Raw genomic sequence first — 56,219 nt, forward strand, 5'->3', positions numbered from 1 at the left:
TGGTCAATGTGGCGGCGCCGACATCAGTACCGCGCCCAGCAGTGTCATTACCGACGACGCGGTGGCGTGCCTCCGCCATATCTACGGCTGTAGTATTTTCCGCAATTTCTCGCGCAACGAAAAGCCGAGGGTGGAAACGAGGCGTGGCTAGGCCCGCTTTCCGCTGCATTGCCTGCCGCGATTTACCAATGGGCAAAATCCGCGCTGGAAGACAATGCGGAAAACTGGCTCGAGGACCTCGCCTGCCTGAATACGGTAAAAGGAGCGATCCTTCCCGATACGGCAACGCCCGGTGAAATTGCGAAGTTGAAGCGAGCCGGCTGCACCGTCGAACTCGTCGCCAATACCGGGCACATGATGGCCTACGATAATCCCGATGGTTTGGCATTGGCGATTAACCGCATCCTGAACCGGGGCTCATGACAGGCTCGGCGTCCACGCGCAGCCCGGCACGGGCTGCGCTTCTTTCCTCGGTCGCGTGAAGTCGAGTCCGCGCATCAAGCATGTGGCCGCTGCGCGACATATCCATGCCTTTGACATATTCGTCCGTTCGTGCTTTCGGGAGTGCAAACGTTTGCGGTCTTGGGGGTGGTCAAAACCTTGATGTATATCAAGTGGCGGCCGCGCGCCCGCTGCTAGTTTCGCGTTATCTCACAAAGACATAAGCAGTGCGGTTCGGGGCGCAACATGCAACACCATACGCTGGACCTGGAAATCGGGCAGCTACTCTCAGGGCCGCCGCTCGCCTGCGGGCCCGACGTACCGATTCGCGACGCGGCGCGCATGATGGCCGAGCGGCGCTACAGCGCCATCGTCGTTACCGAAATGGGGCGGCCCGTCGGCATCTGGACCGAGCACGACGCGCTCGCGCTGGGCGACGACAGCGCCGCGCTCGCGCGACCCATCCGCTGCGCCATGAGCCAGCCCGTACGCGCGCTGCCCGCGAGCACGCGCCTGCGCGACGCCGCGCTGCGCTTCAAGCGCGAGGGCATACGCCATTGTCTCGTCGTGGACGAGGCGGGCCGCTCGCTCGGCATCGTCACGCAAACCGACCTGGTCATGAACCAGGGGCTCGAGTGCTTCCTGCGTCTGAAGACGGTCGGCTCGGTGAATACCGCGATGCCGCTCGTGGTCGACGCGCACGCGTCCATGCACGAGGCCATGCAGCGCATGCGCTCGCGGCGCCTGAGCGCGCTCGTCGTGAGCTATCCGGAAGGCGACTACGGCATCGTGACCGAGCGCGACGTGGTGCGCCTCGCGGCGGCCAGCATGCTGGACGGCACGGTCGGCGCGCGCGCGAGCCGGCCGCTGCGCTCGCTTACGCAGTCGCAAAGCCTCTTTGCGGCGCGTCAGTATCTCGTCGAGCATCGCATGCGTCACGTGGGCGTGATCGGCGAGGACGGTCGCCTCACGGGCCTGCTCGACCTGTCCCACATCCTGCACGACATCGAAGACGAATTCGTGCGCGAATTGCAGCTCGCGCTGCGCGAGCGCGACGACGCGCTGCTCGCCTCGCGCGCGAACCTGCGCCTTGCCGACCAGGTGGTGGAGTCGACGCTCGACGGCGTGATGATCACCGACCTCGACGGCACCATCGAGCGAGTGAATCCCGCCTTCACGCGGCTTACGGGCTATACCGAGCGCGAGGCGATCGGGCGAAACGCGAGCCTGCTCAACTCCGGCCGCCAGGGGCCCGCGTTCTACAGCGCGCTCTGGCGCAGTCTCCAGCAAAACGGCTACTGGAAGGGCGAAATCTGGAACCGCCGCAAGGACGGCGCGCTTTACCTGGAATACCTGACTATTTCCAGCATCTGCGATCCGAGCGGCCGCTGCACTCACTACGCCGCGATTTTCGCCGACATCACGCAGCGCCGCGAGACCGAAGAGCGCCTGAGCTACCTCGCGACGCACGACGCCTTGACCGGCCTGCCCAACCGCACGCTCTTCACGGAGCGCCTCACGCTCTCGCTCGCCCGCGCGCGCCGCTCGGGCAAGCGCGTGGCCGTCATGTTTCTCGACCTCGACCGCTTCAAGCTCATCAACGACACGATGGGCCACGGCGTGGGCGACGAGGCGCTCACCGTCATCGCGGCGCGCCTGCGCGAGTCGGTGCGCGAAACCGACACGGTGGCGCGGCTCGGCGGCGACGAGTTCACGCTGCTGATCGAGGATATCGAAGATATTCGCCATGTCGGGCAGATCGCGCAGGGGCTGCTTGCGCGCGTGGGCGCCGCGATGCACATCGGCGAGCAGTTGCTGTTCGTCACGCCGAGCATTGGCATCAGCATGTATCCGGACGACGCGAGCGACCCGCGGCATCTGCTCATGCAGGCCGACCGCGCGATGTACGAGGCCAAGGACGCGGGCAAGAACAACTTCCGCTTCTTCGCCGCGCCGATGACTTCCTCGGCAATGGAGCGCATCGTGCTCGAAAGCGAGCTCCATCATGCGCTGGAAGCCGACGAGCTCGTGCTCTACTATCAGCCCGAATTCGACGTGGCGACCGGTGCGCTCGTGAACATCGAGGCGCTCGTGCGGTGGCAGCATCCGCGCCGAGGCCTCGTGCCGCCCGATCAGTTCATTCCGATCGCCGAGGAATCCTCATTGATCGTGCCGCTCGGCGCATGGGTGCTGCGCAAAGCCTGCCGCCAGGCGCGCGAATGGCTTGACGAGGGCTTCGACTTCGGGCGCATCAGCGTCAATCTTTCGGCGCGGCAATGCCTGCACGACGGCTTCCTGCATCAGCTCACGAACATTCTCAGCGAAACGGGCTTGCCGTCCACGCGGCTGCAGCTCGAACTCGTGGAGAGCATGGCGATGATGTCGGCGGGCGGCAACATCGAGGCGCTGCTTCAGGAACTCGCCGCGCGCGGCATCAGCCTCGCGATCGACGACTTCGGCACGGGCTATTCGTCGTTCAAGTATCTGCAGTCCTTGCCTGTCGATACGCTCAAGGTGGACCGCTCGTTCCTCGCCGAGATGGCCGTGCCGGGTCCGGGCGTGCCGCCGCACGTGAAGAAGAGCGCCGCGCGCGACCGTTCGATCGTGCGCGCGATCGTGGCGATGGCGCGCTCGCTCGGCGTGACGGTCGTGGCCGAAGGCGTCGAGACGCCGCGGCAACTGGCGTTCCTGCGCGAGATCGGCTGCGATCGCGCGCAAGGCTATTTGCTTGCGCGTCCCGCACCGGCCGAATTCATGCCGCGCGCACTCGACGTGTGCGAGGCCGGCTGAAGGCCGCTTTTTACTTTCCCCGTTGAGCCCGACGTACCTGGAGAATTCCGTGAGCACCAACGACGAGATGCTGCTGCACTCGATGACCGCGCTAGTGAGCGCGCATGGCAAGGCCATCTCGCGCTTTGGCGCGAACGTGGTCGTGATGACGAAGTTCGTCGAAGCGGTGCTGCCGCAATTGTCCGCAGCGCAGATCGAGCGCACGATCCAGGCGTTTCGCGCGCAGCTCGGCGAGGCGATGGCCGTGGCCGACGACGTCATGCTGCCCGGCGATTACCGCACCACGCTGATCGAGCAGGCGAACGTGCTGCTGGCGAGGCTGGGCGCCGATGCCGCTCCAACACATCAAGGTTCTGAGGCAGGAACAAGGCAATGCGCAATCTGACGATTAGAAAGGGGCTGCTGCTCGTGCTGTGCACGTTCGCGGCGATGCTGGTGGTGGGAGCCGTGGTCGGGGTCCTGATGATCGGCCGCGCCGACGACGCGGCGCGTTTCATTCACGAAGTCGCGCGCCAGGATGCGCTCGCGCTCGCCTTGCGCGAGGACGCGGCGCTCGCGCAAACCGCCTTGGCGCGCGCGTACCAGGCCGCGAAGGAAAACGGCGACGCCGCCGCGCGCGAGGAGGCGCAAAAGCGCGCGCAGCAGGACGCGCGCGACCTCTTCGACCAGGCCGCGAAGCACGGCGCCGCACTGCGCGCGAGCACGCCGTTCGACGGCGCGGCGGCCAGGCAGCGCGACGCCCTGCTCGGCGCGTGGAGCACGCTTGCGGATTCGCTGCAACGCTCGGCCACGGCGCTCGAAGCGAACGATACGGCGGCCTACGCCGCGCTCGCGACCGGCGACGTGGCGGCTGCGAACGCGCAGTTCTCGTCGGCCGTGGCCGCATTGCGAACGAATGCCGACGCCGCCACGCGCGCGGCGCTCGACGAGGGCGAGCGCGAACACGACTGGGTGATGGCGATGGTGGCGGTGGGGCTGCTGGGCGCGCTGGCGCTCGTCGTCGCGACCCATCTGGCGCTGCGCCGCCTTGTGAGTGCGCCGCTCGCCAAGGCCGTCGAGGTGCTCAACCAGATCGCCGCGAACGACCTTTCCGTGCGTATCGAAGGGGGCGGACGCAACGAAATCGGCCAGCTGCTCAGCGCGATGCGGCGCATGCAGAGCGGTCTGAGCCACACGGTGCGCAGCGTGCGCACGAGCTGCGACGCGATCAACACGGGGGCGCGCGAAATCGCGGCGGGCAATCTCGACCTGTCGAGCCGCACCGAGCAGCAGTCGGCCTCGCTGGAGCAGACGGCGTCGAGCATGGAGCAGCTCACGTCGAGCGTGCGCCAGAACGCCCAGCATGCGAACGACGCGAGCTCGCTCGCCACGGGCGCGGCCGAAGTCGCGCAGCGCGGCGGGCGCGTGGTCGAGCAGGTGATCGAGACGATGGAGGAGATCAGCCGCAGTTCGGGCAAGATCGCGGACATCACGGGCATCATCGACGGCATCGCGTTCCAGACCAATATCCTCGCGCTCAACGCTTCGGTCGAGGCCGCGCGCGCGGGCGAGCAGGGGCGCGGCTTCGCGGTCGTCGCGGGCGAGGTGCGCATGCTCGCGCAGCGCAGCGCGGCGGCGGCGCGCGAGATCAAGACGCTGATCGACGCCTCGGTGCACGACGTGCGCAACGGCCGCTCGCTCGTGGGCGAAGCGGGCGCGACGATGGCCGAGATCGTCGCCTCGGTGGACAAGGTGTCGGGGCTCATGAAGGAGATCGCCTCGGCTACCGTGCAGCAGAGCGCGGGCATCGAGCAGGTCGAGACGGCGGTGAGCCAGATGGATCAGGTGACGCAGCAGAACGCCGCGCTCGTGGAGGAGGCGGCCGCGGCGGCCGAGTCGCTCGAACAGCAGGCGAGCCAGATGGCCGAGGCCGTGGCGACGTTCCGCGTGGGCGAGGAGAAGGACGCGCCGGCCGCGGCGCCGGTCATCACGGATGCAGTGCGCAACGAGGGCGCGCTGCCCGTGCACGCGCTGCCTGCGGCCGCGTGAGCGCGCGCGATCGCGCGTAAGGCCGGGTCGCCGCAAGGCCCCGGTCCGTCGTGCGCTGCCGCTGGCGCGACAGGCGCGCCTCGGTTCGTCTTCGCCGCGGCGGCCGGTTTGTTCGCGGCTTCCCGCGGCGTTTCGTTCGCGTGGGACCGGAGCTTGCCGATCACGTCGTAGAACACGCCTTCCACCGCGGGCGTGACGAGCATGTCGTGCGCCCCCGAAGGCACGAGCGCGCTCGCCGGACCCGCTGCCTCGAAGTCCGCCGAGGACTTCTTCGCGCAGTCGTCGAATTTCGCGAGGTCGAGGTTCTGGCGCACCGGAATGGAGCCCTTGTTGAGATGAAGGTCTCTGGAACTGCGGGCTCATCAGCGGGCTCGCCATGTCCTTTTTCCCCTTTTCCACGCCGGGCGTCTTCACCTTGAAGAAGGCGAAGCTGTCCACGTTGAACGTGAACGCCTTGCCTGAACCGGACGCCGCCACGCACAGGTAATCCTTGCCCGGGACCTTGCCCCATCACGACGAATTCGCCCTTCGCCTCTGGCGGGGGTGACGCCCGATCCTGCTGAAGTCGGTCGCGGCCCTGGTGGAACCGACCCCTTTGTCGGCCGCGGCGGACGCTCTTCACGCGCTCGCCGGCGAGTTCTGGCACGTTACGTGCGCGAGAGGGATATCTATCGGGATATCTATCGCCATGGGAGGTCGACACGATGAGCAACGAACCGCCCGAAGGCGCGCCGCCGCGCGCCACCGATTTGCCCAAGCCGGTGGGGGACGCCGTGCCCGCGCCGACGGAACCTGGCCTCGACCGGCCGCTACCGCCTAAAACGCAGCCCGAACCGCCTGCGGAGGAGACGAACGGAGGCCCCGGCGAGCCTGCGCAAACACCGTCCGAAGATGAGTCCAGGCCGCTTGGCGATGCCCTGCCGACGCCGCGCGAGCCGGGCCTCGACCGGCCGCTGCCGCCGAAGAAGGCCTCGTGACCGGCCTCATGACCGTTCCGTTTGGGCGCGGGGATGGCCATGCCTTGCGCCGCCTCTCCCATGCTCGATTGCAATGCGAACGATGGAGCAGCACCCATGGCAACCGCATGAGGCTTTTTGACGTCCGCCGGGGCGGGCTCGCCCCGCGTGCGATTCGCGCGCAATCAGTGGTACGCCGCCGTCGAAGACTGCAGCTTCGTCAGCGCACCGTTCTTGAGGTGGAACCAGCCTTCCGCCGCATGGGCCGTCCGGCCTGTTCCTGCCGCTTCCGCTGACGTCCCACACAATTTCCCCACGAAGTATGGGTAGCGATGTGGGTTTGTGAGCAGGGAGGGCGACAGTTGCATCGACTCAGCGCTCTACGGGTCGCAAAGGAAGTGGCGCCGGGTCCGGACGAGCCCTGCAACGGCATTGCGCTGTGGGACTGGCAGCAGGTCGCGCGGGCGATGCGCGTGGCGACCGCCGGCGCGTTTTCGGATGCATTGGCGACGGCAGAGCAAGCCGGTTGTCTCGTGCTGATCGAGGCCGGGTTGCCGGTGCTTGATGTGCCGCCGCTTCCGCCGCTTCCGCCGCTTCTATTGGCGATCGCTGCGGCCATCGCCCAAAGAAACGCGGCGTAGCCTTAACGTGCTGATGATCGTGGGCGCTGATGCGGTTGGCGGTGCACTGATGAAGTCAGGTGCGGAGACTCAACAGTCCTCCACCACGCCGATCAGCTTTAGCCGCGAAACACCGCCGTCCGGGAATATGTTGAAACGCACGTGCGTGATCACGGGCGTTGCGTTCAGATCGAACGTATGCGCGTGATCCATCCGCAATCGCTGTTCGGGCAGCAGCGTCGGCCAGAACATGGCTTGCGTGATGAGGGATTCGTCCGTGCCGCCTTCGACGAACGCACCCTGCAACGAACAGCGCTCCGCGAAATTGCCCTTGAAATGCGCGGTATTGACGACCGCGCCAGTCAACTGTCCCGGCTTCGCCAGTTCGATGATGCACCAGTCGTTGCCCGGCTCGCGCCGCCGCCGCGTCTCCCATCCTTCGCCGATATTCGCGGCTTCTGTCGGCAGCAGCATGTTCGACGCAAGCCCGAAGTGCTGGTTGTTGGCGGCGACCACGCGAGCCCCGTTCATCGCCGATGCAAGGTCGATGGGTGTGCCCGTCTTCAGCTCGGGCTGCGGCCGTCCATACACACGAAGGCGCGCCACGCCGCCATCCGGATAGATGTTGAGGCGCACGTGCGTGAACGCGGCGCCGCGCGTATCGATCGCGTGATAGTGATGCGCGTTGCCTTGCAACGCGACGGACGGCAGCACCTCGGTCCACGCCGTGTTTTCCGGTGGAATGGACCCGGACGATACGCACGCCTGCAGCGAAGCCGCAGGCGGATAGTTGCCGGTGAAGTGACTCGTGTCGATATCGACGCCCGCGAGCACGGCCGGCACGCCGAGTTTCACGATGCAGAAATCGTAGCCGCTCACACGCTTGCGGCGCGACTCCCAGCCGTCCATCCACTTGCCGTTGTCGTCATACTTGCCGGGGATGAAAACGGCAGGCTCGGGATTCAGCATGCGCGCCATGGGCGCGAAGAAATCGTCGCTCGTTTGCACGGCCGCTGCGCCCAGACGCGGATCGGCCAGGTTGATGCCGCGTCGCACGAAGGCGGGTGCATCGGCAGCGATAGTCGGGATGGCCATGGTGTTATGCCTGCGGCACCCACGTTTGCGTGCCCGGGAGATCGGAATGGAAGTCGTCGAGCACGACGATATTGACGGGCTTCGGCGTGTTGTCGGCCTGTCCCTGAATGTTGACGATATCCTGCGGGCACGCGGAAAACGCGACGAAGCAGTCCATCTCCGCACGCAGCGTGATGTACTCGCCGGGCCGCGTCACCGTCGGCAGCGTATGCAGCGTGATGCCGTCCGGCTGCACGCGAATGTTCATGAAGATATTGAACGATGCGAGATTCGCGCGCGGCGGCGTGACGCCCAGTTCGAACATGCCTTCGAACATGTTGTCGCAGCAGTTGCGGTGATAGCCGCGCACGCCGAGCAGTTGATAACGCTTGCGGTCGCAGGCGGCCATGAAGGTATCGTGCACGCCGGGCGTCGTGTCTTCCACAACGGTCAGGATCGGATGGCGCTGGTTGGTCACGAAGCTGTCGCCGAGGAGGGGATTCAGCCGCTGGTTCCAGACGCGCGTCGTTTCCATGCACATGTATTCGGCCAGATCATAGGCGTTCCAGGCCCAGCAATCGACGACCTGGGTGCCGTGCGTGTTGACCACGCGCACGGCCTGGCCTGCGTTGAGTCGGACGGCCTTGCCATGCCCGGCGGGCACGGTGACGGGAGAGCGGGAAGCATTCATGAGCGGGACTCTGGCGATGAGAAGCGGTGAAGAAACTGGCGCAGACGTGCGGACGAAGGATGATCGATGATCTGCTCGGGCGGCCCCATCTCGACGATCTTGCCGCCGTCCATGAATACGACGCGGTCGGCCACGTCGCACGCAAAGCCGATTTCATGCGTGACGACGATCATCGTCGTCTGCGAAGCGGCGAGGCCGCGCATCACCGCGAGCACTTCGCCGACGAGTTCGGGATCGAGCGCGCTCGTGGGTTCGTCGAAGAGAATGACTTCGGGCGCCATCGCGAGCGTGCGGGCGATGCCCACGCGCTGCTGCTGGCCGCCCGATAGCCGTGCCGGCATCTCGGTGTGCTTGCCGGACAGGCCGACCTGCCGCAGCGCTTCCACGGCGATGTCGCTCGCTTTCAGCCGTGGCATGCGCTTGACGGAGAGCAGACCTTCCATCACGTTCTCCAGCACGCTCATATGCGGCCAGAGATTGAAGCTCTGAAACACCATGCCGATGCGGCTGCGTTGTGCGCGAATCTCGCGTTCCGGGCGTGGCGTGGACGTATTGCGCATGCCGACGCGTTCGTCGCCGATCCATACTTCGCCCGCATCGGGCGGCGAGAGCCAGTTCAGGCAGCGCAGCAGCGTGGATTTTCCCGAACCGGACGGCCCGAGAATACAGACGACTTCGCCTCGCGCGATATCGAGGCTCACGCCGTCGAGAATGCGTTGCGTGCCGAACGACTTGACGATGTCACTGGCGCGTAGAGCGGGAGCTGTGTTGATATCCATGAGCATTTACCTTCCGGACGCGACGCCTTGAGCATGAGTACGCGCGATCCGGTGTTCCCATGTCCGGGTTGCGTGATTGAGCGCGGCCGTCGCCGCCCAATAGACAAGCGCCACGACGAAATAGACTTCGAGCGGCGCATACGTATCCGAGACGACGCTTTTCGCGGCGAACATGAACTCGTGCACGGAGATGACCGACAGGAGCGCCGAATCCTTGAGGAGGCCGATCATGAGGCCGGTCATCGTCGGCAGCAGCAGCGGCAGCGCTTGCGGTGCGACGATGCGGCGTGCAATAGCGGCCGGCGACATGCCGATGGCGATGCCCGCTTCGACGGTGCCCTTGGGCACGGCATCGATAGCGGCCTGGATCACTTGCGCGACATAGGGCGCGTAGTAGATCGCAAGCGTCAGCACGCCGACCACGGCCGCGGGAAGCAGCACTCCGAAGTCGGGCAGTACGTAAAACGACACGTACAGCAGCACGAGCAAGGGCAGCCCGAGCGTGAGCGTGACGTAGGCGTCGATTAGCACGACAAGAGGGCGCGCGCCGCGACGCCTGCCAATCGTCAGCAAAATGCCGAGTGCGCAAGCCAGCAGGCTGCTCGACGCGCATAGCCAGATCGTGTCGATAAAGCCGTGCAACAAACTGGGCACGTAGGCGGCGAGCACACCGAGATCGAACGTCATCTCATGTGCCTCGCGTGGTCGAATGGGAGCGTTGCAGGCGTCGGCCGAGCCATATTACCGGCAGCACGACCGCGAGATAGCCGATGCTCAACAGCAGCATGATTTGCGTCGACGTGTAGATGCGCGCGATCACCATCTGTCCGGCGTACGTCAGCTCCGTGACCGCGACCACCGAGGCGAGCGGCGTCGTCTTCAGCAAAATGGTGAATTCGTTGACGAGCGCGGGCACGCTTGCCTTCAGCATCTGCGGCAACGCAATCCTCAAGGCGATGCGCCACGGCGCCATGCCGATTGCCGTGGCCGCTTCGATTTGCCCGCGCGTCACCACGCGCATGTTGCCGCGCAGAATCTCAGCCGTATATGCGCCGCTGTTGAGGCCGAGCGCGAGCGCGGCGGCGAGCATCGGGCGCCCGCCCAGTCCGATCAGCGGCAACGCGAAGAACACCATGAACAACTGCACGAGCGACGGCGTGCCGCGCATGAAGCTGATGTACAGGCGCGCGAGCCATCGCAGAGGCGCGATGCGCGTCAGTTGCATCGCGAGCGCGAGGTGTCCGCACGCCAGGCTGCCCGCCGCGCCGAGCAGCGTCAGCTCCACGGTCAGCAGCCAGCCGTCCAGCAGCGAGGGCATGCTTTGAATGACCTGAGGGTCGAGCCACATGCAGTCGTTCCCAGCCTTACAGCTCGGTCAGTTCTTCGGCGGCGGCGAGCGCCAGCGTGCCGGGCGTATCGTTGCCCGCGATGCCAGTGCAACACGCCGACACGACGAAGGTCAGGTCCGCCACCACGCGGCACGCGACAAAGTCGCCTGCACGCGTGGCATTGCGCTGCGGTTCGATCCTGCCGTCCTGATGCAGCTCGACGTGCATGAAGAGGTTGATCGGATCGGGTAGCTTGGGCGGCATCAAGCCTTCTTCCTCGATGAGCTTCGCCACCGATTCCACGCAGCCGGTCTGGCCTGCGTAGCCGTTTTCTTCGAGGAACGCCGTCGTCGATGCGGGCAGCAACAGGTCATGACGTCCTATGCTGTCCTTGCCGAGCACCATCAGCGCACGACGCCGGTTGCTGACGATACGCATGCCGGTCTGCAAGACGTACGAGTTGCTGAACACGCGCGTGTGATGCACGGACATATAGATATCCGGATTCGAACGGCTGAACGCGAACATCGAAGCCGTCGCGCCCGCTTCCTTTGCTTCGATGCGCAGAATCTGACCGGCTTTCACGTCGATGGCACGGCTTTCGCCTGCCGGCACGACGATGTGCGTCGGCGGCAGTGGCTCGCGAAGGGGGGTGTCCTTGAGTAGCAGCATGCTTATACCGAGGAAGAGGTGGACGGATCGGCGGCATGAACCGCGATATCGATGTCGGTCACGCGCAGGCCGTTGCCGGGAATGATGTCCTGCGGACACGACGACACCGCGCACAGCAGATCGTCCAGCACTTCAAATGTGATGTGGTCGCCGGGCTTGCTGGTCGGGTCCGTGACCTGCATATGGCGGTCGGGCGTAACGGGACCGTTCTGGAACAGATTGAACGGCTCGGGCACATCGAATGGAGACAGGCCATGCAGCGCGAGTCCCGAATGCATGTTGTCGAGGCAGTTGCGATGCCCGATCACGTTGAAATCGACGGTGAAGCGCGTGTCGTCGCAGGCGGGCACATTGGCGTCGTGCACGCCGACCGTGTCTTCGACCACGCGCAGCAGCGGACGCCCGCGCGACGAATACAGCGCATCGCCCACCTTGAAGAAGAGCGAGCGCAACTGACGGCGCGTGTGTGTCGGCGAGAGCTTTTCGCTCTTGTCGGAGGCGGCGACCGCCACGAAGTCGGCGGCTTGCTGGCCTTCGACATCGGTGATGGTCAGGAATTGGCCGGCCTTCACTTCGAAAGCGCGGCCGTGACCGGCCTTCACGATCAGCGTGAGAAGGGGTTCCATGCTCATGTTTCTGCGTTCACTGTGCGGGGATGAAATCGGCCGACGGCGTATCGAAGGTCACGCCGAGATGCTGCTTCTGCAGGCGCGCGAGCTCGCCGCTTTGCTTCATTGAGAGAATCTCGTCGCTAATGGCCTTGTTCAGACGCGAGTCTTCGGGGCGCGTGGCGAGCGAAATCCACTGCGACGGTCCGAGTTCACCCGTCAGCTTCATCTTGCCAGGGTTTTGCTTGATGACGCCCGCGAGCACCGTGAGGTCGTCGAACACGAAATCGGCGCGGTGCGTCATGACGGCAGCGACGGTCTGGTCCACGCTATCCACGCTGAGAATGTCGATGGGAGCGAGGCCCTTGCTCTTCAGCGTTTCGTTGAACTGCTTGAGGATGGTCTCCGGCGCGCTGCCGGACTTGACGGCGCCCGTCAGCCCTGCGAGCGACTCGGGCGTCGGCTTCGACGGAATCTTTGTGAAGTCCGATCGGACCAATGCACCGTTCACGGTCTTGCTGGTCGGCACCGTATACGCGATGCGTTTCGCCCGTTCCGCCGTCACGTTCAGCGCGGAGCCCTCCAGATCGAACGAATGCGACAGCAAACCGGGAATGATGCCGCTGAATGCCATGCGCTGATACTCGATCTTCACGCCGAGATGTTTCGCCACGGCATCGAGTATGGCCGGGTCGTAGCCGACGATGGCGTTCTTCGCGTCGGTGTATTCGTACGGCGCGAACGTCGGGTCGATGGCGACGATCATCTTGCCGCGGCTCTTGATGTCGTCGAGCGTATCGGCGTGCGACATGGCGGCATGCAGCAGCGCGGCCGCCGGAAGAAGGGCGGTCAGCGCGAAACGGGAAAGACGCGGCAGTGACATTGGGCGAGACTCCGTGGAGAGGTTGGGTTCGGTCGCTAACGCTGTTTATAAGGCATGATCCGTACCAACTTGCTCTGAGAAACGATGGTTTCTATTGTGTATTTACGGAAACATGTGATTCTTAAAGAAAAAATAAGAAACATCAGTTCCAGATATCGATTTCCCTGTGGCAGAATGAAACTTCAGCCAGCACGACGACTGCACGGCATGCGTGCAAGGTAGACGAAACGCACCGGCGTGGTGCCGGAGCTGCACCGTCGCTGGACTTTTCCTCATTCCCGCGTCCATCGCAATTCATGGCTTCATCACAGGCGAAGAAAAACAGACGTCCGGTGTCGATCGAAAGCCGTATCGCGGAGTGCTATGACCGGTTGTCGGAGATCGATCAGCGGCTGGCGGACGTGATCCTCGGCGCGCCGGGGCAACTCGCCATGCAGACGGCGACCGAGCTTGCGGCGAGCGCGCAGGTCTCGAAAGCCACGGCCACGCGCTTCTTCCAGAAGCTCGGCTACGCGTCCTATGACGACGTGCGCGAAACCGCCAAAAGCGCGCTGATGGGCGGCTCGCCGCTCTATTTGCAGGAGCGCGGCAGGACGGAATCGGGCGGTGGTCTCGATGAAGTCATCGAAGCGCATTTGAACCACGAGGTCTCCAATCTCGCCAACACGTATCGCTCGCTCGACCGGCAGATGCTGGCCGAAGTGGTGAGCGGCATTGCGGGCGCGCGACGCGTGGTCATCGTCGGCTACCGGCACAGTCACACGATCGCGACGATGATCCGCCGCGAACTCGTGCAGGTGCGCGGCGACGTGACCGTGCTGCCCGCGCCAGGCGATACGCTCGCGGAATACATCGGCGATCTCGGGGCGAAAGATCTCGCCATCGTCGTCGGATTACGCCGGCGTGTGCCTGCCGTCGAACTCGCTATGGCGGTGCTGGCCGAGGCGGGAACCAGCACGCTTTACGTGTCCGATGTGATCGCGGGTAAGCCGGCGCGCCTCGCGCGTTGGGTGATCCGCTGCCACACCGACGGCATGATGATGTTCGACAGTGTGGCGGGTGTCGCATCGCTCGTGAATCTGATCTGTTCGCTGGTGGCGGAGCGTCTACGCGAACGTGGGAATGCACATTTGCAGCGGGTGGAAGTGCTGCATCAGCAGTTGCAGGAGCTGGAGTAACGCGGGCAGGCTTCATGGTTTTGTTTTTGTGCCGATGCGATGACCGCTCGTAAGTGATGGGCCAGGAGCTATCAGAGAACGCTGCCTGGTCAGGTCGAGTTCTATATACGATCAGTGCTGACCGGAATCTTTCAACCCCCGGGGGGCGTTGCATGGAAGTGGGGGTACGTGACGGTTCGTCGAGGTGGGAGTCGAACCTGGCGGCCCTTTCCGGACAGTAGTTGTAGTCGGCTGCCTTCCGGGCTTTGCATCACGACTTCTTCGGGTTGCCAGTACACGCGCGTGACCGTCATGCGCACGTTCGGGCGTTGCACGAGCGGCGGACGCCGGCGAAAGTCGTAAATCACGGGGCCGTAAACGGTTTGCACGGGCATGCGCGTGATCGTGCTGTCGTCGCGTTCGACTTCATCGAAGTGCGCGAGTGTCTTCGCGTCGAAGCGATCGAAGATGTCCTTGTCGAGAACAGCCACGAAATCGCGGTCGTCACGCACGAATTGCAGCGTGCCCGAAGGCGTGTTGAGCGTAGCGGACGCATTGCCTTGCGCATGCGCGCACGTCGCGATCGAGGCGGCCGCGAGCGCAGCGAGTAACCGTCATTTCATGTCGTTTTCCAGATCGAGCGGCCGCCTCGACGAGGGAGCGCGACGCGCAAATGTTCGGTTGGCGCATTTTCGCCAACTCTGATCGCGACGTCGAACGTCCCGGCCGGCCGGTCATGTCCCGATGTCCCCGGCCATTGCCGCCGCGCCGCGCTCCCCCGTCTTCGCGAGCGGTTCGCCGAACTGCAGCGCCGCAAGCTGGGCATATAGCGGCGAATGATCGAGCAGTTCGGCATGACGCCCTTGCGCCACAATGCGGCCGTGTTCGAGGACGACAATGCGGTCGGCTTGTTGCACCGTGGCGAGACGGTGCGCGATGACGAGCGTGGTGCGGTTGTGCGTGGCGTTGTCCAGCGCCGTCTGCACGAGCCGTTCGCTCGCGGCGTCGAGCGCGCTGGTCGCCTCGTCGAGGAGCAGGATGGGCGGATTCTTGAGGATCGCGCGCGCGATGGCAATGCGCTGACGCTGTCCGCCGGACAGCCGCACGCCGCGCTCGCCGAGGAACGTGTCGTAGCCTTGCGGCAGTTCAGCGATAAATCCGGCGGCGGCCGCCATTTCGGCGGCGCGTTGCACCTGCGCAAGCGTGGCGTCGGGCGTGCCGTAGCGGATGTTGTCGAGCACGCTGCCCGAAAAGATCACCGATTCCTGCAGTACCACGCCGATTGCCTGGCGCAACGCGGCGAGCGACACCTGCCGCGTCGGCACGCCGTTGATCGCGATGCTTCCGGACTGCGGGTCGTAAAAGCGCAGCAGCAGTTGAAACAGCGTGGTTTTGCCCGCCCCGGACGGTCCGACGAGCGCGACATGCTCGCCCGGACGCACATCGAGCGAGAACCCCGAGAGCGCGGCGACGCAGGGGCGCGACGGATAGGAGAAACCGACATTGTCGAAGCGGATGCCTTCGCCGCGATCCGGCAGCGGCACCGTCGCCGCCGCCTCCACCACGGGCGAGCGCGATGCCAGCAACTGCAATAGCCGCTCGGTGGCGCCGGCGGCCCGCTGCAGATCGCCCCACACCTCGGCGACCGCGCCCACGGCGCCGGCCGTGAACACCGCGTAGAGGATGAACTGCGACAGTTGGCCCGCCGTCATGTGTCCCGCGAGCACGGCCTGTGCGCCGAGCCAGAGCACGAACACGATGGCGGCGAACACGAAGACGATCACCACGGCCGTCAAGGCGGCACGCGCCCGGATTCGCGTGAGCGCGGTATCGAAGGCCGTTTCCACCGCGCCGCCAAAGCGCCGCGCTTCAAAGGTCTCCTGCGAATACGACTGCACGGTCGGCATGGCATTGAGCACTTCGCCCGCGAGCGCGCTGGCGTTTGCGACCTTGTCCTGGCTGGCGCGCGAGAGCCGCCGCACGCGCCGTCCGAAGATGACGATGGGCGCGACCACGACGACCAGTGTCGCGATGATGTAGCCGGAGAGCACGGGGCTCGTCGCGACGAGCATGGCCACGCCGCCGGTCGTCAGCAGAATGTTGCGCAGCCCGAGCGACAGGCTCGTGCCGACGACTGTCTGGATCAAGGTCGTGTCGGTGGTGAGCCGCGACAGCACCTCGCCCGTTTGCGTGGTCTCGAAGAACTGCGGACTCATCCGCATCACGTGGTCGTAGACCGCGCGCCGCAAGTCGGCCGTCACGCGCTCGCCCAGCCACGACACCCAGTAGAAGCGCAGCGCCGTGGCGCCGGCGAGGATCAGCGAGACGACGAAGAGCGCGGCGAAATAGCGGTCGATATGCGTCCGGTCGCCGCTGGCGAAGCCGCGATCGATCAGATATTTGAACGCCACCGGCAGCGCCAGTGTGGCGCCGGCGGACGTCAGGAGTGCGAGGAACGCCAGCGCCCAGCGTCCCGCATATGGGCGCAGGAAGGGCAAGAGCGCAAAGAGCGGGGCGACACGTCGCGAGGGAGAAACGGCATCGGGCATGGAGATTTCTGGCGGACCGGGAATGGGTGCATTGTGACAGTTCGCGCAAGGGATGGCCTTCCGCCGCTACAGCGGATCATCGCATTCCGCCGGTGCGCCATGGCAGGATCGTCTTTTCTTCCCGCCGGCACGCTGGCTGGCATCGGCATCGGGCGGTGCCATGGCGGGACAGCGCGGGGCGCGAGCGAGCACGTTCGCGGAGCGCGTAGCCGGCGGTGAGCCGGGCTGGCGCAGGGAGGGCGTCGCGGTGCGCTCCGGCGCGTGGGAGTGCACGTTCGCGGATTTGCGGATTTGCGCAGGGGCGGCCGGGTTGCGCTCACCCGTGCACGCCGTAGCGCGGTGGAGGCGCCGCGTTCCGGCCCTTCGGCGTTGGACCGCGCAAAAAACGGATGCGCGGCGTTCAGTAGCCGCCGCCCGAGGAACTGCCCGAAGTGCTCGACGCGCTGTCGCTGCTGCGATTCATGTCGCCGCTTGCCACTGCGGATCCTGAGATCGCTGTCAACGTGAGGCAGACGAGACACGCAAGAACAATTCGAATGCGCTTCATGGTTATCTCCTGTAGGAGGGGGACTCGGGATTCGCCGGAACCCGTGGAGGAATGTCCCGCATTCACTACTGTGCAACGGCTGCGGGCGCCGCGGCGGACGGTGCATTGCGCACGCGTGCCCGAGCCCATCCCGGACGCAGACGCCGGCATAGTCCTAAACGCAGCGCGCAGGCGCCTTATTCCACACGCACAACGATGATGCCCGCTCGCCCGGAGAGCCGCACGAACGAGCTTCACACCCCGAGCCGCGTCGAGATATGAAGGTAGTCTTTGCAGTTTACCTTCGTATCTCCTAGAATGCCTCCATGACTGACCGAGCCAGCACCCCACCGTCCGACCTTGCCGCAGCGCTCGCCGCCGACCTGCGCGCGCTGGTCGCGCGATTGCGCCGGCGTTTTCGCGAGCAGGCGATTCTCGGCGACTTCACGCCATCGCAACTGGCGGTGTTGCTGCGGCTCGAACGGGAAGGCGCGTCCACGGTGTCGAGCCTTGCGCGTGCGGAAGGCGTGCGTCCGCAGTCCATGGGTACGCTCATCGCGTCGCTCGAAGCCGCGGGCCATATCAGCGGCGCGCCGGACCCCGACGACGGGCGTCAAACGCTCTGGTCGCTCACCCCGGCCTTTCGCGAGTGGCTCAAGGAAGGGCGCGCGGCGCGCCAGGACTGGCTTTCGCGCATGATCGAAGCGCGTCTCACGGGCGGGGAGCAACAGCAGCTCGCCGCCGCGGTCGAGCTGCTCAAGCGGCTCGTGGCCGACTGACGCCAGGCGGGCCTATGAGCGTTTCGGCTTCCGGGTTCTTCCGTTCGCTTAGGAGTTACAACTATCGCGTGTGGTCGGCGGGCGCGCTCGTCTCGAACGTCGGCACGTGGATGCAGCGCACGGCGCAGGACTGGCTCGTTCTCACCGGCCTCACGCATCACAGCGCGGCGGCGGTGGGTATCGTGATGGGTTTGCAGTTCGGCCCGCAAATGCTGTTCATGCCCTGGTCGGGCTTCGCCGCCGACCACTTCGATCAGCGCAAGCTGCTGATGTTCACACAGGCCACGCTCGGCGCGCTCGCCATTGCATTAGGCGTGCTCACGGCAACAGGGCTCGTGCAGCTCTGGCATGTGTACGTCTTCGCGTTCCTGTTCGGCTGCACGACGGCATTCGATTCGCCGGTCCGGCAAACTTTCGTTTCGGAGCTGGTGGGCGACGTCGATCTCTCCAACGCAGTCGCGCTCAATTCCACTTCGTTCAACGCCGCGCGCATGATCGGCCCGGCTGTGGCGGGGCTCGTCATCGCTTCGGTGGGGGTGGGCTGGGCCTTTCTGCTCAACGGCCTTTCGTTCGTTGCCGTGCTGATCTCGCTCACGCGCCTGCGCGTGGACGAGTTGCGGGCTGCGAGGCGCGCGCAGCCCGCCAAGGGCGGTTTCGCGGCCGGTTTCCGCTATGTGTGGTCGCGCCCGGACCTGCGGGCCATCCTCGTCATGCTGTTCCTGATCGGTACGTTCGGACTGAATTTCCCGATCTTCATCTCTACGATGGCGGTGAACGTCTTTCATGCCGACGCGGGACGCTACGGACTCCTTTCTTCGATGATGGCGCTCGGCACCATGAGCGGCGCCTTCTTCGGCGCGGGCCGCAGCCATCCGCGTTTCATTTCGCTGCTGTTCGCGGCGGCGGCGTTCGGTGTGGGGTGCGTGCTGGCGGCAATCGCGCCGGGTTACTGGTGGTTCGGCGGCGCGCTCGTGCTGATCGGCATCGCGGCGCTCACATTCACCACCGAAACCAACAGCCTCATGCAGCTTTCCACGGAGCCCGGCATGCGTGGGCGCGTGCTGGCGATCCGGCTCGCCGTGGCGCTGGGCGGCACGCCTGTTGGCGCGCCCGTCGTGGGGTGGGTGGCCGACCATTGGGGGCCGCGCTGGGCCTTGCTGGTGGGCGCGGCTTCGGGCCTTGCGGCGGCTGTCGTCGCGGCGCGCACGCTCGCGCGGCGGGCACACGAGGCGCCGTTGTGACCGGGCCGCTTTCCGCGACGTCACCCTTGCGCGATTGCCTTGTCATCGATCTGGTCATCGGGCGAGCTGGATACCGGTTATGAACCCGGGACTCTGTACGAGCGGCGGCACGCCATGGCCTTTTGGCATCTGTTCACGGCCCTGCCGGGAAGCGCCTGATGCGCCAGATGATTTGGCGGGCCGAGTAACGGCCTTGGCCGCATCATGCTTGCGAGTTCGTCCCGTATCCGATTCCGGTGTTATGCGTTGCCGGTTGCAATTCCCCGAATCCCGTTCAGCCGCCGGGATATCGCCCAGCCGCCCGGCGCGGCCCGTGCGGCGCATTTCCCTCGATCAGCGCAGCGTTGATCGCGCCGATCAAACGCCGATGGAAGCGCCGATCGCACTCCACGTGTATGCTGGCTTCGTCCAGCGCCTCGCAAGCGGAAATTACCGGGGAGCGTGGTGGCGCTCCGCGCGGCGTTTGCGGCACTTGCTAACAAGCGCGTACCGCCAGCAGGTGAACGAAGCATGGCGGCGGAACGCACGCCGCTTTTTATCCGGCTGACGCGATCGGCCCTTCGAACATCACACGGTTTCGGCCGCTGCGCTTCGCCTTGTACAAGGCGGAATCCGCAAGGCTGTATGCCGTGTCGAAGTCCGTGCCGGCCGGATTGTCGCTGACGCCGAAGCTTGCGGTGATCGTGCGGCACACGGGCGCTGCGAATACATGGCCGGCGATCGCCGCCCGCATGCGCTCGGCCAGTTGCAGCGCATTGGCGATGTCGAAGCCCGGCAGGACGACCGTGAACTCCTCGCCGCCTACGCGTCCGATGATGCCCGCGTCCCCGAGAATCTGCTGAAGACAGTTCACGATGCCGAGAATCACGGTGTCGCCGGCAGGGTGGCCGAAGTCGTCGTTGACCTTCTTGAAGTCGTCGATGTCGAGCAGGATCATGACAGCCCGATCTGCGCGCAGCGCTTTCACGGTGCGCTCGATCACGGCGCTTCGATTGAACACGCTCGTCAGCGCGTCATGGGTGGCGCGATACTGCAGTTGCTGGGTGAGCGCCTGCATTTCGCGCTCGGCCCGGTCGCTGCGACCGATCAGGCGGCGCGTCTCGCGCATCAGCCGCTCGTAATGGCGGATGAGTTCGCTTAGCGCCTCGAGATAACGCTGCGCGTGCGAGTCCGGATCCGCGGCGATCGCGCGAGCCCGTTCGAGCGCCTCGCTCTCGTTGCGGAACAGGTCAACAAGGGAATGATCCTTCAATGTGTCCCGCAAGGCAGTCGTTTCCACGCGCGTATTCCTCAAGTTGCAACCGGGCAATCGTTGAACCGGATTGCCGTGAAGTCGGTTTGCAGTTCCTCGCCGAATTCGAGGATCGTCTCGTCTTCTTCATCGCGATACCAGTTCACCTGCACCTGATTGCCCGACGAGGCGGCGCGATCCAGCGCGTCGAACACGCTGAACAGCATTTTCGTGCTTGAACTGTTGAAGTACGTCAGTGTGACTTCGACCGTGATCGCGGCATTCACGCAACCGCCGAGCCAGACGTTGAGTCGCTCGATGACGGGCGCGTAAAACGCAGCGGCGTTCTCGGGATACGACTCGCCTTGCAGCGAGAGCACGTTCTTGTCGAAGCGGAAGTCGATTTCAGGCGACGTTGCCGTGGCGGCGATAAAAAGGTTTTCCATTTTGTACGCGTGCCCTGGTCAGATGATGGTCTTGAGGCAAAACAGTGTGGTGTTCGCGTCGTCTTCGCGTGGATGAAATGCGAAGTCGAGCGGAGCACTCGCGTCGCGCGCCATCGTCAGAAAGCCCAGCCCCGCGCCTTTGCTGTCGGCAGGCGTCTCGGCGCGCAACGACGTCTTGTACGCCTGCTTGATCTCTTCGATCGACATGTTGCGCAGCGGTTCGAGCTTCTCGCGCAATTCGTTCACGGCGGCCGTGGCGATGGGATTCATGCACACCATGAGGTGACGCTCGCCCTCGGTGGAAATGCACATGGCGCCTTCGCGAATTGCACCGCCATGGGCCTGGTCTGCGGTCAGCGCGTCGGACGAGTAGTGCACGATATTTTGCGAAAGCTCGACGAACGACGAGAAAATCTTTCTGCGCGTCGCTGTGCTCAGGCCCGACACTTCCAGTTGCAGTTTCACGACTTCGCTCATCGCCGCGACGATGCTGTGCGAAAAATAGCCTTTGTGATAGAAGAGCAAATTGCGCTTCTGTGCAATTTCGAAGAAGCAGCAGTTCTGATCCAGAATTCCAGACATTTTGGTGGACTACCTTAAACTCGTGCGAAGAAAAGCGTGACATCGTCGCGGCGCGTTTGCGAGCCTTGCCATTCGGCAAAGGCTTCGAGCAGGCGCGCGCACATGAAGGAAGAAGCGTTCTCGCGCTGGGCGAGAATCAGATCGAGCGCGCGGCGTTTTCCGAACGCAATTTTTCGCGGACCGCCGATCTGGTCGGTCAGTCCATCCGTCGAGACGAACATCAGGCTGCCGGCCGTTACCTCGACGGCGTGCTGGGTCCACACGTACTCCGCGAGGCTGTCTACATAGCCCACGCCCATGCGGTCGCCCGCAATGCTTTCGAACTGTGAGGCGTCGGGCCGCAGCACGTGCAGCGCCACGCGCGCGCCGGCAAACTGCAGCGTCTGGCGGCCGGCATCGAACCAGAAGAACGCGGCATCCAGCCCATCATTGGACTGCGAGGTGTCGCCTACGCCGTTGATCTGGCCGAGCAGCCCCTTCACGTTGCGATTGACCGCCGCAAGCAGCGCAGAAGGATTGCGCGGGCCGATCTGTTCGAGCGCCTGCGAGAGCGAAGCCGAGGCGAGCAAGGTCATGAACGCACCCGGCACGCCGTGCCCCGTGCAATCGGCCACGGCGCCGAACCAGCCGTCGGCAAACGCGGCGAAATGGTAGAAGTCGCCGCCGACCACGTCGCGGGGTTCCCAGACGAGCGCGGCATCGGGCAGCATGTTCGAGAGCGTTTCGCGCGAGGCGCGCAGCATGGCTTGCTGGATCACGCTCGCGTATTCGATGCTCTGCATGATCTGGCGATTCTTCTCCGCCTGCAGTTCCGCCACGATGGAGAGCAGCCGCAGGCCGTTGCCCAAGCCGGCGAAGCGGCCTTCGCGAGTCACGATGAAGCCGTCGACGAGCGCCTTCTCGCCCACTTCGACCGTCCTGAACGTGAGCGCTTCGATGCTCATGTCCGCATCGACGATCAGCGGCTCCTTGTCCATGAACGCGATGCAGCTCTTCTTGTCGTAAAGCTCGCGATGAAACGGCTTGCTCATCTGCGAGAGGAAAATGTCGCGATTGATGAGGCCGATGGGACGATCGTTCTCGATCACCGCGAGGCTGGCCATGTCGCGCCGAGAATAGAAAATCTCCATGACGAGAGAATTCGAATCCGAAGCGTCGATGGCCGGCACTTCCTGTGCCAGATCTCCGGCGCTGCGCGGCCCTGTGGAAAGTCCCGGACGACGAAACTGCGCAAGCGCGGGATGCATGATTATCCATTCCGGTTAAATATGGAGAATCAGCACGCTAATGACTATTTATGTCATTTACGTTACACGAGCCGCAGAGAGGGCCCAAGTTGGCCTCTTTAATACAGTGTCTTGATCTGCGTATCCCGCGCTAACGTTTGCGGGATTTTTTTCGCATCCGTGACACAAGATTGCATCGAATTACACTTCGATCAGAATCCGTCCGCCTTCGACCCGGGCCGGATATGTCGCGAGCTTCTCGCATACCGGCGCACACAGCGGCCGGCCATCGCGCACGTCGAAGCGGCCATTGTGCTTCGGGCATTCGATTACGTGCCCCATGACGAGCCCGTCGGCCAGATGCACGTGCTCGTGCGTGCAGAGCCCGTCGCTTGCGTAGACCTGGTTTTCCACGCGGTAAATCGCGTAGGTTCGCTCGCCGTGGTCGAATCGCATGACGTCTTCGTCTTCGATATCGTCGAATGCGGCCGCGTCGATCCATTGGGGCATGGTTGTCTCCGGTTGGGTGTCAGACGGTTGCGCGAGCAACCAGTCATGCTTCGGCGTGGCCCGGAACCGGGCGCACCACGTGATACGACGGATCGCGCGTTTGCCGCACGAGCGCGGGAATGATTTCGGCGTAAGCCGCGAGGCTGCTGCGATAGGCTGGCGGCATATCGGCTTTCACGACTTCGTGCAGGCGCGGCAGCGCGTGAAAAGGGATCATCGGAAACATGTGATGCTCGACGTGATAGTTCATGTTCCAGTAGAGAAAGCGGAACACCGGGTTCATCATCACCGTGCGGCAGTTGCGCCGGTGGTCGAGCACGTTCTCGGGCATGCCCGCGTGCTGCGTGAGGCCGAAGTAGAGATAAAGCCACGCACCGTACAGGCTCGGCAGGCCGATGTAGAGCAGCGGCAGGATCGTGCGAAAGCCGATGCACGAGCCGATCACAACCGCATACGCGAAGAGGCTGAGGCGCGCCTCGCGAATCGCCTTCGGCCATTCGGAAGCGGGCACGAAGCTCTGCTCTTGCACGCCGAGGCGCCCGCATGCGGCGCCGAACATACGCGGCAGCTCGCGCGATACGTGCTTGAGCGCGAACACGTTGAGCGCGAGCGAGAGCCAGTCGGTGGGGCGCGGCGCGGCAATTTCGGGATCGCGGCCCACCACGAGCGTATCGGTGTGATGGCGCGCGTGGCTCCAGCGCCAGATCGTCGCGCAGCGAAACACCTGGAACGAGGCGATCTGATAGAGCACATCGTTCATCCAGCGTGTCCTGAATGCCGTGCCGTGGCCTGCCTCGTGCCAGCGCGAATCGGCAGGGCTGCAATAGAGCGTGCCGTAGAGCAGGAACGCGGGAATGGCCCACCATGAATGCGCGTGCCACAGTAAGCCGGCAAGCACGCCGCTCGCGACGATCGCCGCGTACCAGATGGCGGTATCCCGTATGGCGCGCGCGTCGCTGCGCTGCATCAACTGCTTCATCATGGGGCGCGGCACGGCGCACCGGTACCAGTCGGCGTTGACGAGGCCCGCGGCGCGCGCGCGTTCGCCGGCGCCGCCCACGAGCCGGTAGTCGGCATGATGCGGCGCGTAAGCGTGGGTCTGCTGGTCGGCCACGGTGTCTCCTTGATGTGCTGGCAGCGCGCAGCGTGCGATGCGCTGCGCGTGTCAACACTAAAATAGGTGACGCGGGGCCGGGGCTCAACCGGAAGATCGACGAAATTTCGTCGGCGGCCGTTGGCCCGCTCAGGCGGCTGCTACGCGCTCGCCGTGGGCTTGCGCGGCGGGCGCCGGGTCCGCAGCATCGGCCACGACGACCGGGACGCGCCGCGCAAGCGCGCACATCAGTTCATAGCCGATCGTGCCCGACGCCTCGGCCACTTCGTCCACGCGCACCTGGTCGCCCCACAGTTCTACGCTCGAACCGATGCCGGCTTGCGGGCACGGCGTGAGATCGACGGTGAGCATGTCCATCGAAACCCGGCCGACAATGCGCGTGCGCACGCCATCGACGGCAATCGGCGTGCCGGTGCGCGCGTGGCGCGGATAGCCGTCCGCATAGCCGCACGCCACCACGCCAACGCGCATGGGCCGGTCCACCTCGAACGTGCGGCCATAGCCGATGGTTTCCTGCGGCGCGAGCGTCTGCACGCCGATGATGCGGCTCGTGAGGGTCATCGCCGCGCGCAGCCCGAAGCCTTCCACGTGACGCGCCACGCCCGTGGGCGACGCGCCATACAGGATCGTGCCGGGCCGTACCCAGTCCCGATGCGCGCGCGGATGCCAGAGCACGCCCGCCGAGTTCGATACCGACTGCTCGCCGGGCAGGCCCTGCACGGCGGCATCGAACGTATCGAGCTGCCAGTCGATCTGACCGTCGTCGGCGTTGGCGAAGTGCGTCATGAGGCCGATCGCGCCGATCGAGCGGATGCCGCGCGCGCGCTCCCACGCGGCGCGAAACGCATGCGGGCGAAAACCGAGGCGGTTCATCCCCGAGTTCATCTTCAGCTGAATGTCGACGGGGCGCTGCGACTTTGCGGCTGCGAGCATGTCGAGCTGCTCGTCGCAGTGAACGGCCACGGTCAGCCGATGCGCGACGGCCAGCTCCACATCGGCCGGCTCGAAGATCCCTTCGAGCAGAAGCAGCGGTTTGGTCCAGCCCAGCTCGCGCACGCGCACAGCTTCGTCCAGGTCGAGCAGCGCGATGCCTTCCGCGCCAGCCAGCGCCGGATAAATGCGTTCGATGCCGTGGCCATACGCGTTGGCCTTGATGACGGCGAAGGCGCGCGCGCCGGAGGCGATCTGCCTCGCGAGCTGCAGATTATGGCGGACGGCGTCGGGCTGGATGCGGGCGGCGATGGGGCGCGGCATGGGTGTTCCTGTAGGTTGAGTCGGTTGAGTCGGTTGAGTCGGTTGAGTCGGTTCGGTCGATTCGTCTGCAGCGGGGCGGCCGCGCGCGTGCGAACAACGTGCGATCTAGTAGTTTGTGCAATCGTATTGACTTTTATCCGGTTATTTTTAATGTATTTGCGGATAAATTTGGTTGAATCGACTAACCGTCAGACGGCCCACATGCGGTTCTCCCCGGATGCCGGGGGCGTTCACGGGGCCGCGCCAGCCCCTTGCTGGCGGGCGAGCGATTCGATCAGCTGGATCAGCAGGCGGGCGGGTTCGCTCAGCGCGCCCGGGGCGCGATGCACGAGGCCGATGTCGCGGTGAAACGTATGCTGCCCGAGGTCGATCACGCGCACCCCGGCGGGCCAGCGCCGCCGCCACGCCGATGTCTGCGGCACGAGCGCCGCGCCTACGCCCTTCGCGACGAGCCCGACGATGGCTTCCAGTTCGTCGAGCTCGCTCGTTTCCCGCACGGCGCAATGCATGCGGCGCAAGAACCGGTCCACCTGGCGACCGCCGAACGACGCGCGATCGTAGCGGATGAAGGGCAAGCTCGCGAGCAACTGCGTCCAGTCGTCGCCTTTTACGCGGCGCGGCACGATCAGCCGGAATGGCTCGCGTGCGAGCGCGGTCCAGCGTAAATCGCTTTGCAGTGCGAAGGGAGGGCGAATGATCGCCGCCAGATCGAGTTCGCCCGCGTCCACGAGGTTGTGGAGCTCCATCGACACGCCGGGAACGACGCGTGTGCGGCAACCCGAACAACGTCGATGGAACCCGGCCAGCGCCTCAGGCAACAGCGAGCGCTGCACCGAGGCAATGGCGCCCAGCATGACATGCCCCGTTGCCGCAGGGCCGGCAGCGTTCGAACTCATGTTCTCGTACAGCCGGATGACCTCTTGCGCCTGTGCGAGTACCTGCTGGCCCGCCGCGTTCAGGCGTGCCGCGCGCCCCTCGCGGTCGAATAGCGCGAAGCCCAGTTCCGCCTCGAGGCGCTGCATCTGCGCGCTTACGGCGGCCTGGGTCAGGCCGATCTTCTGACCAGCCGCGGCGAACGTGCCTTCGCGCGCCACTGCGACGAGGGTTCTGAGCTCGCGTATCACATTCATCAAAATAATTTGTGGATTGGAAAATTATATATTGATTTTGTTTTTGTTTGACCCTGCCTATCATTACGCCATTCCTGGTTATTGCCGAACTGGAGACACACATGGCGCTTTCGCCTTTTCATCTCGCGATACCCGTTTATGACCTGCAGGCGGCGCGCGACTTCTACGGTCGCGTGTTCGGTCTTGCGGAAGGGCGCTCCAGCGCGCAGTGGGTCGATTTCGATTTTTTCGGCCATCAGCTCGTGATTCACGAGCATCCGAAGACGGCCTCGCAGGAGAGCGCCCACACGAACCCGGTGGACGGCCACGACGTCCCCGTGCCGCACTTCGGCGTCGTGCTGGGCTGGAGCGACTGGGAGGCGCTGGCCGGGCGCCTCAAGACCTTTGGCGTGGCGTTCGTGATCGAACCGTACGTGCGTTTCAAGGGCCAGGTGGGCGAGCAGGCCACGATGTTCTTCCTCGACCCGTGCGGCAACGCGCTCGAATTCAAGGCGTTCAAGGATATCGGCCAGCTCTTCGCGAAGTGAGCGGGGGCCGCCCGCAAAGCGCCTGCCGTTGCGCCCATCGGCATAGGGCCGCCGTGAACGCGTAAGCGCATAGTGGCGCGAGTTCCGGACCGCCGGTAGATTCCGGCAGCCGGTCAAAACAAATCAGGAAGCCTGATGAAATGCGCTCGCTGGCGCGGGGCACGACCGCTACGGCTGCCGCCAGTGAAAGCGATCGCCGCGCAGCGGAGTGCCTGGCGTGTCGAGCATGTCGTCCTCGCGCGATGGGGCCTCGAAATACGAGGCGCCTTCCTTGCGCGGCCCCGTGTGCAGCGCGGCGCGCGAAATGCCCGACGCAACGGACGCAGGCGACGCCGGCCACATCAGCGAGGAAGGATGCCAATGTGGTGCGGGAGGCACAGCGCTCGCGGGGGCGGGGAGTGCGGCGTTGTCGTTGGCCGGGGCGACGCCAATGGCCCACGCGGCCGGCACCGCCGTCAGAACGATCAGCAGGGAGAACGTAGCGTGTTTCATGCGGACTCACCACGGGAACTGGACTAACGCGGGCTGTATTTTATGTCACGCATTGAGGTATTTCCAGGCGCCGGAATCGCTGCCGCGCAGACGTCATTTGCCGGCTGTGCGCATGTCCATGCTGAACGCTCTGCCTCGATATTTCTATAAATTGGAATAATGAGGCGAGAAATGGCAGGTCTGTAGCATGATCCTATCGGAATTGCGTCAGATCGGACGAAGTCGCCGTAATCCGCTAGGAAATGTCGTAAGGGTTTGTTAATATCGCCGGCCAGATAGAAATGAGAATGACTCTCATTAAATATTCTTGCACCGGCGAAACGACCTACCCAAAACGACATGAACAATCGAGCACATGCGCGTGGCGCGCTGCCCCGTCCGTTGCATATCGCGGCCTGGCTCACTTTCGCGGTTGCTCACGCCGCCGCCGCCCAAACCGCGGCGCGGGACGCGGGCAACGGCACGGCGAGCGCGGAGCAGGCCCTCCCCGCCGTGAAGGTGAGCGCCGGCACGGCAGCCGATTCGCCGCTGCATCTGGGCGCGCCGGTGTCGAGCGGGGCGCTCGGCACGCGCTCGCAGCTCGATACGCCGTTCTCGACCACGGTCGTGACCGGCGACGATCTAGCCGACCGCCAGGTCTACAAGCTCGGCGGTGTCTTCGCCGGCGACGCCTCGGTCAGCGACAACAGCAACGCCTATAGCGCGTGGGCCACCTACATCACGATTCGCGGCCTGCCCGTGGACTGGCAGAACGGCTTTCGCATCGACGGCAATCCGTTCATTTCGTACGGCATCACCATGCCCTATGAGCAACTGGAGCGCGTGGAACTGCTCAAGGGCCTGGGCGGCTTCATGTACGGCTTCGCGCAACCGGGCGGTCTCGTCAACTACGTCACGAAACGGCCGGACAAGGACCCGGTGACGAGCCTCGACGTGGGCTATCGCATGGACGGCGTGCTGAGCACGCACGTCGATCTCAGCCGCCGTTTCGGACCGGACGGCATGTTCGGCGCGCGACTGAACTACACGAAGGAAGCGGGCAAGACCTATAACGCCGGCGATATCAACCGCAACTCGGTCTCGCTCGCGCTCGACGGCCAGCTCACGCGCGACCTGCAGGTCTGGTTCAACGCGCTCTATCAGACGATCCGCTCAAGCGGCCAGATGCCCGCCATCTACACGGGCAGCTATACGGCGTCGAGCTTGCCCGCCGTGATCAGCGGCGGCACCAACCTGCTGGCCGGCATCGACCAGCATCTGAACACGAATCTGCAGCTCTATACGGCGGGCGTGCGTTACCAGATCGCGCCTGGCTGGTCGTTCACGACTTCGGGGAGCTACAGCAAGTCGGCGCGCGACCGCAACGAGAGCACGCTCACGCTGCTCAATCAGGCGGGCGACTATACCGATGCGCGCTGGAACGGCGACGAAGGTCATCAGGACATCTACTGGCAGGGCATGTTCGAGGGCAAGGTGAAGACCGGGCCCTTCACGCATGAACTCGTGATTGGCGGCGCGTATCAGCATCAGACCAACAACTACGCGTCGAACCCGATTTATAACGTGCTTGGCAACGGCAATCTGTACCAGCCCAACCCGTGGCGCTTCTATTCGGGCAGCGGGCTCGAAACCTATCGCGCGAGCGATATCACGCAGGCCTCGGCTTTCGTGAGCGACACCGTCGCGATCACGAGCCGCTGGTCGGTGCTCGCCGGCGTGCGTTACACGAACTATAGTCAGAACAACTACGCAACCACGGGCGAGAAAACGTCCGCGTACAGCCAGAACGGCGTGCTCACGCCGACCTTCGCGCTCATGTACAAGCTCGAGCCGGACACGACGCTGTATGCGAGCTACGTCGAGGCGCTGGAGCAGGGTGCGATCGTGGACAGCATCTATGCGAACGGCGGCGCAATGCTGCGTCCGCTGCGCTCGCGCCAGTACGAGCTTGGCATCAAGAGCGAGCACGAGCGCTGGAGCGCGACCGCGGCGCTGTTCCGCATCGAACGCGGGGCGGCCTATGCGAACAGCGACAACGTCTACGTGCAGGACGGCAATTCGATCTACGAAGGAATCGAGGCGGGCGGCAGCGTGCGCCTTGGCCGAAGCTGGCAGGTGGCGGGCAATGTCATGCTGCTCGATACGTGGTACGCGAAGGGGCAGTCCTTCAACGGCAATCGCGTGGCCGGTGCGCCGAAGTTCGTCGCGGCAGGCCGCGTGAGCTACGACGTGCCGTACGTGCAGGGCCTGCAGCTCGCCGCCGATGCGAAGTTCACAGGTAACACGCAGGTGCGTCCGGCAAACGATCTGCAGACGGGCGGCTATCTGCTCGTGAACGTGGGCGCGAACTACCTCACCCGCATTGGCGGCCACGACGTAACGCTGCGCGCGGCGATCGACAACGTCACGAATCGCCGCTACTGGATGTTCCAGTACGCCGATTACATCGCGCCGGGCGATCCGCGCACGGTCAGCCTCAACGCGAAGATCGACTTCTGAGCGGTTTTGGGCGCGTTCGGTCGGCGGAGTGCCGCCCGCGCGCGCCGTTTGGTCTACGAAATCGGCTGCGAACCCGGAGCCGGGTTGCCGAGGTCGTCGGTCGGCAGATATTGCTGGTCGAACGCCGCAACGTACAGCGCCCATTCGGGCTCGCCGAGATCCACGAGTAGCGCGCCGTCCTGCCAGATGTCGTTGTGGTCGTTCACGTCGTTGCCCGCGCGATGGATGAACTCGCCCTTGGAGCCCTGATTCATGTGGACGTCGTGCATGCCGTCGCCTTCGCTGTAAAAGCGGCCGAAAACGTACACGTCGAGCGACGACTGTTGCGCGCGCAACAGAAGGCGCTGCAGCGAGGCAACGGGCTCCACCTGGTCCGAGCCGTCCATCACGTTGCTGTTGCGCCATGTGCCGGTATTGGCGAGGAAGTCGCTGCGCTGGAAGTCGATCGCGGGCAGCGCGTCCGTGCCCGTGAGGCCGGTCGATCCGGCTTGCGCGCTCTGTAGCGAGGCGAGCACGTTGTGGCGGAAGTCGAACGCGAGCTTGTACTTGAGCAGGTCGTCGGCGTCGGTGGTGCCCACGTTGACGGCGATATCCCATTGCGCGCCGTTCACCGTGACGCCGAAGTGCAGATGATATTGAACTTCGTGAGGCCGCCTCGTCGACTTCAGCCGCGGTGCAGAAACGATCTTCGCTTTGACGAAGCCGTAAGGAAGGGCCATCGCTCGCTCCTTGCCGGTCGGGTGGATTGCGTCATTGTGCAACGCGAACGTGAATTTGCGCTTACAGAGTGCGCGCACGGCGCGGCGACGAAAGCTGTCGGCGCGCTTTCACACCGCCGCCGACAGCCGCGCGCTGCGCTTACCCCAGCGCCACTACTGCGATTTCCACGAGCAGTTGCGGCGAAGCCAGTTGCGCCTGCACTGTCGCGCGCGCGGGTGCGCAACCCTCGGGCACCCATGCGTCCCACACTTCGTTCATGCCCGCGAAGTCTCGCGCGATGTCGGCGAGCCACACCTGCGCGGAGACGAGCCGTGTCTTGTCGATGCCGGCCCTGGCGAGAAAACCGTCGATCTTCGCGAGCACGGCGGCGGTCTGGATCTTCACGTCGGGCGACTGATCGACCGAGGTCTGGCCGCCCACGAACACGAGCCCTGCGGCCTTCACGACGCGGCTCATGCGCTGACTGGTTTCCATGCGAACGATATCGTTCATGTGTCTGCAAGCTCCTTTCGGGGTTGGGAGAATCGTGGATCAATGCGCGGCCGCGCCTGCCAGGGGCGCGCGAGCCGATGCGCGCTCGAAGCGGTCGATCGCAAATGCATCGAGCGACAGGGAGGGCGCGCCGTCGAGCACCAGCTCGGAAACGAGCCGTCCGCACGCAGGCCCGAGCTGAAAGCCGCTCCCGCAATAGCCGAACGAATAGTAGAGGTTCGCGGCGCGGCGGCTCGCGCAAATGATGGGCAGCGAGTCGGCCGTGAACGCTTCGACGCCGGCCCACGCGCGGTTCACGCCCAGATGGCGCAAATGCGGAAACAGATCGACGACGGTCCGCGCGCTCTTCACGAGCCGCATGAAATCCACTTCGCCGTGCCGTCCCGGCAAATCCGCGATGCCGATCAGTTTGCCGCCGATCACCACGGTGCCGTTGTCGAACTGCTTGAACGAAAGTGGCCGGCCCGTGGCGCCGAGCGTCGCGCGGCAGAAGGGCGCCACGCGATGCGTGACCATGAGCATGAGCCCTTCCGGATGCACGGGCACGGGCTCGCCTGCCTGGCGCGCCAGTTCGCCCGACCACGCGCCGGCCGTCACGAGCAGCTTGCGGGCCGCGAATGCGCCGCGTGGCGTTTGCGCGATCCAGCGCTCGCCGCGCGCCTCGATGTGCGTCGCCGCGGCGTCCTCGTAAAAGCGCGCGCCGTGCTTCTGCGCGGCGAGGCGAAATGCCGTGGTCGTGCGAAACGGCAACGCATAGCCGTCGCGCTCGACCCAGATGCCGCCGGTTACGTGCCGTGCGAGCGCGGGTTCGAGTTCGAGCACCGTCTCGCGGTCGATCAGCTTTTCGTGGGTGTAGCCGTGGGATTCGAGCAGTGCGACGCGCGCGCGGCATTCTTCCAGTTCGGCCTCGGTTTCCGTAATCTTCAGTTGTCCGGATGGAACGAAGCCGCCGTCGTCGCCGATCGTTTCGGGCAGCGCGTGCCAGATTTCACGCGACATCAGCGCAAGCGGAATTTCGGGCAGCGGCCGACCGAGCGTGCGCACGCCGCCCGCGTTGACACCCGACGAATGGCGTCCCACGTAGTCGGCTTCGAGCACGATCACGCTCGCACCGCGCCGCGCCATGTGAAAGGCGCTGCTCGACCCATGCAGGCCGCCGCCGATCACGAGCACGTCCGCCTCCTGCGCGGCGCCCGCATGGGGATTTCGGGCGTCATTCACCGGCGAGTTCTCCGAGAGTGAGCGGCTTGATGGGCGGCCGGATGCGGTAGTAGCCGACGACACCCGGCGCGACATTGCGCGCATCGGCGATGACTTCGGTAACCGTGAGCCCGCACAGGCGGCCCTGGCATGGGCCCATGCCGCAGCGGCCGAACGATTTCGCCTGGTTCGGGCCGAGGCAGCCAAGCCCGACGAATCCGCGCAGTTCACCTGCGGTCACCTCCTCGCAGCGGCAGACAATGGTGCTGTCGGCGGGGATGCGGTTCGCGTCGCGCGGGCGGTAGAGGCTGTCGAGGAACGGCCGGATGCGCATCACGCGTTCGAGTTCGGCGCGGTGGGGCGCGGCTTCGCTGTCGCGCGTGGATCGATCGATGGCGCCCAGTTGCACCGCCACGGCCAGCGCGGCGAGCGCGCCCTGTTCGGCAGCGGCCTGTGCGCCGCCGATGCCCGCGCCGTCGCCCGCCACGAAGATGCCGGGCACGTCGAGTTCGCCCCAGGCGTCGGTTTGCGGCCTGAAGCATAACTGCCCGTTGTCCCATCGGTGCGTGGCGCGTAGCGCCTGCGTGAACTGCGTGTTGGGGACCACGCCCTGGTGCAGCAGGATCACGTCCGCTTCGATCCGTTGTGCGCGGCCCTGCGACGTGAACGTGAGCGCGGTGGCGCGCTGCACGCCGTCGCTGCCGAGGCGCCCTTCCACGGCGAGGTCGTCGGCGGCTTCGAAAACGGGCACCCTGGCTTCGCGCAGCGTGCGGATCAGATTCAGGCCCTTGCTGAGGAGCGGCCACGCGCGCAGCGCCGAAAGCAGATGGCGTTTCGCGCGCCAGCGATCTTCGTGGCGCGTGGTATCGACGAGCGCACGAACCGGCACGCCCGCGCGCACATACTGCCAGCCGAGCAGATAGAGCAGCGGCCCGCAGCCCACGAGCACCGGCGCAGAGGCGGGCACTTCGCCCGCGCTTTTCAGCAGGATCTGCGCGGCGCCCGCCGTGAGCACGCCAGGCAGTGTCCAGCCCGGAATCGGAAACGGCCGCTCCAGTGCACCGCTCGCGAGGATGACGCGCCTCGCCTGGAAGCTGCCTACCTTGCCGTCCTTGAGATACTGGACCGCATGCTCGCGCGTGACCTGCCATACGGAGGCCCGCGCGACGTGGCGCGCGCCGCTGCGGGCGAACGCTTCGGCAATGGCTTCGCCCGCCGCGTAGTCGGGCCCGAGTATTTCCTTGCGCCGCGCGTCGGCGCGGCCTATCGCACGGTATATCTGGCCGCCGACGGCGTCCTGCTCATCGATCAGGACGACTGAGAGTCCCGCGCGCGCCAGACGCGTCGCCGCGCTCATGCCGGCTGGGCCGGCGCCTACGACGGCGACATCGACGGCTTGCGCATCGAAATCGGCGATTTGTTCGTCTTTGTGTTCAGCGGGCATGAGCGTTCTCCAGCGTGTCGAGGTCGGCCCCGGGTTCGGGCGGCAGGTCGCGCGCGCCTTCCTGCGAGCGGATATGCATGCCCGCGCGCACGGGCACCATGCAGCTCTGGCGGCTCGGCACGCCGTCTATCTCGACGAGGCATTCGAAGCATGCGCCCATCATGCAGAACGGCGCGCGCGCGGCACCCGAAACGGGCGTCGAGCGAAAGCGCGAGACGCCAGCGGCGAGCAATGCGGCCGCGACCGAGCGATCGCCAGGCACGGCGAGCGGCTGGCCGTTGAACCAGATGTCCACGCGCGTTGGCGTGTCGGAGAGCGTCTTGAACAACGGTGCCTGGGCTTGGGTAGTTTGGGCTGTCATGGCAGGTTCAATGAGCGAGGATCGGTACGGCGGTTGCGTCGGCGGCGAAGCGGCGCGCGGAAAAGGCGGGCAGTTCGGCGGGCATCGGCGCGCCGGCAATCCATGGCGCGATGCGCAGCGCGTGGGCCGCCGCGAGCGTCACGCCGCTGTGGCAGGTCACGACGAACGCACCCGGATGCGCCTGCGACTGATCGTAGATCGGAAAGCCGTCGGGGCTATACACGCGCAGCGCCGCCCACATGCGCACGAGCCGCACGTGCGCGAGCATCGGAAACGCGCGCACGCCGCGCGCCGCGATCTGGCGCAGGATGGGCGTGGTGGTGAAGTCGTCGAAGCCGGCTTCTTCCATCGAGTCGCCGAACTGCACCGTGCCTTCGTCGGTCTGGCGCACGTTGATGGTCGGGTAGCGCAGAAACGGCTCGACGCGCTCGCTCACGAGCACCTGGCCGCGATTGGGCGCAACAGGCGCATCGAGGCCCACGTGCGGCGCGAGCGCGCGATTGCCGAGGCCCGCTGCGAGCACGACGCGCGCCGCGTGGTACGCGCCGCGGCGGCCTTGCACGCTGAATCCGCCATGCCCCGCAACGATACGCTCGGCACGCTCGCCCGAGACGAGCCGCACGCCGCGCCGCTGCATGGCGCCATGCAGTGCGCGCAGCAGCTTGAGCGGATTGACGTGGCCGTCCATCGGCGTATAGCTCGCGCCGGCCACGGCCGGCCCGATGCCGGGCAGCCTTTCGCGCAGCTCGCGATGATTTAGCAGTTCGAACGGATAATCGCCGATCTCGGCTTGCAGCGTCGAGAGCCGTTTATGGCGATCGGCCATTTCCTCGTCGGAGAAGCAGATGTGAAAGCCGCCGGGCTGGCGCAGCGCGACATCGACGCGAGCTTCGTCGGCGAGGCTTTGTGCGAGCAGCGGCCAGCGCTGCGCGGAACTGCGCGACCAGCGCGCGTATGGCGAGAGGCCATAGCCCTTGCCCTGGATCCAGACGAGGCCGAAGTTGCCGCGCGAGGCGCGCAAGCCGCCGTCGTCCTCGTCGAGCACGGTCACGCGCGCGCCTTCGCGGGCGAGGCCGTAAGCCACGGCGGCGCCGACGAGGCCGCCGCCGATCACGAGCACGTCGGGACTTGCGCAGGAGTTCTGTGTCATCGGGATTCTCCGATCAGGATGCGGTCGAGCCCGACCATGCGGTCGAGCAGCAGCATCAGCAAGATCGTGCCGACGATCAGCACCGCCGACACCGAAGTGACGAGCGGGTCGATCGTCTGCGCGATCTGGTTGTACATGGCGACGGGCAGCGTGGTCGTGCCGGGCGTCGCGACGAAGATGGTCATCGTGAGTTCGTCGAAGCTCTGGATGAACGAGAGCACCCAGCCGCCCGCCACGCCCGTGCGGATCATCGGCAGCACCACGCGGCGAAATGCCGTGAATCGGCTCGCGCCGCACGAGAGGGCCGCGCGTTCGGCGTCGCGGTCGAGGCCGACCGCCGAGGAGAGCGCGAGGCGTAGCGCGTAGGGCAGCACGATCACGACATGCGCGGCGACGAGCGCCCAGAACGAACCGTTCAGGTTCAGCAGCGAGAGAAAGCGCAGGAACGCGATGCCGAGCACGACGGCGGGAATCATCATTGGCGAGAGGAAGAAGCTCATCAGCGCGCCGCGTCCCGCAAAGCGATAGCGCGCGATGGCGAGCGCGGCGGGAACCGCGAGCGCCACGCCGATGGTGGCGGCCGCGAACGCGAGGCGCACCGAGAGCCAGAACGCCGAGATAATGTCGCCGTTCTGGAGGATCGCGCGAAACCAGCGCAGCGAGGCGCCGTCGAACGGCATCGAGATATAGCCCTTGTCCGTGAACGCCACGAGCATGACCACCACGAGCGGCGCGAGCATGAAGGCGAGAAAGCACGCGTTGAACGCGAGCCCGGGCAATCCGTTGCGTTTCATGGCGAGGCCCTCAGTCGAAGATGTGCTTGTAGCGGCGTTCGGCGAGGCGGCTGCAGCCCATCACGATCGCCACGTTGGCGATCAGCAGCAGCACGGCGATGCTCGCGCCGAGCGGCCAGTTCAGTGTGCCGAGGAACTCGTCGTAGGCGGCCGTGGCCACCACTTTCAGGCGCCGTCCGCCGATCAGCGCGGGCGTGGCGAACGCGGAGGCCGAAAGCGCGAACACGATGATCGAGCCCGAGAGCACACCCGGCATGATCTGCGGCAGGAGCACGCGGCGGAACACGCGCAGCGGCGGCGCGCCCAGCGAGCGGCCTGCCCATTCCACCTGCGGATCGAGCTTTTGCAGCGTGGCCCACACCGACATCACCATGAACGGCACGAGCACGTGCGTGAGCGCGATGATCGTGCCCGTCATGGTGAAAACGAGGCGGATGGGCTCGTCGGTGATGTGCAGCGACTGCAGTGCGTTGTTGAGCACGCCGTTGTTGCCGAGCAGGATCTGCCAGCCGAGCGTGCGCACGACCACGGAGATGAGCAGCGGGCCCAGCACGATCAACAGGCAGACGGATTGCCAGGGGCGGCGCATGCGCGCGAGCACGAGCGTCTCGGGCACGCCGAGCGCGATGGACAGGATCGTGACGGCGAATGCGAGCCCGGCGGTGCGCAGGAAGATCTGGCCATAGTAGGGATCGCTCAGGACACCAAGGTAATTGGCGATGGTCCAGCCGCGCTGCACGCCCGCGATGTCGCTGAACACATGGAACGAGAGCATGAACGTGAGCAGCAGGGGCACCAGCAGCAGCGCGAGAAAGAGCAGCAGCGCCGGCGCGGAGAGCAGCCAGGGCGCCGCGCCCGCGCGCGAGTCGTCAAGCGTTGCCATGGGTGCCCTCCCGCGTGAGGACGCGCAGATCGTCGTCGGTCCATGCGAGCCCCACCTCGCTGCCTTCCTCGGGCGGCGGCGCGCCGTGGTTCGGCTGCGCGACATGCAGCTTGCCCAACTCGGTCTCCACGGCGAGCAGCCACTGGTTGCCGACGAACACGCGCGTCGTCACGCGGCCCGTGAGGCGCGCGTCGCCGTTGGCGAGCCGCACTTTCTCGGGGCGGATGTAGACGTTCACGGCGCCCGCCACCTCGCGGCCCTCGTGCGGCACCTGCAGCATCGTCCCGGCAACCTCGACCTCGGCGCAGCGCGGATTGCGGCGCAACACCTCGCCCTCCAGCGTGTTGGTGCGGCCGAGGAAGGTCGAAGCGAACGGCGTGGCAGGGCGTTCGTAGGCATCGAACGGCGTGCTCAACTGGGCGATCGTGCCGCGATGCATCACGGCGATGCGATCGCTCATCGTCATCGCCTCGACCTGGTCGTGGGTCACGAGAATCGTCGTGATGCCGAGGCGCTTCTGGATCGCGCGCAGTTCGATATGCATCTCCTCGCGCAGCTTGGCGTCGAGGTTCGACATCGGCTCGTCGAGCAGCAATAGTTCGGGCTGCATCGCAAGCGCCCGGGCGATCGCCACGCGCTGACGCTGCCCGCCCGACAGCTCCTTCGGGTAGCGCGCGTCGAGGCCTCGCAGGCGCACGAGGTCCAACGCCTCGGCAATGCGTTCGGCGCGCTGCGCACGCTTCATTTTTCGCATCTCGAGGCCGAAGCCCACGTTGCCGGCCACGGTCATGTGCGGGAAAAGGGCGTAGCTCTGGAACACCACGCCTATGCCGCGCTTCTCGGGCCGCTCGTGGGTGATGTCGCGGCCGTCGAGCGTGATGCGGCCCGTGGTCGGCGTGACGAAACCCGCGATCATCTGCAGCGTGGTGGTCTTGCCGCAGCCCGAAGGACCGAGCAGCGACAGAAACTCGCCGCGCGCGACCGTGAGGTCGAGCTGCTCGATCGCCGTGAAGTCGCCGTAGCGCTTCGATATGCCTTGCAGAGTGAGGAAGCTCATGAGCGTCGGCCCTCGCTTGTCAGGTGCGTTGCACGAGGCGCGTGCATCAGCGCTCGACCGAACGGTTCCAGCGCTCCGTCCACTCGGTGCGATGCGCGTTGATGGTGGTCCAGTCCATTGCCGTGAGCTTCGAGATCTGGTCGGGACCGTAGGGCACGCGCGCGGCGACTTCCGGCGTGAGCTTGACCGTCTTGTTGACAGGGCCAAGGCCGATGTCCGCCGCTTGCTGCACCTGCACATCGGGGCTCAGGAGGAACTGGATGAACTGCTGCGAAAGCTGCGGCTGCGCGTTCTGCGCCACGGCGCACGCGGCCACCTGGAGCGCCACGCCGCCTTCCTTCGGGTAAATGAACTTGAGCGGAAAGCCCGTGTTTTGCAGCGCCACCGCCCGGCCGCTGCCGTAAGGCGCGAGGATCACGTCGCCGGACTGCATGAGGCCGTCCATTTCGCCGGGCGTGGGGGCCCACGAAAGCACGTTGGGCGCGACCTGCTTCGTCATGGCCGTAAAGCCGGGGTCGATGTTCTTCTCGCCGCCGCCGTTCAGGCGCGCAAGCATCACGAGCGTATGCAGGCCGTAGGTGTTGGTGATCGGCGGCACGCCGAGCTTGCCCTTCACGTGCGTGTCCTCGAGCGATTTCCACGAATCCGGCGCAGGCAGACCAAGTTTTCTGAACGCCTGTTCGTTATAGCCGATGCCGGTCGCCACCATGCCCACGCCCACCGCGGTCGGGCCGATTCGCGCGAGCGGGTAGAGGTCCTTCATGACCGGCGCGTCGTCGATCTTTCCGCACAGGCCGAGCTGCATGGCCTGGTACATCGGGCCGTCGTCCATCACGGCGACGTTGATCTGTTCGTGGCCCTTCTGCGCCTGGAGCTTCGCGAGCGTGTCGCTGGAATTGCCCGCCACGTACACGACCTTTATGTCATGGGCCTTTTCGAACGCCGGAATGATCTTCTGACGATAGAGCTGCTCGTTGGAGCCGCCGACATTGGCGACGTACAGCGTGGTTTCGGCCTGCGCGAGCGCCGATGCGGCGAGGGTGGCGACGGCGGCGAGCGCCGTGAGTGCGGATTTGGATGGGGAAGTTGAACGACGACACAACGCAGCTTTCATGACGACGATCTCCATTCGATTATGGGGAACGGCGAACCGGGCAGTGCGCCGATGCATCGCAGTCTGTGCCCTGGCCGGCCATATCGTCCAATACGAATAAAATGTCAACCTATGCGGGAATGATATGGACCAGGGTTACGCCCTGGCGCGCAAATCAGGGTTAAGCCCAGGAGATCCCCCTTGAATCTGAAGCACGTCGAGGCGTTTCGGGCCGTGATGGTGTCGGGGTCGATGACAGCCGCCGCGAAAGCGCTCTATACATCGCAGCCCAACGTGAGCCGCCTGATCGGGCAGCTCGAGCGCGAAACCGGGCTCACGCTGTTTCAGCGCGTGGGCATCCGGCTCATCCCCACGAGCGAAGGCAATGCATTCTTTCGCGAGGTCGAGCGCGCCTATGTGGGCCTGCAAGGACTCACGAACGCCGCCGCGCAGATTCGCAATCTGGGTAGCGGGCGCCTGCGCATTGCCGCGATGCCTTCGGCGGGGCTTACGCTCGTGCCGCATGCCATCGGCAGGTTCCGCCACCTCTTTCCCGGCGTGACGGTTTCGCTGCACGTGAATACCTCGGGCACCGTGAACCACTGGACCGGCTCGCAGTTCTGCGACCTGGGCGTGGCCGTCTATATCAGCGAGGCGTCGAACTGCGAAGTCGAACTGCTTTCGAAGGTCGCGGCCGTTTGCGTGATGCCGGCCGCGCACCGGCTCGCGAAAAAGGCGGTGATCCGGCCGGCCGATCTGGAGGGCGAGTCGTTCATATCGCTGTGCCACGGCGACGGCACGCGCACGCAGATGGACGAAGTGTTCCAGCGCGCGGGCGTAGAGCGCGTGCTCGCCATCGAGGGGCAATACACGGCGATTTGCTGCGAGATGGTCCGTTGCGGGATGGGCGTGACGCTCGCGCACCCCATCGTCGCGCGCGATTTCGCGGGGCCCGATATCGCGATCCGGCCGTTTTCGCCGGCGGTGCTGTTTCCCACGTATCTGCTGTTTCCGCCGAATCGTCCGCGCGAGCGTCTGGTGGCCGAGTTCGTGGAGGTGCTGCGTGCGCATCACGAGGATCTGATCGCGCAGATGAAGGCGCCCGATCGCGAGCCTGCACGCCGACGCGCGAGGAAAGCGGCGGCTTGATGCGCGCGATCGGGCTTTGCGCTTCGCGGCGCGCACGAATGGTGTGCGGCTCGAAGCGCTTTCGGGCTTGGGGGAAGCAGGAAAGCGGCCAGCGCGGCGACTTCGATGCGAAGCGGCGGACCGGCACGCGCGATATCGCCGCGCTCAGGCGGGGCTCGTGTGGCGCTCATGTGGCGCTCGGTCGGTAGTCAGGCGGCATTCTGGCCGCCGTCACCCCGCTGCGATGACGTCGATGCGCAGCGTAGCGCCGCCCCCTGCGATCTCGAGCAGGCGGTCGACGTTCGGGTGCGCGCCCGGGCGGTTGCGTGCATCGGCAGTGTGCTCGGCGAACACGGCGAGGCCGTGCTCGGCGGCGTGGGTGTCGAGTGTGCCGAATACCTCGCGCAGATAGTGGTAAACCGCGAGCGAGCCCTGCTTGCCGGGCTGGTTCTCGATGCTCGCGACCACGGCGCCCTGGCCGTCCACGAGATCGATGCGCTCGATGCCGCCGATGCCCGGCAGCAATGCGAGATTGTTCTTGAAGACGGCGCCCGGTTGAATTGCCTGCATCACTGAAACACTCCGTTGGTTCGATAACTGGTTTTGGCGGAGCCGTATCTTAGCCTGGCGGGGTGTCTCGCGTTGAGGCGCACATGGCCGGCAGGCGACATCGCCTCACTCGTCGTCAACCGCCGAAAGCGGCGCGGCGACATGCTCGAGCGACTTGCGTTCCGCGTCCACGCCCCAGATCGCGGCGACCAGGGCCGCGCCGAGCATGAGCGCCGACCCTACCAGGTAGCCCGTGAACACTTCGCTGCGCTGGTGAGTATCGATTAGCCGTCCGAAGAAGGCTGGCCCGATGATTCCGCCCAGCGCCGTTCCGAACGCATAGAACACGGCGATGGCGAGCGCGCGGATCTCCAGCGGGAACGATTCGCTTACGGTCAGATAGGCGGAACTCGCCGCGGCGGACGCAAAAAAGAAAATCACCATCCAGGCGCCGGTTTGCATCGTCACCGTGAGCGTGCCCTGCTCGAACATCCGGCCACTCACCGTGAGCAGCACGCCCGAAAGCGCGTAGGTCGCCGCAATCATGGTGCGCCGGCCGATCACGTCGAAAAGCCGCCCGAGCAGGATCGGCCCGAGAAAGTTGCCGAGCGCGAACGGCAGCAGGTAAAGGCCCACGTCGCCACCCGGCACGTGATAGAACTCCGTGAGCACGAGCGCATAAGTAAAGAAAATCGCATTGTAGAAGAAGGCCTGCGCCGTCATGAGCGAGAGACCCACCAGCGCGCGCCGCCGGTGCCGCACGAAGATGGCGTGGAACACCGCGCGCAGCGGCGTGTGACCGCGCGCGTGCAGGCGCAGCGGATCGTCGGGCGGTGCGTCGAGCGTATGGCCCGCGTCGCGAAAGCGTGCTTCGATATCCTGAACAATATGCTTCGCTTCGTCGTGCTCGCCGTGCGTGAGGAGCCAGCGCGGGCTTTCGGGAATCCAGCGGCGCATGGGCAGGATGACGAGCGCGAGCGCGGCGCCGATGAAAAAGCACACGCGCCAGCCCCAGTCGCCAGGCAGCAGATGCGGGTCGAGCAGCACGAGCGAGCCCGCCGCGCCAATGCCCGCGCCCACCCAGAACGTGCCGTTGATGCTGAGGTCGGTCCAGCCGCGCACGCGCGCGGGCGTGAACTCCTGGATCGTCGAATTGATGGCGGCATATTCGCCGCCTATGCCCGCGCCCGTGAGCGCGCGAAACGCCACGAAGCTCGCGAAATTCCATGAGAACGCCGTTGCCGCGGTGGCGAGCAGATACACGGCGAGCGTGACGAAGAAGAGCTTGCGGCGGCCGAGCCGGTCCGTGAGCCAGCCGAAGCCTAGCGCGCCGCACACCGCGCCCGCGATATACGCGCTGCCGGCCAGCCCCACCTGCGCGTTGTCGAGGCGCAGGGCCGGGCTCGTTTTTAGCGCGCTCGCCACGGCGCCGGCCAGCGTGACTTCAAGGCCGTCGAGCAGCCACGTGACGCCCAGCGCCACGACGATGAGCACGTGAAATCGGCCCCACGGCAAGCGGTCGAGGCGCGCGGGCAGCGTGGTTTCGATGACAGCGGGCTTGTCGCTCGTATGCGTCGCGCTGGTATGCGTCGTATCGGATGGATTCATCGGCAGGGCTGGGTTCGGCTCGCGTTGAGCTGTAGCACGCGCCGTTCCCGGGCGCGATAGGCGCACGTAAATATCTGCGTAGAGAGAACGCCTCGCGTAACGTATGATCGCTCATCATACAAAAGCGGCGGCGCTCAGGGAGCCCATGTCCGGATCGTGTCCGGCGACGAGCGCGACAGCCGTGTCCAGGACGAGCCTATGCCACGACAAGCTTATCGTTCTCCGGTTCGCAAACGGCGCCTGTCCGGCCTGATACCCACGCTTGGCCTGATCGTCACGTTCGTTTGCGCTGCAAGCCTGTTGCTGTTCGCGATCGCGGCCGGCATAAGGGAAGGCGACAGGTCGATCCGCAGGCGCGAAGCCCTGATCGCACACGATATGGTCTCGGCGATCGAACACATACTCGACAGCGTGCGCGGCGCCCAGGGCGCGGCGCTCGCGGCATTGGCGGGGCAGCCCTGCGAGCGCGTGGCGCGCCGGTTCGCGGAGCTGAGAACGCACGTCAACTACGTGCGCGGCATCAATCTCGTGGCGAACGGGCGGCTCTACTGCTCGTCGGCGTTTGGCCCCTATGAGCTGCCGCTCGCGCCTTTCTTCCCGCATGTGCCCGCAGGCATCGCGATCAATTTGATCGGCGGCTCGCCCTGGCAGCCGCACGTGCCGGTCATGCCGCTTTACGTGCCGGCCGGCGAAAACCTCGGCTTGCTTTACGTGATCGAGTCGGCGTACCTGACCGATGCGCTCGCCCATGGCGTGCGCTACGGCGCGGGCCGCGTGACGCTCTCCGTGCCGGGCGCGGCGGCGCTGGACGACCGCGGCGCGTTGCTCGCCGCAGACGGCCCGGCCAGTCGCGCGGGTGCGCGCGCGACGTCTTCGCGCTGGGGCTTTTCCGTCGACGTGGTGTTCGCGCCGCCCGCGTATCAGGCCGCGCGCTGGAAGTCCGGCTTGCGATTCGGCGCGGCGGCGCTGCTCGTCGATCTGCTGGTCGGCGCGGCCTGGCTCATCGCGTTCGCGCCGCGCCGGCTGCTGCTTTCGGCGGTGCGCCGCGGCCTCAGGCACGGTCAGTTCCACGTGGTCTATCAGCCCGTGGTCGAACTGGCCACGGGCCGCGTCGGCGGCGTGGAGGCGCTCGTGCGCTGGACTCATCCGAAGTTCGGCGAGGTGAGTCCGGACGTGTTCATGGCCGACGTGGAAGGCAGCGGGCTCCTTGGGCCGCTCACGCGCTTCGTGCTCGAACGCGCGACTACGGAGATGGTGCGCGCGACGACGGTGCGCCCGTTTCATCTCGCGGTGAACGTCGCGCCGATGGACCTCGACCGCAAGGACTTCGTTGCCGACGTGCTCCGCGCGGTCGACCGGCTGCCTCCCGGCGTGAACCTGATACTCGAAGTGACCGAGCGCTTCCTGCTCGAAAAGCGCGCGCGCACCGACGCGATCTTCGAGGCGCTGAAGGCGCGTGGCGTGAAGTTCGCCATCGATGACTTCGGCACGCATCACAGCAACCTCGATCTGCTCGGGCAATTTCCGTTCGATTACGTGAAGATCGACGGGCAGTTCGTGCGTCAACTCGACAAACGCGGCGATCAGCTCGTCAAGGGCATCGTTGCCATGGCGAGCCACTTCGAAATGGCGATCATCGCGGAAGGCGTCGAGACCGAGGCGCAGCACGAAATGTTGTGCCGCCTCGGCATCCCCTACGCACAGGGCTATTTCTACCGGCGGCCGGGAACGGCCGGGAGCATCGCCGACATGCAGCGCGACGCCAGCCTCGTGCGTTATGCATTGTCCTCGCCGATACGTTAGCGAGAAAGCCGTTCAGCCGGCCGGAATTGCGAGGCGGAAAAACGCGGTGCTAGAAGCCGCGGCGAACGGTAATCGTCGCACCCGTGCTATGCGAATGGAGAAGGGCGACACGCGCGGTGGCGGAGAACACCCACTGGTCGACGGTCAGCGAGAGCCTGCGCTGGGGCTGTGCGCCGATCGTCAGCGTGCTGTCGGGCACCTGCAGCAGCGAGATTTGCGGCGCGGTGGAAGGGCCCATGCGCAGATAGCCGGAACCCGGCTGCGCGGCCTGCCGCGTACCGGCACTGCCGCCGGGTGCGGACTTCACGAAGTCGTAACGATATTGGTCCCGAGCCACGGGCGCGCTATAAAAATTTTCCAGTTGCGCAAAAAGCGGCCTTTGCTGATCCGGCTGATATTCCAGTTCGTACCGGTGCAGATACGCCTGGGGTTCGGGCAGCGAGGGAACGACTTCCATGGGCATGGGCGCGATATTCGCAAGCGTCATGGTTTCGGAGTCGTTCGCGACAGTGCTCTGAGCGAAGGCATAACCGCTCAGCGTCAGAAAGACTGCACCGACAATCTCTTTGTTCAGGCACGCCATGACATGCCTCCAGTAACGGACTAGAAACGTCAAACCGCCGAACGTTCTTGCTGAACAGACTGCCTTTGCTTCACTTGCACTCATGCATTCTAGTACCTCGTTGGCTTCCCGCTAGCCCAATATGCGCAGGCGCCATCCGATCGATGCGAAGTCCACGAGCCCGGTGATTGTCTGCGCAATCGAAACGCAAGCAAACGCGCGCGCGTCCACGCATCTCGTTGCCTAACATGCCAGTCGATATGACCGATTGCGTTGGGTCGCGGCGGTTCGGGGCCGCCCGGCGGAGGAAGAAATTGCAGACCGCGTGCGGACCGCGGCCAGGCTTGCGCAAGTTCCGGACCGCCAGGCGCGGTTGGCGTATCGGGGAAAATCCCCGGGAAAATCCGGGGCGCTCGTGGATCGGGCCGGGCAGCGCACAGGAACCGCACGCATCGTCCCCGGCGCTTGCGCTGCCGGCCAGGAACGCTGGCGCGCCAGGTTTTCAGCGCGCGAGGAGCAGTTCGATCAGCGTGCGGAAATCGACGGGCTTCGTGAGATGCGAATCGATGCCGCTCATGCGCGAGCGCAGTCGGTCGGCGTGCTGGCCCCAGCCCGTCAGCGCGATGATCCGCAGGCCGGCGTAGCGCGGACGTTGACGGATCTGCCGCGCGATCTCGTAGCCGTCCATGCCGGGCATGCCGATGTCGAGCACGATGGCATCCGGCGCCGCCTGCTCCAGCGCGGCGAGCGCTGCGGCGCCGTCGTAAGTCACGCGCACGTGCGCGCCTTCGCTCGAGAGCACCATCGCGAGCGAGTCGGCGGCGTCGTGGTTGTCGTCCACCACGAGAATGCGTTTGCCCGCGAGCGGTTTCGCGGCGCGGGCCGTTGCCGGGGTTTCGCGCGCTTCGGCGGGCGCCTGCTGCGAGAGCGGCAGACGCACCGTGAACTCGCTGCCCGTTCCCGGCCCCGCGCTCGTTGCCTCGACGGTGCCGCCGTGCATGCGCACGAGATGGCGCACCATGGTGAGTCCGATCCCCAGCCCGCCCTGGTTGCGGTCGGCGAGACGGTGCACCTGCGTGAACATTTCGAAGACCTGAGCAATCTGTTCGGGCGACATGCCGATGCCGGTGTCGCGCAGCGTGACGACGGCCCATTCTCCTTCGCGCCGCGCGTCGAGCCGGATCTGGCCACCGCTGTCGGTATAGCGCGCCGCGTTGTTGAGCATGTTCGCGAACACCTGCGTGAGGCGCACGCGGTCGGCGTCGAGAACGAGCGGCGCGCCGGCGAGCGTGACGCTCAGCTGGTGGTGCGCCTGATCGATGGCGGGGCGGCTCGTTTCGACCGCGCTTTCGATGATCTCCGCGAGCGCGACCGGCGCCTTGACGAGGCCGATCTTGCCGCGCGTGATGCGCGACACTTCCATCAGGTCGTCGATGAGCCGGACCATGTGATGCACCTGGCGGTCGAGCATGTCGAGTATCGGCTCCGAGCCTGCGGGAAATTCGCCGTGCCGGAGGAGATGCAGCGCGTTGGCGATGGGCGCAAGCGGATTGCGCAGCTCGTGCGCGAGCGTCGCGAGGAATTCGTCCTTGCGGCGGTCGGCTTCCTTGAGCGCGTCTTCGGCGCGCACGGCTTCGGTGACGTCGATCGACACGCTCACGTGGCCGCGAAGCTCGCCGCTCGCCGAGAACCAAGGCGCGCAACAGGTTTCGAACCAGTGCCAGCTCCCGTCCTCGACCTTCACGCGCAGCCGGCTCTGGAACGCGCTTTGATCGCGCTGGGCGGCCTGAACACGCGTCAGGAATCCGGGCAGGTCCAGCGGGTGCACGATCGCGTGCCAGCCGGGGGCGAGCAGCTCGTCCGGCGTGGCGCCGATCGCCGCGAGGTAGCGCTGGTTCAGGTAGACCGTGCCGCCTTGCGTGTCGATTTGCCAGATCAGCGCGGGCGAGGCATCGGCGAGCGCGCGAAAGCGCGCCTCGCTCTCGCGCAGCGCTTCCTGGGCGCTGCGGCGGTCGTCCACGTCGATGTTGATGCCCACCCATTTGCGCAGCGTGCCGTCCGGATTCCAGATGGGCGCGGCGCGCACGTTGGTCCATCGCCAGCCGCCCGTGACCCCACGCAGGCGAAATTCCGCGTTCACCACGCGTTGCGCCGCCACCGCGTCCTTCCACTGACGCAGCGCATGGTCGCGGTCGTCGGGGTGGACCGCGTCGGCCCAGCCGTCGCCGAGCCATTCGTCGGCCGGCTGGCCCGTATACGCAGACCAGCTCGGCGAAACGGTTTCGCCGCGGCCCAGCGCGTCGGCTTCCCAAACCGCCAGGGCAAAGCCTTCGACGAGCGCGCGAAAGCGCTCCTCGCTGTCCGCGCATTCGGTTTCCGCGCGCTTGCGTTCGGTGATGTCGAGCGCGAATTCGGCGCATTTCGAGGTCATGCCCGCGCCGGAGAGCCGCGTGGGCGCGAAAAGACCCCACCAGCGCGTGCCGTCCTTGCGGATCAGTTGCCGCTCGTAGGGCGGCGTGCGCCCCGCGGTGGCGAGATCGTTCACCGCGCGCGTCGTGACGCCGAGAAATTCGAGCGGCACGAGCCGGTCCCAATGCCCGGTGGCGCGCAGGTCTTCGCGGCTGTAGCCGCTCATGTGCTCGAAGGCGCCGTTGGCGTCGACCATGCTGCCGTCGAGGTCGAAGAACAGGACACCTACGGTTTCGATCGAAATCGCCGCCTGCAGGCGCGCCTCGCTCTCTCGCAGCGCGTCTTCGATCTGCTTGCGCTGCGCAGCTTCGTCATGGAGCTTCGTGTTGATGTCCTGCAGCGCGCGGGTGCGTTCGGCGACTTGATGCGCGAGGTTGCGCCCGGCGTCCTGGGCGTCGTTCAGCGCGCCCGCGAACTGGTATGCGGCGCTCGCGCAGGTGGCGAGACTTTGAAGCAGGCGCGCGTCTTCGGCGTCGAACTGCCTGGCGGGGCCGTGCGTCGCAACCCATACCGTGCCGACGACGCTGCCGTTCGCGCGCCACGGCACGTGCAGCGCTTCGCCAATGGGTGGATCGATGGCGCGGTAGGCGGCGAAGCAGCGCGCCGGCCGGTCGAACAGGAGCATCGTGTTGCGCGCTTGCGCGGCGCCGCAAGGGCAGTCGTCGTCGGGAAAACGCTGGTCGAGGCAGCCGGCCAGTTCTCCGGCCACGGCGCGCCAGCGGAACGCGGTCGTGGCGCCGTCGCGTTCGGGCACGCTCACGCCAGCCGAGCCGGCGCGGCAAAGCGCAAGGGCGAGTTCGGCGAGCATCTGCAGCACACCCGCTGGATTGCGGGCCATTTCCTGCGTCAGCGCGGCAAGCGCCCGGCTCTCGCCCTGGTAGTCGGGCAGGCGGTTCGGCCGGCTCACCAGCGCCTCGGTAATGAGCGTTTCCTCGGCCTTGGGCGCAGGTGCGCCGTCGTGTTGCATGCTGCCTCCGCTTCAGTCGTGCGGGCCTGCGCCGCTCGCGTCGGCGGCGCCATCGCGCGGACGGCGCACATGCCCGCAAATGCCCGTTCATTCCCGAGCCAGCATTGCGTATTCCCGTTGAGGAGATCACCATGTGGCAAGCGCATTGTCGGGCTCTTTGCGTGGCACGCGAGGCCGCTTTGGGCGGCGCAGGCGCCAGGCATTGCGTTTGCTTGAAAGCCGCACGATGAGCAAGGCGAGGAGGATGCAATCATGCCGCGCGCGATATGGAAGGGCGCCATCACTTTCGGGCTCGTATATGTGCCGGTCGAGGTGTTCCCGGCCACGCAGAGCGAGCGCACCGGCTTTAACCTGCTCGACCGGCGCACGCTCGACCCGGTCGGCTACCAGCAGATCAACAAGCGAACGGGCAAACCTATTCGGCGCGACGACGTCGTGCGCGGCTACGAATACGAAAAAGACGCATACGTGGTGATCTCCGACGAGGAGATCAAGGCCGCCAGCCCCGAATCCACGCAGACGGTCGAACTGCTCGCGTTCGTCGAAGCGGCGCAGGTTTCGTTTCTCTATCTCGACACGCCCTACTGGCTCGCCCCCGACAAACGCGCGGGCAAGACCTATGCGTTGCTGCGCGACGCGCTCGCGGCGAGCGGCAAGATCGGCATTGCGAGCGTCGTGCTGCACAGCCGCCAGCATCTCGCGGCGCTCGTGGCCACGGGTCCCGCGCTCGCGCTGCAAACGCTGCGCTGGTCCACCGAGGTGCGCGAGTTCGGCGCCGTGCAGAGCGTGCCCAGGAGCGCGAAGGCGGCGGGCGTGAGCGCGCATGAGCTTCAGATGGCGCGCAAGCTCATCGACGACATGAGTACGGACTGGGCGCCCGAGACGTATCGGGACACCTACCGCGACGCGATTCTCGAACTCGCAGAGCGCAAGGCGCGCGAAGGCAAGGCGCATGAAGTCACGCATGTCGAGACGCCGGCGCCCGAGCGCCGCAGCGCCGATATCGTCGACCTTTCGGAACTGCTGAAGCGCAGTCTCGGCAAGCGCGGCGGTTCGCGCGGCGAGAGCGGGCAGCCCGAAAAGCCCGCGCCCAGGCGCGGGCGGCGCGCGGCGTGACGCCGCGCGCCGATGCGTATGCATTGCATGAACGTGCACGTCATTCACGAGGGGACGACCGATGAAGCACAAGCTCGAAGTCTATGAACAGAAGCGGCGCTTCGACGAAACACCCGAGCCGCGCGGACGCGCTACACGGCGCAGCGTGCGTCCGCGCGACGGCGAAGGGTCGTTCGTGATCCAGCGGCATGACGCACGGCGGCTGCACTACGACTTTCGCCTCGAACTGGACGGCACGCTCAAGTCGTGGGCAATCCCGAAAGGGCCGAGCCTCGATCCCTCGGTCAAGCGGCTCGCCGTGCATGTGGAGGACCATCCGATCGAATACGGCACGTTTGAAGGGCGCATCCCCGAAGGCAGCTATGGCGCGGGGACTGTTGCGATCTGGGACCACGGCGTCTGGCGTCCCGAGGGTGGGCTGCGCGGCGCGCGCGAAGGCTACGCGCAGGGCAAGCTCAAGTTCACGCTGGAGGGCGAGCGGCTGCATGGCGGCTGGACACTCGTTCGCAGTCCGATGCATGACGGCAAGCAGGAAAGCTGGCTGCTCATCAAGCAACGCGACGACGAGGCCGCGGCCGAAGACGAATTCCGCGTCGTCGAGGACGAACCCGGCGCGCCGAAGAAGCGCGCCCGCGCGGCTAACGGCGCCGCGAAGCGTGAGGGCGGCACGATGGCTGGGCGCGCGGTGCCGCAGCCCGACGCCGGAGCGAAGCGGGAAAAGGCGGCGCCGTCCGCGCGCTCGGCGAGCTCCGCGAACGCTGGGCGCACCGGGACGCGCAAGACGACGGCATCGGCGCTGGAGGGCGCGGTGCGCGCCCCGCTGCCGGAAACGCTCGCCCCTGAACTCGCCACGCCGGCCGATGCACCGCCGCATGGCGATAATTGGCTCTACGAACTGAAATTCGACGGCTACCGCGTGCTCGCCCGCATCGACCGCGGCGCGCGCGGCAAGAACGACGTGCGCATCTTCACACGCACGGGCAACGACTGGACCGCGAAGTTTCCGCGCCAGGTGGAAGCGCTGCGCGCGCTTGAAGTCGAATCGGCGTGGCTGGACGGCGAGGCCGTCGTGCTCGACGAAGCCGGCGTTCCCGACTTCCAGACGCTGCAGAACGCCTTCGATGCCGGTCGCGCCGACGCCATCACTTTCTGGCTCTTCGATCTGCCGTGGCTGGACGGCATGGACTTGCGCGAGGTGCCGCTCGAAGCGCGGCGCGAAAAGCTCTCGGCGTTGCTCGCCGGGAAGCCGCAAGACGCGCTGCGCTTTTCCGAGGCGTTCGAGGGGGAGCCGCAGGCGCTGCTCGAAGCCGCCTGCGAGGCGAATCTCGAAGGCCTCGTCGCCAAGCGGCGCGACAGCCGCTACACGTCCACGCGCAGCGCCGCGTGGCTCAAGCTGCGCTGCGCGCGGCGCCAGGAATTCGTGATCGGCGGCTACACGGAGCCTCAGGGCAGACGCGAGGGCTTCGGCGCGCTGCTAATCGGGGTGTACGACGAGCATGGCGCGCTGCAATACGCGGGCAAGGTGGGAACGGGTTTCGACGCCATGCGGCTCGAAGCGGTTGGCGCCGAGCTGCGCTCGCGCGAGTGCGAGCGGCCGCCGTTCGCGGCCGTGCCTGCGGGCGAGCGTCGCGCGCCTGTGCACTGGGTGCGGCCGGAACTGGTGGCCGAAGTGCGCTTCAAGACCTGGACGAGCGCGGGCGTGGTGCGCCAGGCTTCGTTCGCCGGCCTGCGCAGGGACAAGTCCGCGAAGGACGTCGTGCGCGAAGCGCAGTCGCCGCCGGTGCGCAAGCCGGCGAGCGAGCGTGCCGCGCATACCGCGCAGAGCGCGACCAAAACGGCGCGCAACACGCGTCGCGCCCCGCGCGGCGAAGCCGAGGTCGCCGGCATTCGCATCACGCACCCCGAGCGCGTGATCGATGCGCAAAGCGGCCTGCGCAAGATCGATCTCGTCGAATATTTCGAAGCGGTTTCCCCATGGCTGCTGCCGCACGTGCAGCAGCGGCCGGTTGCCCTCGTGCGCGCGCCCAAGGGCGTGGGCGGCGAGCTGTTCTTCCAGAAGCACGCGAGCAGGCTGGCGGTTCCGCATGCCACGCAACATGCGGGTCTCGATCCGGGCCACGCGCCGCTGCTCACGCTGGACTCCGCGGCGGCGCTCGTCGGCGCGGCGCAGATGGACACCATCGAGCTGCACACCTGGAATGCGCTGGCGACGGACATCGAGAAGCCCGACCGCATCGTCTTCGATCTCGACCCCGATCCGTCGCTGGCCTGGGAGCGCATGCTGGAAGCGGCGCAACTCACGCGCGAGTTACTTGATGCGCTGGGCCTGCGCGCCTGGTGCAAGACGAGCGGCGGCAAGGGCTTGCACCTGGTCGTGCCGCTCGCGCGCCACGCCGGCTGGGTCGAGGCAAAGGACTTCGCGCGCGCGGTGGCGAGCCACATGGCGGCGACGCTCCCCGATCGCTTCAGCGCGAAGATGGGCGCGCAAAACCGCAAGGGCCGGATTTTCGTGGACTATCTGCGCAACAATCGCGGCGCGAGCACGGCTGCCGCGTATGCGCCGCGAGCGCGGCCCGGTCTCGGCGTTTCCGTGCCGGTGGCGTGGGACGAACTGCACACGCTTACGGGCGGCGACCAGTGGAACGTGGTCAACGTGCGCGAGCGGCTCGAGGCGCTGCGTACCGACCCCTGGCGCGAGTATGGCAAGGCGCGGCAGCGCATCACGGCCGCGATGTGGAAGCAGCTTGAAACAAAGTGAAGGCGCATTGTCGGCTTCGGGGTTGCTTTCTTCGACACCATCGGGCAGATCCGTCGCGCCGCGACGCGGATGAACGAGCCCGCCCAGGAGAGCGCGGCGCTCGCGGGGAGCGCCGCGGCGGCCGGTTCGCGCGGAGGCGAGGCGCACGGCTCTTGCCGCGCCGGTCTTCCGGCTCCAGCCGTCACTTTTTACGCGCAATTGTCATGGGACAATTATTTTCCGCCCTGTTTTTGAGCGACCATGAACGCTCACGGAGGAGCGGATCGAGATGGCGCGGGTAACGGTTTCGGGCGAATGGCGTGACGCGGTAGGAGCCGCGCACGGCGCGGAGTCCAAATACAAACGGCTGGTCAAGGCGATTGCGCAGGACATCGAGCGCGGCGCGCTCGTTTCCGGCGTGCGCCTCGCGCCGCAACGCGAGGTGGCGGCGGAGCTGGGCGTCAGCGTGCAGACGGTGACCAATGCATACAAGGAACTCGAAAGACAGGGCCTGATCCGCTGCGAGGTCGGGCGCGGCAGCTTCGTGGCGGCGCGCGTGACCGAATCGATGTCGAACTACATTCTCGACACGGCCGAGCGCGAGATCGTCGACTTCTCGATCGCGCGCATCGTGCACACGCCCGAGCACGACGCCGCATGGCGCGAGGTCTGCGCCACGCTCGCCACGCTCGACGATCAGCCGTGGATCCGCTCGTTCCGGCCCATTGCGGGCTTCGAGCATCACCGCCAGGCAGGCGCGGCGTGGCTCGCCTCGCTGAACATGCCCGCGACACCCGAGTCGCTGCTCATCACCAACGGCGCGGCGCACGGCATTTTTCTCGCGCTCGCGTCCACCGTCGGCCCCGGCGACACCGTGCTCTGCGAAAGCCTCACGGACCACGGCGTGATCGGCTCGGCAAACGTGCTGGGCTTCACGCTCAAGGGCCTCGAAATCGACGAATACGGCATACGTCCCGAGCATTTCGAGGAAATGTGCGACAGCGAGCGCGTGAGCGCGCTCGTCTGCACGCCGACCTTCAACAATCCCACGATGTCGGTGATGCCCGATTCGCGCCGTCGCGCGATTGCGCGCATTGCGGAGCGCTATGGCGTGTACGTGATCGAGGACGACGTGTATGGCGCGCTGCCCGCGAAATCCCACATGCCCATTGCGAGCCTGATTCCGGAGCTGGCGTTCTATTGCACGAGCATGACGAAATCGGTGCTCACGGGACTGCGCACCGGCTATCTCGCCATGCCGCGCCGCCTCGCGCTGCGCGTGGAAAGCGTGCTGCGCGTGAGCAGCTGGATGGCGACCTCGCCGATTGCGGAGATCGCCACACGCTGGATCATGGACGGCACCGCGCGCCGCCTCGTGGAACTGCAGCGCGAGCGGCTCGCGGCGCGCCAGGCGATGGTGCGCGCGGCGCTCGGCGAGTATGTGCTCGGCGCGCATCCCAATGCGCTTTCCGCATGGCTGCGCGTGCCCGACTACTGGCAGGCCGACCGCCTCGTCCGCGAGTTGCGCAATCGCCAGATCGCCGTGACCTCGCCGGACCCCTTCCTCGTGGGCGGCACGCAGCGGCCCAATGCGGTGCGCATCAGCCTTGGCGCCGAGGCCACGGACGCGGCGTGCCGCCACGCGCTCCAGACCATGGCGGGCGTGTTCGAGCAATATCCGCACGTACACGATTTCAGCTAGACGGCTTTTCGCGTGCCGCACCGGGCGCGGATTGTACCAGGACATTAGAAAGCCCGTTTTGGCTCATTAGACTCGATTGCACAGATTCACTAAAAGGAATGTGCAATCCATGTCGTTGCTCTCGCTTGCCGACGTCTACCGCGCGCGCCAGCGCCTGGCGGGCCGCGTGGCGCTCACGCCGCTCGTGGCGTCGCCCGCGTTGTCCGCGCGCGCGGACGTGCCGGTCTTCCTCAAGCTCGAAACCGTGCAGCCCACCGGCAGCTTCAAGCTGCGCGGCGCCACCAACGCGCTCGCGCAACTCGCCGAAACGGGCGTGAAGCGCGTCGTCACCGCCTCCACAGGCAATCACGGCCGCGCGCTCGCGTATGCGGCGCACGCGCTCGGCATGGAGGCGGCCGTCTGCATGTCGTCGCTCGTGCCGCGCAACAAGGTCGATGCCGTGGCCGCACTGGGGGCGCGCGTGGTGATTTCGGGCAAAAGCCAGGACGAGGCGCAGGTCGAGGCGCAACGCCTCATGCGCGAGGAAGGCTATGCGTTCGTGCCGCCTTTCGACGACTTGCGCGTGATTGCCGGGCAGGCAACCATCGGCCTGGAAATTTTCGAGGCGTTGCCCGACACGGCGACGATCGTGGTGCCGCTGTCGGGCGGCGGCCTCTTTAGCGGCGTGGCGTTCGCGGCGAAGCAGATCAGGCCGGACGTGAGCGCCATCGGCGTTTCGATGGCGCGCGGCGCGGCCATGCACGCCAGCCTCGCGGCGGGCCATCCCGTAGACGTTGAGGAAAGCGAAACGTTAGCCGATTCGCTCGGCGGCGGCATCGGCCTCGACAATCGCCATACGTTCGCGTTCACGCGTGCCCTCGCCGACGAAGTCGTCCTGCTCAGCGAGCCTTCGATCGCGCGCGGCATTGCCCATGCGTATCGCGAAGAGCGCCTCGTGGTGGAAGGCGCGGGCGCGGTCGGCATCGCGGCGCTGCTCGACGGACTGCTCGAGCAGCGCAAGGGCCCGATCGTGATCGTCGTGAGCGGCGCGAACATCGACACGACGGTGCACCGCCGCCTCGTGGCGGAGCGCTGAGATGCGGCCCGTCACGCTGCTGGGCGAGTCGCAGTTGCGCGACCTCGTACCGCTCGATCTCGCGGCCGTCGATCAGGTGGAGTCCGCATTCGTTGCGCTCGCAACCGAGCCGGTGGTCATGCCGCCGATCCTCAATCTCGCGCTGCCTGAACGCCATGGCGAAGTCGACGTGAAAGCAGCGTATTTGCCGCGCTTCGAGCAGTTCGCCATCAAGATCAGCCCCGGCTTCTTCGACAATCCGTCGCTGGGACTGCCGAGCCTGAACGGGCTGATGCTCGTGCTCTCGGCGCACACGGGCTTGACCGAGGCCGTGTTGCTCGACAACGGTTATCTGACCGCGGTGCGCACCGCCGCGGCGGGCGCGGTTGCCGCGCGCCGGCTCGCGCGGGCCGACGCGCGCCACGCGGCGATCGTCGGCGCGGGCGAGCAGGCGCGTCTGCAGCTCGACGCGCTCATGCTCGTGCGCAAGATCGAGAGCGTGAGCGTCTGGGCCCGCGACGCCGCGAAAGCGGAAGCCCTCGCCGCCGATGCGCAACGTCGCCACGCCGTGCGCGCGCGCGTGGCCGCTTCGGTGCACGACGCGCTTGCGCAAGCCGACATCGCCATTACCACCACGCCCAGCCGCACACCGCTCGTTCACGCAGCGGATCTTCACGCGGGCCTGCACGTCACGGCCATGGGCGCCGACGCCGAATACAAGAACGAACTCTCGCCCTCGGTGTTCGGTACGGCGCGCTACTTCTGCGACCGTCTGCAGCAAACGCGTTTGCTCGGCGAATTGCGGCACGCGATCGAAGCGCGCACGGTGGCGCCCGATGCGGAATTCCCCGAACTCGGCGAAGTGATCGCGGGCCGCCGCGAGGGCCGTATGCACGCCGGCGACATCACGATCTGCGACCTCACCGGCACCGGGGCACAGGATACCGCCATTGCCGTTCTCGCCTTGCAGCGCGCCCGCGCAGCCGGGGCGGGCTCGGTTTTTCACAATGCAGTCTCGCCTTGAGAGGGGAAGATGCCAGCAGCAACCGAAAAAAATGAGGGGGCGCCGCGCCTCGTCTTCGCGCGCAGCGAATACGACGCGCGCATTGCCAGGACGCGCAGCGCGATGCAGAAGGCGGGCGTCGAACTGCTGATCGTCACCGATCCGACGAACATGAACTGGCTCACCGGCTACGA

General features: G+C 66.1%; 52 protein-coding genes. 19 read left to right on the forward strand and 33 right to left on the reverse strand.

The window, feature by feature from the left end; genetic code table 11:
• Positions 1 to 168 precede the first annotated feature (168 nt).
• The 6 genes from BLU17_RS29290 to BLU17_RS29315 all read left to right on the forward strand — a co-directional run bounded on the left by BLU17_RS29290 (position 169) and on the right by BLU17_RS29315 (position 6,856).
• Positions 169 to 423 carry an alpha/beta fold hydrolase family protein gene (locus tag BLU17_RS29290; protein ID WP_092005288.1) on the forward strand — a complete coding sequence of 85 codons (255 nt, stop codon included), beginning with the start codon at positions 169 to 171 and terminating at the stop codon, positions 421 to 423.
• Positions 424 to 687: 264 nt separating this feature from the next.
• Positions 688 to 3,231 carry an EAL domain-containing protein gene (locus BLU17_RS29295; RefSeq protein WP_092005291.1) on the forward strand — a complete coding sequence of 848 codons (2,544 nt, stop codon included), beginning with the start codon at positions 688 to 690 and terminating at the stop codon, positions 3,229 to 3,231.
• 49 nt (positions 3,232 to 3,280) lie between these two features.
• Positions 3,281 to 3,616 carry a hypothetical protein gene (locus tag BLU17_RS29300; RefSeq protein ID WP_092005294.1) on the forward strand — a complete coding sequence of 112 codons (336 nt, stop codon included), beginning with the start codon at positions 3,281 to 3,283 and terminating at the stop codon, positions 3,614 to 3,616.
• Positions 3,604 to 5,259: a methyl-accepting chemotaxis protein gene (locus BLU17_RS29305; RefSeq protein WP_092005296.1), complete on the forward strand. Its 1,656-nt coding sequence runs from the start codon at positions 3,604 to 3,606 to the stop codon at positions 5,257 to 5,259. Before BLU17_RS29300 ends, BLU17_RS29305 begins: the two co-directional genes overlap by 13 nt.
• Before the next feature lie 704 nt (positions 5,260 to 5,963).
• A complete protein-coding gene (locus tag BLU17_RS29310) occupies positions 5,964 to 6,236 on the forward strand; it encodes a hypothetical protein (RefSeq protein WP_092005299.1) in 273 nt (90 codons plus the stop codon).
• Positions 6,237 to 6,577: 341 nt separating this feature from the next.
• Positions 6,578 to 6,856 (forward strand): hypothetical protein, encoded by a 279-nt coding sequence (locus BLU17_RS29315; RefSeq protein WP_143189377.1) that lies wholly within the window; start codon positions 6,578 to 6,580, stop codon positions 6,854 to 6,856.
• A 69-nt stretch (positions 6,857 to 6,925) separates the two neighbouring features.
• On the opposite strand, the gene alc is transcribed toward BLU17_RS29315, so the two are convergent.
• From alc to BLU17_RS29355, 8 genes are read right to left on the reverse strand one after another with little or no spacing between them, the layout of a single operon-like run.
• Entirely contained in the window at positions 6,926 to 7,930 is a 1,005-nt protein-coding gene (alc, locus tag BLU17_RS29320; RefSeq protein WP_092005305.1) for an allantoicase, read from the reverse strand.
• A gap of 4 nt (positions 7,931 to 7,934) precedes the next feature.
• Positions 7,935 to 8,600, reverse strand: a complete 666-nt coding sequence (locus tag BLU17_RS29325) for a DUF1989 domain-containing protein (RefSeq protein ID WP_092005308.1) — start codon at positions 8,598 to 8,600, stop codon at positions 7,935 to 7,937.
• The gene (locus BLU17_RS29330; protein ID WP_092005419.1) at positions 8,597 to 9,379 is read right to left on the reverse strand and encodes an amino acid ABC transporter ATP-binding protein; all 783 of its coding nucleotides are present in this window, start codon (positions 9,377 to 9,379) and stop codon (positions 8,597 to 8,599) included. Before BLU17_RS29330 ends, BLU17_RS29325 begins: the two co-directional genes overlap by 4 nt.
• Positions 9,380 to 9,385: 6 nt before the next feature.
• Positions 9,386 to 10,066, reverse strand: a complete 681-nt coding sequence (locus BLU17_RS29335; RefSeq protein WP_092005311.1) for an amino acid ABC transporter permease — start codon at positions 10,064 to 10,066, stop codon at positions 9,386 to 9,388.
• 1 nt (position 10,067) lies between these two features.
• Positions 10,068 to 10,727, reverse strand: a complete 660-nt coding sequence (locus BLU17_RS29340) for an amino acid ABC transporter permease (RefSeq protein WP_092005314.1) — start codon at positions 10,725 to 10,727, stop codon at positions 10,068 to 10,070.
• Between the two features lie 16 nt (positions 10,728 to 10,743).
• Positions 10,744 to 11,379 carry an urea carboxylase-associated family protein gene (locus BLU17_RS29345; RefSeq protein ID WP_092005317.1) on the reverse strand — a complete coding sequence of 212 codons (636 nt, stop codon included), beginning with the start codon at positions 11,377 to 11,379 and terminating at the stop codon, positions 10,744 to 10,746.
• 2 nt (positions 11,380 to 11,381) lie between these two features.
• Positions 11,382 to 12,005 carry a DUF1989 domain-containing protein gene (locus BLU17_RS29350; RefSeq protein ID WP_092005422.1) on the reverse strand — a complete coding sequence of 208 codons (624 nt, stop codon included), beginning with the start codon at positions 12,003 to 12,005 and terminating at the stop codon, positions 11,382 to 11,384.
• A gap of 16 nt (positions 12,006 to 12,021) precedes the next feature.
• Complete coding sequence (locus BLU17_RS29355; protein ID WP_092005319.1) at positions 12,022 to 12,870, reverse strand: transporter substrate-binding domain-containing protein; 849 nt, start codon at positions 12,868 to 12,870, stop codon at positions 12,022 to 12,024.
• Positions 12,871 to 13,202: 332 nt separating this feature from the next.
• On the opposite strand from BLU17_RS29355, the gene BLU17_RS29360 reads away from it, so the two are divergent.
• Positions 13,203 to 14,048 (forward strand): MurR/RpiR family transcriptional regulator, encoded by an 846-nt coding sequence (locus BLU17_RS29360; RefSeq protein ID WP_245747068.1) that lies wholly within the window; start codon positions 13,203 to 13,205, stop codon positions 14,046 to 14,048.
• A gap of 131 nt (positions 14,049 to 14,179) precedes the next feature.
• Here the strand turns inward: BLU17_RS29360 and BLU17_RS29365 are convergent, their stop codons facing one another.
• Together BLU17_RS29365 and BLU17_RS29370 are read right to left on the reverse strand one after the other, a co-directional pair.
• Positions 14,180 to 14,539, reverse strand: coding sequence for a hypothetical protein (locus BLU17_RS29365; protein WP_245747069.1), 360 nt, complete (start codon positions 14,537 to 14,539; stop codon positions 14,180 to 14,182).
• Positions 14,540 to 14,761: 222 nt separating this feature from the next.
• Positions 14,762 to 16,576 (reverse strand): ABC transporter transmembrane domain-containing protein, encoded by a 1,815-nt coding sequence (locus BLU17_RS29370; RefSeq protein ID WP_092005325.1) that lies wholly within the window; start codon positions 16,574 to 16,576, stop codon positions 14,762 to 14,764.
• 852 nt (positions 16,577 to 17,428) lie between these two features.
• On the opposite strand from BLU17_RS29370, the gene BLU17_RS29375 reads away from it, so the two are divergent.
• Positions 17,429 to 17,881 (forward strand): MarR family winged helix-turn-helix transcriptional regulator, encoded by a 453-nt coding sequence (locus BLU17_RS29375; RefSeq protein WP_092005328.1) that lies wholly within the window; start codon positions 17,429 to 17,431, stop codon positions 17,879 to 17,881.
• Between the two features lie 14 nt (positions 17,882 to 17,895).
• Positions 17,896 to 19,122 carry an MFS transporter gene (locus BLU17_RS29380; RefSeq protein WP_092005331.1) on the forward strand — a complete coding sequence of 409 codons (1,227 nt, stop codon included), beginning with the start codon at positions 17,896 to 17,898 and terminating at the stop codon, positions 19,120 to 19,122.
• A 535-nt stretch (positions 19,123 to 19,657) separates the two neighbouring features.
• Here BLU17_RS29380 and BLU17_RS29385 read toward each other — a convergent pair.
• The 8 genes from BLU17_RS29385 to BLU17_RS29420 form a co-directional block, all read right to left on the reverse strand.
• A complete protein-coding gene (locus BLU17_RS29385) occupies positions 19,658 to 20,401 on the reverse strand; it encodes a GGDEF domain-containing protein (protein WP_245747070.1) in 744 nt (247 codons plus the stop codon).
• An 11-nt stretch (positions 20,402 to 20,412) separates the two neighbouring features.
• Positions 20,413 to 20,799: a DUF1987 domain-containing protein gene (locus BLU17_RS29390; RefSeq protein WP_092005334.1), complete on the reverse strand. Its 387-nt coding sequence runs from the start codon at positions 20,797 to 20,799 to the stop codon at positions 20,413 to 20,415.
• Positions 20,800 to 20,817: 18 nt separating this feature from the next.
• The gene (locus BLU17_RS29395; RefSeq protein WP_092005337.1) at positions 20,818 to 21,381 is read right to left on the reverse strand and encodes a SiaB family protein kinase; all 564 of its coding nucleotides are present in this window, start codon (positions 21,379 to 21,381) and stop codon (positions 20,818 to 20,820) included.
• A gap of 14 nt (positions 21,382 to 21,395) precedes the next feature.
• Positions 21,396 to 22,511, reverse strand: coding sequence for a SpoIIE family protein phosphatase (locus BLU17_RS29400; RefSeq protein WP_092005428.1), 1,116 nt, complete (start codon positions 22,509 to 22,511; stop codon positions 21,396 to 21,398).
• A 297-nt stretch (positions 22,512 to 22,808) separates the two neighbouring features.
• Positions 22,809 to 23,117: a non-heme iron oxygenase ferredoxin subunit gene (locus BLU17_RS29405; protein ID WP_092005340.1), complete on the reverse strand. Its 309-nt coding sequence runs from the start codon at positions 23,115 to 23,117 to the stop codon at positions 22,809 to 22,811.
• Positions 23,118 to 23,160: 43 nt separating this feature from the next.
• Positions 23,161 to 24,231, reverse strand: a complete 1,071-nt coding sequence (locus BLU17_RS29410; protein WP_092005343.1) for a fatty acid desaturase family protein — start codon at positions 24,229 to 24,231, stop codon at positions 23,161 to 23,163.
• Between the two features lie 129 nt (positions 24,232 to 24,360).
• Positions 24,361 to 25,485 carry an alanine racemase gene (gene alr, locus BLU17_RS29415; RefSeq protein ID WP_092005346.1) on the reverse strand — a complete coding sequence of 375 codons (1,125 nt, stop codon included), beginning with the start codon at positions 25,483 to 25,485 and terminating at the stop codon, positions 24,361 to 24,363.
• 230 nt (positions 25,486 to 25,715) lie between these two features.
• Entirely contained in the window at positions 25,716 to 26,609 is an 894-nt protein-coding gene (locus BLU17_RS29420; RefSeq protein ID WP_092005431.1) for a LysR family transcriptional regulator, read from the reverse strand.
• 107 nt (positions 26,610 to 26,716) lie between these two features.
• On the opposite strand from BLU17_RS29420, the gene BLU17_RS29425 reads away from it, so the two are divergent.
• Positions 26,717 to 27,142 carry a VOC family protein gene (locus tag BLU17_RS29425; RefSeq protein ID WP_092005349.1) on the forward strand — a complete coding sequence of 142 codons (426 nt, stop codon included), beginning with the start codon at positions 26,717 to 26,719 and terminating at the stop codon, positions 27,140 to 27,142.
• 168 nt (positions 27,143 to 27,310) lie between these two features.
• On the opposite strand, the gene BLU17_RS29430 is transcribed toward BLU17_RS29425, so the two are convergent.
• Positions 27,311 to 27,634 carry a hypothetical protein gene (locus BLU17_RS29430; RefSeq protein WP_092005352.1) on the reverse strand — a complete coding sequence of 108 codons (324 nt, stop codon included), beginning with the start codon at positions 27,632 to 27,634 and terminating at the stop codon, positions 27,311 to 27,313.
• 339 nt (positions 27,635 to 27,973) lie between these two features.
• Between BLU17_RS29430 and BLU17_RS29435 the strand changes: the two genes are divergently transcribed.
• Positions 27,974 to 30,133 carry a TonB-dependent siderophore receptor gene (locus tag BLU17_RS29435; RefSeq protein WP_092005354.1) on the forward strand — a complete coding sequence of 720 codons (2,160 nt, stop codon included), beginning with the start codon at positions 27,974 to 27,976 and terminating at the stop codon, positions 30,131 to 30,133.
• 53 nt (positions 30,134 to 30,186) lie between these two features.
• Here BLU17_RS29435 and BLU17_RS29440 read toward each other — a convergent pair whose 3' ends face one another.
• The 10 genes from BLU17_RS29440 to BLU17_RS29485 all read right to left on the reverse strand — a co-directional run bounded on the left by BLU17_RS29440 (position 30,187) and on the right by BLU17_RS29485 (position 39,348).
• Positions 30,187 to 30,852 (reverse strand): DUF2278 family protein, encoded by a 666-nt coding sequence (locus tag BLU17_RS29440; protein ID WP_092005357.1) that lies wholly within the window; start codon positions 30,850 to 30,852, stop codon positions 30,187 to 30,189.
• A 139-nt stretch (positions 30,853 to 30,991) separates the two neighbouring features.
• On the reverse strand, positions 30,992 to 31,345 hold the full coding sequence (locus BLU17_RS29445) for a RidA family protein (RefSeq protein ID WP_092005360.1): 354 nt from the start codon (positions 31,343 to 31,345) through the stop codon (positions 30,992 to 30,994).
• 39 nt (positions 31,346 to 31,384) lie between these two features.
• Positions 31,385 to 32,566, reverse strand: a complete 1,182-nt coding sequence (locus tag BLU17_RS29450) for an NAD(P)/FAD-dependent oxidoreductase (protein ID WP_092005363.1) — start codon at positions 32,564 to 32,566, stop codon at positions 31,385 to 31,387.
• A complete protein-coding gene (locus BLU17_RS29455) occupies positions 32,559 to 33,989 on the reverse strand; it encodes an NAD(P)/FAD-dependent oxidoreductase (RefSeq protein ID WP_092005366.1) in 1,431 nt (476 codons plus the stop codon). Before BLU17_RS29455 ends, BLU17_RS29450 begins: the two co-directional genes overlap by 8 nt.
• The gene (locus BLU17_RS29460) at positions 33,979 to 34,350 is read right to left on the reverse strand and encodes a (2Fe-2S)-binding protein (RefSeq protein WP_092005369.1); all 372 of its coding nucleotides are present in this window, start codon (positions 34,348 to 34,350) and stop codon (positions 33,979 to 33,981) included. The genes BLU17_RS29455 and BLU17_RS29460 overlap by 11 nt, the downstream gene beginning before the upstream one ends.
• A gap of 7 nt (positions 34,351 to 34,357) precedes the next feature.
• Positions 34,358 to 35,500 (reverse strand): NAD(P)/FAD-dependent oxidoreductase, encoded by a 1,143-nt coding sequence (locus BLU17_RS29465; protein WP_092005372.1) that lies wholly within the window; start codon positions 35,498 to 35,500, stop codon positions 34,358 to 34,360.
• The gene (locus tag BLU17_RS29470) at positions 35,497 to 36,294 is read right to left on the reverse strand and encodes an ABC transporter permease (RefSeq protein ID WP_092005376.1); all 798 of its coding nucleotides are present in this window, start codon (positions 36,292 to 36,294) and stop codon (positions 35,497 to 35,499) included. Before BLU17_RS29470 ends, BLU17_RS29465 begins: the two co-directional genes overlap by 4 nt.
• Positions 36,295 to 36,304: 10 nt before the next feature.
• Positions 36,305 to 37,177, reverse strand: coding sequence for an ABC transporter permease (locus BLU17_RS29475; protein ID WP_092005379.1), 873 nt, complete (start codon positions 37,175 to 37,177; stop codon positions 36,305 to 36,307).
• Positions 37,164 to 38,234, reverse strand: coding sequence for an ABC transporter ATP-binding protein (locus BLU17_RS29480; RefSeq protein ID WP_092005382.1), 1,071 nt, complete (start codon positions 38,232 to 38,234; stop codon positions 37,164 to 37,166). The genes BLU17_RS29475 and BLU17_RS29480 overlap by 14 nt, the downstream gene beginning before the upstream one ends.
• A 46-nt stretch (positions 38,235 to 38,280) precedes the next feature.
• A complete protein-coding gene (locus tag BLU17_RS29485) occupies positions 38,281 to 39,348 on the reverse strand; it encodes an ABC transporter substrate-binding protein (RefSeq protein ID WP_092005434.1) in 1,068 nt (355 codons plus the stop codon).
• Between the two features lie 180 nt (positions 39,349 to 39,528).
• On the opposite strand from BLU17_RS29485, the gene BLU17_RS29490 reads away from it, so the two are divergent.
• Positions 39,529 to 40,476 (forward strand): LysR substrate-binding domain-containing protein, encoded by a 948-nt coding sequence (locus BLU17_RS29490; protein ID WP_092005385.1) that lies wholly within the window; start codon positions 39,529 to 39,531, stop codon positions 40,474 to 40,476.
• A gap of 210 nt (positions 40,477 to 40,686) precedes the next feature.
• Here the strand turns inward: BLU17_RS29490 and BLU17_RS29500 are convergent, their stop codons facing one another.
• Together BLU17_RS29500 and BLU17_RS29505 are read right to left on the reverse strand one after the other, a co-directional pair.
• Entirely contained in the window at positions 40,687 to 41,025 is a 339-nt protein-coding gene (locus BLU17_RS29500; protein WP_092005391.1) for a DUF2322 family protein, read from the reverse strand.
• A gap of 105 nt (positions 41,026 to 41,130) precedes the next feature.
• Complete coding sequence (locus BLU17_RS29505; RefSeq protein WP_092005394.1) at positions 41,131 to 42,612, reverse strand: MFS transporter; 1,482 nt, start codon at positions 42,610 to 42,612, stop codon at positions 41,131 to 41,133.
• Between the two features lie 198 nt (positions 42,613 to 42,810).
• On the opposite strand from BLU17_RS29505, the gene BLU17_RS29510 reads away from it, so the two are divergent.
• Entirely contained in the window at positions 42,811 to 44,415 is a 1,605-nt protein-coding gene (locus BLU17_RS29510) for an EAL domain-containing protein (protein ID WP_092005397.1), read from the forward strand.
• 49 nt (positions 44,416 to 44,464) lie between these two features.
• Here BLU17_RS29510 and BLU17_RS29515 read toward each other — a convergent pair whose 3' ends face one another.
• Complete coding sequence (locus tag BLU17_RS29515; RefSeq protein ID WP_092005400.1) at positions 44,465 to 44,998, reverse strand: hypothetical protein; 534 nt, start codon at positions 44,996 to 44,998, stop codon at positions 44,465 to 44,467.
• A 481-nt stretch (positions 44,999 to 45,479) separates the two neighbouring features.
• Positions 45,480 to 48,413 carry a PAS domain S-box protein gene (locus BLU17_RS29520; RefSeq protein ID WP_092005403.1) on the reverse strand — a complete coding sequence of 978 codons (2,934 nt, stop codon included), beginning with the start codon at positions 48,411 to 48,413 and terminating at the stop codon, positions 45,480 to 45,482.
• A 252-nt stretch (positions 48,414 to 48,665) separates the two neighbouring features.
• Here BLU17_RS29520 and ku point away from each other — a divergent pair, with 252 nt between their 5' ends.
• From ku to BLU17_RS29550, 6 genes are all read left to right on the forward strand, one after another.
• Complete coding sequence (ku, locus tag BLU17_RS29525; protein WP_092005406.1) at positions 48,666 to 49,529, forward strand: non-homologous end joining protein Ku; 864 nt, start codon at positions 48,666 to 48,668, stop codon at positions 49,527 to 49,529.
• A 61-nt stretch (positions 49,530 to 49,590) separates the two neighbouring features.
• Entirely contained in the window at positions 49,591 to 52,287 is a 2,697-nt protein-coding gene (ligD, locus tag BLU17_RS29530; protein WP_092005408.1) for a DNA ligase D, read from the forward strand.
• Positions 52,288 to 52,555: 268 nt separating this feature from the next.
• On the forward strand, positions 52,556 to 53,968 hold the full coding sequence (gene ehuR, locus BLU17_RS29535) for a MocR-like ectoine utilization transcription factor EhuR (protein ID WP_092005410.1): 1,413 nt from the start codon (positions 52,556 to 52,558) through the stop codon (positions 53,966 to 53,968).
• A gap of 109 nt (positions 53,969 to 54,077) precedes the next feature.
• Entirely contained in the window at positions 54,078 to 55,043 is a 966-nt protein-coding gene (gene eutB / locus BLU17_RS29540) for a hydroxyectoine utilization dehydratase EutB (RefSeq protein WP_092005413.1), read from the forward strand.
• Between the two features lies 1 nt (position 55,044).
• A complete protein-coding gene (locus BLU17_RS29545) occupies positions 55,045 to 56,046 on the forward strand; it encodes a cyclodeaminase (protein ID WP_092005416.1) in 1,002 nt (333 codons plus the stop codon).
• 9 nt (positions 56,047 to 56,055) lie between these two features.
• Positions 56,056 to 56,219 (forward strand): aminopeptidase P family N-terminal domain-containing protein (locus BLU17_RS29550; protein ID WP_176929230.1); only part of this gene is annotated, 164 nt, incomplete at its 3' end.

Source organism: Paraburkholderia lycopersici (assembly GCF_900096975.1).
Taxonomy (GTDB): domain Bacteria; phylum Pseudomonadota; class Gammaproteobacteria; order Burkholderiales; family Burkholderiaceae; genus Paraburkholderia; species Paraburkholderia lycopersici.

Excerpts from the sequence above, each read along its gene's own strand:
- BLU17_RS29295 (WP_092005291.1), top strand. The coding sequence starts at position 688 with ATGCAACACCATACGCTGGACCTGGAAATCGGGCAGCTACTCTCAGGG.
- BLU17_RS29305 (WP_092005296.1), top strand. The coding sequence starts at position 3,604 with ATGCGCAATCTGACGATTAGAAAGGGGCTGCTGCTCGTGCTGTGCACG.
- BLU17_RS29310 (WP_092005299.1), top strand. The coding sequence starts at position 5,964 with ATGAGCAACGAACCGCCCGAAGGCGCGCCGCCGCGCGCCACCGATTTG.
- alc (WP_092005305.1), bottom strand. The coding sequence starts at position 7,930 with ATGGCCATCCCGACTATCGCTGCCGATGCACCCGCCTTCGTGCGACGC.
- BLU17_RS29325 (WP_092005308.1), bottom strand. The coding sequence starts at position 8,600 with ATGAATGCTTCCCGCTCTCCCGTCACCGTGCCCGCCGGGCATGGCAAG.
- BLU17_RS29330 (WP_092005419.1), bottom strand. The coding sequence starts at position 9,379 with ATGGATATCAACACAGCTCCCGCTCTACGCGCCAGTGACATCGTCAAG.
- BLU17_RS29335 (WP_092005311.1), bottom strand. The coding sequence starts at position 10,066 with ATGACGTTCGATCTCGGTGTGCTCGCCGCCTACGTGCCCAGTTTGTTG.
- BLU17_RS29340 (WP_092005314.1), bottom strand. The coding sequence starts at position 10,727 with ATGTGGCTCGACCCTCAGGTCATTCAAAGCATGCCCTCGCTGCTGGAC.
- BLU17_RS29345 (WP_092005317.1), bottom strand. The coding sequence starts at position 11,379 with ATGCTGCTACTCAAGGACACCCCCCTTCGCGAGCCACTGCCGCCGACG.
- BLU17_RS29350 (WP_092005422.1), bottom strand. The coding sequence starts at position 12,005 with ATGGAACCCCTTCTCACGCTGATCGTGAAGGCCGGTCACGGCCGCGCT.
- BLU17_RS29355 (WP_092005319.1), bottom strand. The coding sequence starts at position 12,870 with ATGTCACTGCCGCGTCTTTCCCGTTTCGCGCTGACCGCCCTTCTTCCG.
- BLU17_RS29370 (WP_092005325.1), bottom strand. The coding sequence starts at position 16,576 with ATGCCCGATGCCGTTTCTCCCTCGCGACGTGTCGCCCCGCTCTTTGCG.
- BLU17_RS29375 (WP_092005328.1), top strand. The coding sequence starts at position 17,429 with ATGACTGACCGAGCCAGCACCCCACCGTCCGACCTTGCCGCAGCGCTC.
- BLU17_RS29380 (WP_092005331.1), top strand. The coding sequence starts at position 17,896 with ATGAGCGTTTCGGCTTCCGGGTTCTTCCGTTCGCTTAGGAGTTACAAC.
- BLU17_RS29390 (WP_092005334.1), bottom strand. The coding sequence starts at position 20,799 with ATGGAAAACCTTTTTATCGCCGCCACGGCAACGTCGCCTGAAATCGAC.
- BLU17_RS29395 (WP_092005337.1), bottom strand. The coding sequence starts at position 21,381 with ATGTCTGGAATTCTGGATCAGAACTGCTGCTTCTTCGAAATTGCACAG.
- BLU17_RS29400 (WP_092005428.1), bottom strand. The coding sequence starts at position 22,511 with ATGGAGATTTTCTATTCTCGGCGCGACATGGCCAGCCTCGCGGTGATC.
- BLU17_RS29405 (WP_092005340.1), bottom strand. The coding sequence starts at position 23,117 with ATGCCCCAATGGATCGACGCGGCCGCATTCGACGATATCGAAGACGAA.
- alr (WP_092005346.1), bottom strand. The coding sequence starts at position 25,485 with ATGCCGCGCCCCATCGCCGCCCGCATCCAGCCCGACGCCGTCCGCCAT.
- BLU17_RS29425 (WP_092005349.1), top strand. The coding sequence starts at position 26,717 with ATGGCGCTTTCGCCTTTTCATCTCGCGATACCCGTTTATGACCTGCAG.
- BLU17_RS29430 (WP_092005352.1), bottom strand. The coding sequence starts at position 27,634 with ATGAAACACGCTACGTTCTCCCTGCTGATCGTTCTGACGGCGGTGCCG.
- BLU17_RS29435 (WP_092005354.1), top strand. The coding sequence starts at position 27,974 with ATGAACAATCGAGCACATGCGCGTGGCGCGCTGCCCCGTCCGTTGCAT.
- BLU17_RS29440 (WP_092005357.1), bottom strand. The coding sequence starts at position 30,852 with ATGGCCCTTCCTTACGGCTTCGTCAAAGCGAAGATCGTTTCTGCACCG.
- BLU17_RS29445 (WP_092005360.1), bottom strand. The coding sequence starts at position 31,345 with ATGAACGATATCGTTCGCATGGAAACCAGTCAGCGCATGAGCCGCGTC.
- BLU17_RS29455 (WP_092005366.1), bottom strand. The coding sequence starts at position 33,989 with ATGCCCGCTGAACACAAAGACGAACAAATCGCCGATTTCGATGCGCAA.
- BLU17_RS29460 (WP_092005369.1), bottom strand. The coding sequence starts at position 34,350 with ATGACAGCCCAAACTACCCAAGCCCAGGCACCGTTGTTCAAGACGCTC.
- BLU17_RS29465 (WP_092005372.1), bottom strand. The coding sequence starts at position 35,500 with ATGACACAGAACTCCTGCGCAAGTCCCGACGTGCTCGTGATCGGCGGC.
- BLU17_RS29470 (WP_092005376.1), bottom strand. The coding sequence starts at position 36,294 with ATGAAACGCAACGGATTGCCCGGGCTCGCGTTCAACGCGTGCTTTCTC.
- BLU17_RS29475 (WP_092005379.1), bottom strand. The coding sequence starts at position 37,177 with ATGGCAACGCTTGACGACTCGCGCGCGGGCGCGGCGCCCTGGCTGCTC.
- BLU17_RS29480 (WP_092005382.1), bottom strand. The coding sequence starts at position 38,234 with ATGAGCTTCCTCACTCTGCAAGGCATATCGAAGCGCTACGGCGACTTC.
- BLU17_RS29485 (WP_092005434.1), bottom strand. The coding sequence starts at position 39,348 with ATGAAAGCTGCGTTGTGTCGTCGTTCAACTTCCCCATCCAAATCCGCA.
- BLU17_RS29500 (WP_092005391.1), bottom strand. The coding sequence starts at position 41,025 with ATGCAGGCAATTCAACCGGGCGCCGTCTTCAAGAACAATCTCGCATTG.
- BLU17_RS29505 (WP_092005394.1), bottom strand. The coding sequence starts at position 42,612 with ATGAATCCATCCGATACGACGCATACCAGCGCGACGCATACGAGCGAC.
- BLU17_RS29510 (WP_092005397.1), top strand. The coding sequence starts at position 42,811 with ATGCCACGACAAGCTTATCGTTCTCCGGTTCGCAAACGGCGCCTGTCC.
- BLU17_RS29515 (WP_092005400.1), bottom strand. The coding sequence starts at position 44,998 with ATGGCGTGCCTGAACAAAGAGATTGTCGGTGCAGTCTTTCTGACGCTG.
- BLU17_RS29520 (WP_092005403.1), bottom strand. The coding sequence starts at position 48,413 with ATGCAACACGACGGCGCACCTGCGCCCAAGGCCGAGGAAACGCTCATT.
- ku (WP_092005406.1), top strand. The coding sequence starts at position 48,666 with ATGCCGCGCGCGATATGGAAGGGCGCCATCACTTTCGGGCTCGTATAT.
- ligD (WP_092005408.1), top strand. The coding sequence starts at position 49,591 with ATGAAGCACAAGCTCGAAGTCTATGAACAGAAGCGGCGCTTCGACGAA.
- ehuR (WP_092005410.1), top strand. The coding sequence starts at position 52,556 with ATGGCGCGGGTAACGGTTTCGGGCGAATGGCGTGACGCGGTAGGAGCC.
- eutB (WP_092005413.1), top strand. The coding sequence starts at position 54,078 with ATGTCGTTGCTCTCGCTTGCCGACGTCTACCGCGCGCGCCAGCGCCTG.
- BLU17_RS29545 (WP_092005416.1), top strand. The coding sequence starts at position 55,045 with ATGCGGCCCGTCACGCTGCTGGGCGAGTCGCAGTTGCGCGACCTCGTA.